Origin of the sequence: Sphingobium sp. MP9-4 (assembly GCF_005281675.1) — a bacterium.
GTDB lineage: Bacteria > Pseudomonadota > Alphaproteobacteria > Sphingomonadales > Sphingomonadaceae > Sphingobium > Sphingobium yanoikuyae.
This window is the reverse complement of sequence record NZ_LUFI01000049.1, coordinates 115,343-171,302: the sequence shown is the minus strand read 5'-3', so window position 1 is coordinate 171,302 and position 55,960 is coordinate 115,343. Positions and strand designations below refer to the sequence as shown.

The 55,960-nt window shown below is 65.7% G+C and carries 56 protein-coding genes (2 of these 56 cut by a window edge); 20 read left to right on the top strand and 36 right to left on the bottom strand.

Going from position 1 to position 55,960, the window contains the following annotated elements:
* The 4 genes from gyrB to A0U87_RS16640 all read left to right on the top strand — a co-directional run.
* On the top strand, positions 1-1,335 hold the 3' portion of the coding sequence (gyrB, locus tag A0U87_RS16655; protein ID WP_048938047.1) for a DNA topoisomerase (ATP-hydrolyzing) subunit B. 1,173 nt of this gene lie to the left of the window's left edge; the window shows 1,335 of its 2,508 coding nt (coding positions 1,174-2,508); the start codon falls outside the window, past its left edge; it ends in the stop codon at positions 1,333-1,335.
* A 121-nt stretch (positions 1,336-1,456) separates the two neighbouring features.
* Positions 1,457-2,014 (top strand): DNA-3-methyladenine glycosylase I, encoded by a 558-nt coding sequence (locus tag A0U87_RS16650; RefSeq protein WP_048938046.1) that lies wholly within the window; start codon positions 1,457-1,459, stop codon positions 2,012-2,014.
* 11 nt (positions 2,015-2,025) lie between these two features.
* Positions 2,026-2,529, top strand: coding sequence for a membrane-like protein (locus tag A0U87_RS16645; RefSeq protein WP_234415701.1), 504 nt, complete (start codon positions 2,026-2,028; stop codon positions 2,527-2,529).
* A gap of 52 nt (positions 2,530-2,581) precedes the next feature.
* Positions 2,582-3,325, top strand: coding sequence for a DJ-1/PfpI family protein (locus A0U87_RS16640; RefSeq protein WP_137405742.1), 744 nt, complete (start codon positions 2,582-2,584; stop codon positions 3,323-3,325).
* 130 nt (positions 3,326-3,455) lie between these two features.
* Here the strand turns inward: A0U87_RS16640 and A0U87_RS16635 are convergent, their stop codons facing one another.
* Positions 3,456-5,867 (bottom strand): ligase-associated DNA damage response DEXH box helicase, encoded by a 2,412-nt coding sequence (locus tag A0U87_RS16635; RefSeq protein WP_048938043.1) that lies wholly within the window; start codon positions 5,865-5,867, stop codon positions 3,456-3,458.
* 169 nt (positions 5,868-6,036) lie between these two features.
* Between A0U87_RS16635 and A0U87_RS16630 the strand changes: the two genes are divergently transcribed.
* The 4 genes from A0U87_RS16630 to A0U87_RS16615 all read left to right on the top strand — a co-directional run bounded on the left by A0U87_RS16630 (position 6,037) and on the right by A0U87_RS16615 (position 12,790).
* A complete protein-coding gene (locus tag A0U87_RS16630) occupies positions 6,037-8,394 on the top strand; it encodes an arylsulfatase (RefSeq protein WP_048938042.1) in 2,358 nt (785 codons plus the stop codon).
* 202 nt (positions 8,395-8,596) lie between these two features.
* A complete protein-coding gene (locus tag A0U87_RS16625) occupies positions 8,597-9,937 on the top strand; it encodes a cystathionine gamma-synthase family protein (RefSeq protein ID WP_170978412.1) in 1,341 nt (446 codons plus the stop codon).
* Entirely contained in the window at positions 9,937-10,869 is a 933-nt protein-coding gene (locus tag A0U87_RS16620; protein WP_048938040.1) for a 2-hydroxyacid dehydrogenase, read from the top strand. The genes A0U87_RS16625 and A0U87_RS16620 overlap by 1 nt, the downstream gene beginning before the upstream one ends.
* Positions 10,870-10,936: 67 nt before the next feature.
* The gene (locus tag A0U87_RS16615) at positions 10,937-12,790 is read left to right on the top strand and encodes an AsmA family protein (RefSeq protein WP_170978411.1); all 1,854 of its coding nucleotides are present in this window, start codon (positions 10,937-10,939) and stop codon (positions 12,788-12,790) included.
* 4 nt (positions 12,791-12,794) lie between these two features.
* On the opposite strand, the gene A0U87_RS16610 is transcribed toward A0U87_RS16615, so the two are convergent.
* A complete protein-coding gene (locus tag A0U87_RS16610; protein ID WP_048938038.1) occupies positions 12,795-13,469 on the bottom strand; it encodes an HAD family hydrolase in 675 nt (224 codons plus the stop codon).
* Positions 13,470-13,567: 98 nt separating this feature from the next.
* Here A0U87_RS16610 and A0U87_RS16605 point away from each other — a divergent pair, with 98 nt between their 5' ends.
* The 4 genes from A0U87_RS16605 to A0U87_RS16590 are packed head-to-tail and all read left to right on the top strand — an operon-like array spanning position 13,568 to position 17,147.
* Positions 13,568-14,680 (top strand): ABC transporter permease, encoded by a 1,113-nt coding sequence (locus A0U87_RS16605; protein WP_048938037.1) that lies wholly within the window; start codon positions 13,568-13,570, stop codon positions 14,678-14,680.
* Positions 14,677-15,555, top strand: a complete 879-nt coding sequence (locus A0U87_RS16600; protein ID WP_086012837.1) for an ABC transporter ATP-binding protein — start codon at positions 14,677-14,679, stop codon at positions 15,553-15,555. Before A0U87_RS16605 ends, A0U87_RS16600 begins: the two co-directional genes overlap by 4 nt.
* A 3-nt stretch (positions 15,556-15,558) precedes the next feature.
* Positions 15,559-16,521, top strand: coding sequence for an MlaD family protein (locus tag A0U87_RS16595; protein ID WP_004209158.1), 963 nt, complete (start codon positions 15,559-15,561; stop codon positions 16,519-16,521).
* A gap of 11 nt (positions 16,522-16,532) precedes the next feature.
* Positions 16,533-17,147, top strand: coding sequence for an ABC-type transport auxiliary lipoprotein family protein (locus A0U87_RS16590; protein ID WP_170978410.1), 615 nt, complete (start codon positions 16,533-16,535; stop codon positions 17,145-17,147).
* A 42-nt stretch (positions 17,148-17,189) separates the two neighbouring features.
* On the opposite strand, the gene pepN is transcribed toward A0U87_RS16590, so the two are convergent.
* From pepN to A0U87_RS16555, 7 genes are all read right to left on the bottom strand, one after another.
* A complete protein-coding gene (gene pepN, locus A0U87_RS16585) occupies positions 17,190-19,793 on the bottom strand; it encodes an aminopeptidase N (RefSeq protein WP_048938036.1) in 2,604 nt (867 codons plus the stop codon).
* 82 nt (positions 19,794-19,875) lie between these two features.
* Positions 19,876-20,805: a ParB/RepB/Spo0J family partition protein gene (locus A0U87_RS16580; RefSeq protein WP_048938035.1), complete on the bottom strand. Its 930-nt coding sequence runs from the start codon at positions 20,803-20,805 to the stop codon at positions 19,876-19,878.
* Positions 20,802-21,584, bottom strand: a complete 783-nt coding sequence (locus tag A0U87_RS16575) for a ParA family protein (RefSeq protein ID WP_037508856.1) — start codon at positions 21,582-21,584, stop codon at positions 20,802-20,804. The genes A0U87_RS16580 and A0U87_RS16575 overlap by 4 nt, the downstream gene beginning before the upstream one ends.
* Complete coding sequence (gene rsmG, locus A0U87_RS16570) at positions 21,581-22,222, bottom strand: 16S rRNA (guanine(527)-N(7))-methyltransferase RsmG (protein ID WP_048938034.1); 642 nt, start codon at positions 22,220-22,222, stop codon at positions 21,581-21,583. Before rsmG ends, A0U87_RS16575 begins: the two co-directional genes overlap by 4 nt.
* Positions 22,219-24,069: a tRNA uridine-5-carboxymethylaminomethyl(34) synthesis enzyme MnmG gene (gene mnmG, locus A0U87_RS16565; protein WP_048938033.1), complete on the bottom strand. Its 1,851-nt coding sequence runs from the start codon at positions 24,067-24,069 to the stop codon at positions 22,219-22,221. The genes rsmG and mnmG overlap by 4 nt, the downstream gene beginning before the upstream one ends.
* 89 nt (positions 24,070-24,158) lie before the next feature.
* Positions 24,159-25,445 (bottom strand): tRNA uridine-5-carboxymethylaminomethyl(34) synthesis GTPase MnmE, encoded by a 1,287-nt coding sequence (gene mnmE / locus A0U87_RS16560; RefSeq protein ID WP_137405741.1) that lies wholly within the window; start codon positions 25,443-25,445, stop codon positions 24,159-24,161.
* On the bottom strand, positions 25,446-25,703 hold the full coding sequence (locus tag A0U87_RS16555) for a DUF6489 family protein (protein WP_004209166.1): 258 nt from the start codon (positions 25,701-25,703) through the stop codon (positions 25,446-25,448).
* Positions 25,704-25,867: 164 nt separating this feature from the next.
* Between A0U87_RS16555 and A0U87_RS16550 the strand changes: the two genes are divergently transcribed.
* The 3 genes from A0U87_RS16550 (at position 25,868) to A0U87_RS16540 (ending at position 28,706) form a co-directional block, all read left to right on the top strand.
* A complete protein-coding gene (locus A0U87_RS16550; RefSeq protein WP_037519228.1) occupies positions 25,868-26,569 on the top strand; it encodes a dienelactone hydrolase family protein in 702 nt (233 codons plus the stop codon).
* A complete protein-coding gene (locus A0U87_RS16545; RefSeq protein WP_234415699.1) occupies positions 26,569-27,540 on the top strand; it encodes a quinone oxidoreductase in 972 nt (323 codons plus the stop codon). The genes A0U87_RS16550 and A0U87_RS16545 overlap by 1 nt, the downstream gene beginning before the upstream one ends.
* A 143-nt stretch (positions 27,541-27,683) precedes the next feature.
* The gene (locus tag A0U87_RS16540) at positions 27,684-28,706 is read left to right on the top strand and encodes a phytanoyl-CoA dioxygenase family protein (RefSeq protein ID WP_048938031.1); all 1,023 of its coding nucleotides are present in this window, start codon (positions 27,684-27,686) and stop codon (positions 28,704-28,706) included.
* Between the two features lie 39 nt (positions 28,707-28,745).
* Here the strand turns inward: A0U87_RS16540 and A0U87_RS16535 are convergent, their stop codons facing one another.
* Together A0U87_RS16535 and rho are read right to left on the bottom strand one after the other, a co-directional pair.
* Positions 28,746-29,465 carry a YjbE family putative metal transport protein gene (locus A0U87_RS16535; RefSeq protein ID WP_004209170.1) on the bottom strand — a complete coding sequence of 240 codons (720 nt, stop codon included), beginning with the start codon at positions 29,463-29,465 and terminating at the stop codon, positions 28,746-28,748.
* A gap of 116 nt (positions 29,466-29,581) precedes the next feature.
* Positions 29,582-30,838, bottom strand: a complete 1,257-nt coding sequence (rho, locus tag A0U87_RS16530) for a transcription termination factor Rho (protein ID WP_004209171.1) — start codon at positions 30,836-30,838, stop codon at positions 29,582-29,584.
* A gap of 278 nt (positions 30,839-31,116) precedes the next feature.
* On the opposite strand from rho, the gene A0U87_RS16525 reads away from it, so the two are divergent.
* The gene (locus A0U87_RS16525; protein WP_048938030.1) at positions 31,117-32,082 is read left to right on the top strand and encodes a retroviral-like aspartic protease family protein; all 966 of its coding nucleotides are present in this window, start codon (positions 31,117-31,119) and stop codon (positions 32,080-32,082) included.
* Between the two features lie 9 nt (positions 32,083-32,091).
* Here the strand turns inward: A0U87_RS16525 and A0U87_RS16520 are convergent, their stop codons facing one another.
* From A0U87_RS16520 to A0U87_RS16495, 6 genes are all read right to left on the bottom strand, one after another.
* A complete protein-coding gene (locus A0U87_RS16520) occupies positions 32,092-34,185 on the bottom strand; it encodes a PBP1A family penicillin-binding protein (RefSeq protein ID WP_137405740.1) in 2,094 nt (697 codons plus the stop codon).
* A 190-nt stretch (positions 34,186-34,375) separates the two neighbouring features.
* Positions 34,376-34,780 (bottom strand): peptide-methionine (R)-S-oxide reductase MsrB, encoded by a 405-nt coding sequence (gene msrB / locus A0U87_RS16515; protein ID WP_048938028.1) that lies wholly within the window; start codon positions 34,778-34,780, stop codon positions 34,376-34,378.
* A 43-nt stretch (positions 34,781-34,823) separates the two neighbouring features.
* Positions 34,824-35,852, bottom strand: a complete 1,029-nt coding sequence (holA, locus tag A0U87_RS16510; protein WP_004209175.1) for a DNA polymerase III subunit delta — start codon at positions 35,850-35,852, stop codon at positions 34,824-34,826.
* Positions 35,849-36,409, bottom strand: coding sequence for an LPS assembly lipoprotein LptE (gene lptE / locus A0U87_RS16505; RefSeq protein ID WP_137405739.1), 561 nt, complete (start codon positions 36,407-36,409; stop codon positions 35,849-35,851). The genes holA and lptE overlap by 4 nt, the downstream gene beginning before the upstream one ends.
* A gap of 64 nt (positions 36,410-36,473) precedes the next feature.
* Positions 36,474-38,987: a leucine--tRNA ligase gene (gene leuS, locus A0U87_RS16500; RefSeq protein WP_048938027.1), complete on the bottom strand. Its 2,514-nt coding sequence runs from the start codon at positions 38,985-38,987 to the stop codon at positions 36,474-36,476.
* Positions 38,988-39,090: 103 nt separating this feature from the next.
* A complete protein-coding gene (locus A0U87_RS16495; protein WP_004209178.1) occupies positions 39,091-39,537 on the bottom strand; it encodes a DUF3576 domain-containing protein in 447 nt (148 codons plus the stop codon).
* A 234-nt stretch (positions 39,538-39,771) separates the two neighbouring features.
* Here A0U87_RS16495 and A0U87_RS16490 point away from each other — a divergent pair, with 234 nt between their 5' ends.
* A complete protein-coding gene (locus tag A0U87_RS16490; RefSeq protein WP_137405738.1) occupies positions 39,772-40,500 on the top strand; it encodes a hypothetical protein in 729 nt (242 codons plus the stop codon).
* Between the two features lie 61 nt (positions 40,501-40,561).
* On the opposite strand, the gene A0U87_RS16485 is transcribed toward A0U87_RS16490, so the two are convergent.
* The 3 genes from A0U87_RS16485 to A0U87_RS16475 all read right to left on the bottom strand — a co-directional run bounded on the left by A0U87_RS16485 (position 40,562) and on the right by A0U87_RS16475 (position 41,941).
* A complete protein-coding gene (locus A0U87_RS16485; protein ID WP_048938025.1) occupies positions 40,562-40,960 on the bottom strand; it encodes a putative quinol monooxygenase in 399 nt (132 codons plus the stop codon).
* Positions 40,961-40,967: 7 nt separating this feature from the next.
* Positions 40,968-41,291, bottom strand: a complete 324-nt coding sequence (locus tag A0U87_RS16480; RefSeq protein ID WP_048938024.1) for a carboxymuconolactone decarboxylase family protein — start codon at positions 41,289-41,291, stop codon at positions 40,968-40,970.
* Between the two features lie 95 nt (positions 41,292-41,386).
* On the bottom strand, positions 41,387-41,941 hold the full coding sequence (locus A0U87_RS16475) for a thiamine phosphate synthase (RefSeq protein WP_170978409.1): 555 nt from the start codon (positions 41,939-41,941) through the stop codon (positions 41,387-41,389).
* Between the two features lie 23 nt (positions 41,942-41,964).
* Here A0U87_RS16475 and A0U87_RS16470 point away from each other — a divergent pair, with 23 nt between their 5' ends.
* Positions 41,965-42,699, top strand: a complete 735-nt coding sequence (locus A0U87_RS16470) for a YggS family pyridoxal phosphate-dependent enzyme (protein WP_048938022.1) — start codon at positions 41,965-41,967, stop codon at positions 42,697-42,699.
* Here the strand turns inward: A0U87_RS16470 and A0U87_RS16465 are convergent.
* Complete coding sequence (locus tag A0U87_RS16465) at positions 42,677-45,472, bottom strand: TonB-dependent receptor (protein WP_170978415.1); 2,796 nt, start codon at positions 45,470-45,472, stop codon at positions 42,677-42,679. The genes A0U87_RS16470 and A0U87_RS16465 overlap by 23 nt on opposite strands.
* A gap of 190 nt (positions 45,473-45,662) precedes the next feature.
* Positions 45,663-46,322 carry a ligase-associated DNA damage response endonuclease PdeM gene (gene pdeM, locus A0U87_RS16460; protein WP_048938020.1) on the bottom strand — a complete coding sequence of 220 codons (660 nt, stop codon included), beginning with the start codon at positions 46,320-46,322 and terminating at the stop codon, positions 45,663-45,665.
* Between the two features lie 65 nt (positions 46,323-46,387).
* Between pdeM and A0U87_RS16455 the strand changes: the two genes are divergently transcribed.
* The gene (locus tag A0U87_RS16455) at positions 46,388-47,212 is read left to right on the top strand and encodes a rhodanese-related sulfurtransferase (protein WP_053094336.1); all 825 of its coding nucleotides are present in this window, start codon (positions 46,388-46,390) and stop codon (positions 47,210-47,212) included.
* Here the strand turns inward: A0U87_RS16455 and A0U87_RS16450 are convergent.
* The 4 genes from A0U87_RS16450 to A0U87_RS16435 are packed head-to-tail and all read right to left on the bottom strand — an operon-like array spanning position 47,209 to position 49,246.
* Complete coding sequence (locus tag A0U87_RS16450) at positions 47,209-47,469, bottom strand: hypothetical protein (protein WP_004209188.1); 261 nt, start codon at positions 47,467-47,469, stop codon at positions 47,209-47,211. The genes A0U87_RS16455 and A0U87_RS16450 overlap by 4 nt on opposite strands.
* A gap of 3 nt (positions 47,470-47,472) precedes the next feature.
* On the bottom strand, positions 47,473-48,183 hold the full coding sequence (locus A0U87_RS16445) for a SprT family zinc-dependent metalloprotease (protein ID WP_037519365.1): 711 nt from the start codon (positions 48,181-48,183) through the stop codon (positions 47,473-47,475).
* Positions 48,164-48,589, bottom strand: a complete 426-nt coding sequence (locus A0U87_RS16440; RefSeq protein ID WP_004209190.1) for a YcgN family cysteine cluster protein — start codon at positions 48,587-48,589, stop codon at positions 48,164-48,166. Before A0U87_RS16440 ends, A0U87_RS16445 begins: the two co-directional genes overlap by 20 nt.
* 3 nt (positions 48,590-48,592) lie before the next feature.
* Positions 48,593-49,246 (bottom strand): SCO family protein, encoded by a 654-nt coding sequence (locus A0U87_RS16435; RefSeq protein WP_048938019.1) that lies wholly within the window; start codon positions 49,244-49,246, stop codon positions 48,593-48,595.
* Positions 49,247-49,290: 44 nt separating this feature from the next.
* Here A0U87_RS16435 and A0U87_RS16430 point away from each other — a divergent pair, with 44 nt between their 5' ends.
* Positions 49,291-49,929, top strand: a complete 639-nt coding sequence (locus A0U87_RS16430) for an ankyrin repeat domain-containing protein (RefSeq protein WP_048938018.1) — start codon at positions 49,291-49,293, stop codon at positions 49,927-49,929.
* A gap of 46 nt (positions 49,930-49,975) precedes the next feature.
* Here the strand turns inward: A0U87_RS16430 and A0U87_RS16425 are convergent, their stop codons facing one another.
* The 10 genes from A0U87_RS16425 to aroE form a co-directional block, all read right to left on the bottom strand.
* A complete protein-coding gene (locus tag A0U87_RS16425; protein WP_048938017.1) occupies positions 49,976-50,455 on the bottom strand; it encodes a hypothetical protein in 480 nt (159 codons plus the stop codon).
* 44 nt (positions 50,456-50,499) lie between these two features.
* A complete protein-coding gene (locus A0U87_RS16420; protein WP_010335781.1) occupies positions 50,500-51,006 on the bottom strand; it encodes an MmcB family DNA repair protein in 507 nt (168 codons plus the stop codon).
* A 103-nt stretch (positions 51,007-51,109) separates the two neighbouring features.
* Positions 51,110-51,781 carry a cell wall hydrolase gene (locus A0U87_RS16415; protein WP_048938016.1) on the bottom strand — a complete coding sequence of 224 codons (672 nt, stop codon included), beginning with the start codon at positions 51,779-51,781 and terminating at the stop codon, positions 51,110-51,112.
* 175 nt (positions 51,782-51,956) lie between these two features.
* The gene (locus A0U87_RS16410; protein WP_137405737.1) at positions 51,957-52,307 is read right to left on the bottom strand and encodes a DUF1491 family protein; all 351 of its coding nucleotides are present in this window, start codon (positions 52,305-52,307) and stop codon (positions 51,957-51,959) included.
* Complete coding sequence (locus tag A0U87_RS16405) at positions 52,300-52,770, bottom strand: PaaI family thioesterase (protein WP_234415698.1); 471 nt, start codon at positions 52,768-52,770, stop codon at positions 52,300-52,302. Before A0U87_RS16405 ends, A0U87_RS16410 begins: the two co-directional genes overlap by 8 nt.
* The gene (locus A0U87_RS16400) at positions 52,757-53,224 is read right to left on the bottom strand and encodes a PTS sugar transporter subunit IIA (RefSeq protein WP_010335784.1); all 468 of its coding nucleotides are present in this window, start codon (positions 53,222-53,224) and stop codon (positions 52,757-52,759) included. Before A0U87_RS16400 ends, A0U87_RS16405 begins: the two co-directional genes overlap by 14 nt.
* Before the next feature lie 130 nt (positions 53,225-53,354).
* A complete protein-coding gene (gene raiA, locus A0U87_RS16395) occupies positions 53,355-53,951 on the bottom strand; it encodes a ribosome-associated translation inhibitor RaiA (RefSeq protein ID WP_048938013.1) in 597 nt (198 codons plus the stop codon).
* A gap of 71 nt (positions 53,952-54,022) precedes the next feature.
* On the bottom strand, positions 54,023-54,724 hold the full coding sequence (dnaQ, locus tag A0U87_RS16390; protein WP_004209199.1) for a DNA polymerase III subunit epsilon: 702 nt from the start codon (positions 54,722-54,724) through the stop codon (positions 54,023-54,025).
* Positions 54,725-54,756: 32 nt separating this feature from the next.
* Entirely contained in the window at positions 54,757-55,350 is a 594-nt protein-coding gene (coaE, locus tag A0U87_RS16385; protein WP_048938012.1) for a dephospho-CoA kinase, read from the bottom strand.
* A gap of 11 nt (positions 55,351-55,361) precedes the next feature.
* Positions 55,362-55,960, bottom strand: partial view of a shikimate dehydrogenase gene (gene aroE, locus A0U87_RS16380; protein WP_048938011.1) — the 3' portion only. The gene runs 241 nt beyond the window's last position; 599 of the gene's 840 nt are visible here — the last part of the coding sequence; its start codon lies off the right edge, out of view; it ends in the stop codon at positions 55,362-55,364.

The following is a 55,960-nucleotide window of genomic DNA, read 5'->3' as shown; positions in this document are numbered from 1 at the left end:
GGCAAGATGATCGTCCAAAAGGTGATCGACGCCGCCGCCGCCCGTGAAGCGGCCAAGCGCGCGCGCGAACTGACCCGCCGCAAGGGCGCGATGGACATCGCCTCGCTGCCCGGCAAGCTGGCCGACTGTCAGGAGCGCGACCCCGCCAAGTCCGAACTCTTCCTGGTCGAGGGTGACTCGGCCGGTGGTTCGGCCAAGCAGGGCCGCAACCGCCACAATCAGGCGATCCTGCCGCTGAAGGGCAAGATCCTGAACGTCGAGCGCGCGCGGTTTGACAAGATGCTCTCGTCCAAGGAAGTCGGCACGCTGATCCAGGCGATGGGCACCGGCATTCGCGACGATTTCAACCTGGACAAGCTGCGCTACCACAAGATCGTCATCATGACCGACGCCGACGTCGACGGCGCGCATATCCGCACGCTGCTGCTGACCTTCTTCTATCGCCAGATGCCGCAGATCATCGAGGCGGGCCATCTCTTCATCGCCCAGCCGCCGCTCTACAAGGCGAGCCGGGGCCGGTCCGAAGTCTATCTGAAGGACGAAGCCGCGCTGGAGCAATATCTGGTCGACAATGGCGTTGACACGATGGCGCTGGAAACCACCGGCGGCGCCCGCACCGGCGACGATCTGCGCAGCCTGATCGACCATGCCCGCCGCATGCGCGCGGTGATGCGCTATGTGCCGCGTCGCTACGACCCGGCGATCATCGAGGCGCTGGGCCTGACCGGCGCGCTCGATCCCGAACTGTCCGAAGCACAGCTGGCAGAGCGGCTGGCCACGGCGGTCGCCTGGATCGCCTCGCATGATCCCGAGGGCAAGTGGACCGGCCGCATCGCCGAAGGCGGCGGCTTCCATTTCGAACGGCTGTGGCGCGGCGTGACCGACCATCATGTCATCGAACATGGCTTCCTGGGCTCGGCCGAAGCGCGCAAGCTGCACGGCACCGCCAGCGAAGAAGCCGAAAGCTATCAGAAGGGCAGCCGCCTGGTCTCGGCCAAGGCCGTCGCCGCGCAGGATGACCTGGGCGAGGACGAACTGCCCGCGGTGTCGGCCAAGGGCGTCAACATCTCGCGCCCCAGCGAATTGCTGGAAGCGATCCTGTCGGCCGGCCGCAAGGGCCTGTCGATCCAGCGCTACAAGGGTCTGGGCGAAATGAACGCGGAACAGCTGTGGGAAACCACGCTGGACCCGGACAATCGCTCGATGCTGCGCGTCGAGGTGGAACAGGCCGACGTCGCCGACGAAATCTTCACCAAGCTGATGGGCGACGTGGTCGAACCGCGCCGCGAATTCATCCAGGACAATGCGCTGAACGTCGCCAACCTGGACGTCTGATAAGGATGACGATGCCCGCCCGCACCCCCACCCGGCCACCCAATCAGGATAATCTCTTGGGCGGCCGGGTGGGGGCGCGGGCCGGTGCGGCGCCGTGCGCCGTCAGGCGCACCCAAAACCTATGACCGATCTGCCACGCTGCAGCTGGGTGGGACCGGACCCGCTCTACCGGGATTATCACGACGCGGAATGGGGCGTGCCACAGCATGATTCGCGCATGCTGTGGGAAATGCTGATGCTGGAGGGGTTCCAGGCCGGGCTCAGCTGGATCACCATATTGCGCAAGCGCGAGGGGTTTCGCGCCGCCTTTGCAGGCTTCGATCCGGACAAGGTCGGCGCCTTCGGTCCCGACGATGTCGAACGGCTGATGGCCGATCCCGGCATCGTCCGCGCCCGCGCCAAGATCGAGGCGACGATCAAGGGCGCGCAAATCTATCGCGCGATGCGCGACGCCGGCGAGGATTTCGCTGCCTATGTCTGGTCCTTCGCGCCCGACGGGCCGATCATCGGCGACGGCCAGAGCTTCCCGACCCGGACGCCGCTGTCGGAGGCGATCTCCAAGGATCTCAAGAAGCGCGGCTTCAAATTCGTCGGGCCGACCATCGTCTATGCCTGGATGCAGGCGATTGGCATGGTCGACGATCATGCGGCCCATTGTTTCCGGCGGACCGGCCCGTGAAGATGACGGCGATGTTGACAGGGCTGCTGGCCCTCACCGCCTGCTCGGGTGATCCGGTGCCGCCGAACAGGGTCGACAATCGCGCCGACAATGCGATCGCCAACGCGGCCCCTGCCCTCAATCAGGCGATCGTCGCCAATGAGAGCGCCACGCCCGAACCGGCCCCTGCCCCGGCTGCGCAACCGGCGCCCGCCGCTGTTTCCCGTGAAACACCGCCTCCCCCTCCTCCCCCTGAGGAGTATCGCGCGATCGGTACCGAGCCTTTCTGGGCGGTGATCGTCACCGGATCGGTCGCGACCTTGCAGCGGCCCGATCATCGTCCGCTGCGCTATCCCGTCACCCGCACCGATGATCCCCGTGCCATCCGCTTCATGGGCGATGGCTTTGCCATGACCGTCACCGAAGGGCCGTGCAACGACGGGATGAGCGACGCCATCTGGTCCGACCGGGTGCAGCTTTCCTTCGGCGAAGGCGTGCTGAAGGGCTGCGGCGGCATCAAGGACGGCGGCGAATAGGCGGGATCGCCGCCATCGCTCGTCTAACCCCGCAAACAGGGAGCATGTGACGATGAGCGACCAGCCCAAAGCCGATGTTGCGCGGCGCAACTTTCTCCTGACCGCCGGAATCGCGCTCGCCGCGACCGGCACGACTGTCTCCGCGCAACATTCCGTGCAGCCGCCAGTGCCGCCGAGCGGGCCGAAGAAGAAGCTGGGCATGGTGTTGTTCGAGGGGTTCGAGCTGCTCGACGTGTTTGGGCCGCTGGAAATGTTCGGGATGCTCAAGGACCGGGTCGAGATCGTCATGATCGCCGACAAGGCCGGACCGGTGCGCAGCGGCGCCGGGCCGCAGACGATCGCCGATCATGGCTTTGCCGATGCCCCCAAACTCGACATCGTGATGATCCCCGGCGGCCTTGGCACCCGGCGGGAAGTGAACAACCCCGATTTCCTCGCCGCCGTCCGCACGCTGGCGCAGGATACGCCGCAGGTCGCCACGATCTGCACGGGCTCCGGCCTGCTGGCGAAGACCGGGCTGATCGACGGGGTGAAGGCGACCAGCAACAAGATGGCCTGGGCCTGGGCGACGGCGCAGGGGGCCAAGGTCGCCTGGATCCCCCATGCCCGCTGGGTGGAGGATGGCAAATATATCTCCTCCTCCGGCATTTCGGCGGGAACCGACATGGCGCTGGGCCTGATCGCCAAACTCTATGGCAAGGAGATGGCCCGCTGGGTCGCCAACCGCACGGAGTATCGCTGGCAGGAGGATGCCAGCGACGATCCCTTTGCCAAGCTGAACGGGTTGCCGGGGTAAGCCATCTTCCATTCCGTTCGGGCTGAGCGAAGTCGAAGCCCATCACTGAGCGGAGCGAAGTGCCCTCCCTTCGGTCGGGCGAGCCCTTCGACTTCGCTCAGGGCGAACGGTGTTGGGACGGTCGCCCCCCTCAATCCGCGCGCATGGCCTCCGCCACCAGCGCCTCGGCCTCGATCAGCAGCGCGTCCTCGGCATCGCGCTGCGCCACCTGTTCGCGGCCGATCAGGATCAGTAGCGGCACCGCGAGCGGGCTGACCCGGTCGAGCGGCACATGCAGCATGGTCGATGCCGCCCGGTCAATGAGGTCGCCCAGCCGCCCGACATCGGTCATCCGTGCGCGGGCATCGGCCCAGGCGGCCTTCAGCAGCAGATGGTCGGGCTGATATTTGCGCAGCACATCATAGATGAGGTCGGTGGAGAAGGTCACCTGCCGCCCGGTCTTGCGCTTGCCGGGATGCTGCCGCTCGATCAGGCCGGAAATCACGGCGACATCGCGGAAGGCGCGCTTCAATAGGCTCGACTGCTCGACCCATTCGACAAATTCATGGTCGAGGATATCGGCGGAAAACAGGCTCTGCGGATCGGTCACGGGCTTGAGCCCATAGACCGCCAGCGCATAATCGTTCGACACGAAGCCCAGCGGCATCAGCCCCTGCGCGTCCATCCGCCGGGTCAGCAACATGCCGAGCGACTGGTGCGCGTTCCAGCCCTCGAAACTGTAGCAGACCATATAATGGCGCCCCTCATGCGGGAAGGTCTCGACCAGCAGCTGCCCCGGTTGCGGCAGGGCGGAACGGGTCCGCTGCACTTCCAGCCATTCGCGCACATCGTCGGGGAAGCGGTGCCAGGCGTCGGGTTCGGCCAGGAAATGGCGCACCCGGTCGGCCAGCCGGGTCGACATCGCCATGCGGGTGCCGCCCCAGCTGGGGATGCGCGCACTCTTGCTCGTGGCGCGGACGACCAGGTCGCTGGTGTCCATCCGCACCACCTCCAGCGCCATGCCGGAGAAGAAGAAACTGTCGCCCGGCCGCAAGGTGGCGGCAAACCCTTCCTCCACCGTGCCGAGCTTGCGCCCATTGGCGAAGCGCACCGCCAGCGCCGGCTGATCGACGATGATGCCGGCATTCATCCGGTGCTGCTGGATGAACTTGGGGTGCGACACCCGCCATGTGCCGTCGGCCTCCCGCACCAGCCGCTTGAACCGGTCATAGGCGCGCAGCGCATAGCCGCCGCCCTCGATGAAATGCAGGACATGGGCAAAGCCCTCGTCGGTCAGCGCGCTATAGGGGGTGGCGGAGCGGATTTCGGCCAGCAATTCTTCCTCGCGGAACGGCCCGGCACAGGCGATCGCCATCACATGCTGGGCCAGCACGTCGAGCGCGCCGGGGCGGAAATCATCGGCGTCCCGTTCCCCCGCCTCGACCGCGTCCAATGCCGCCCGCGCCTCCAGATATTCGAAGCGATTGCCGGGGATCAGGATCGCCTCCGACGCCATGTCGAGCCGGTGATTGGCGCGGCCAATGCGCTGGAGCAGGCGCGAGCTGCCCTTGGGCGCGCCCATCTGGATCACGCAGTCGACATTGCCCCAGTCGACACCGAGGTCCAGCGAAGCGGTCGCCACCAGCGCGCGCAGCTTGCCCGCCGCCATCGCCGATTCGACCTTGCGCCGCGCCTCGATCGACAGGCTGCCATGATGGATGGCGATCGGCAGGTTCGCGTCATTGACCGACCATAATTCCTGGAAGATCAGCTCGGCCAGGCCGCGCGTGTTGCAGAAGACCAGGGTCGTCTGCCGCGCCGCGATCTCCGCCATCACCTGGCTGGCGGCATATTTGCCCGAATGGCCCGACCAGGGCACCCGCCCCTCCGGGATCAGGATGGTGACGTCGGGCTCCGCCCCCGCCTCCCCCAGCACCGGCGTCACCGCATCGATATCGCCATCGGGCGCCAGCCAGGCGCGATAGGCATCGACATCGGCCACCGTCGCCGACAGCGCCACCCGGCGCAGACCGGGATTGATCGCCTGCAACCGCGCCATCGACAGGTTAAGCAGATCACCGCGCTTCTGCGTGGCAAAGGCATGGACCTCATCGACGATGACGGTGCGCAGATGCTCGAACAGCAGCGCCGCGTCGGGATAGCTCAGCAGCAGCGACAGGGATTCGGGCGTGGTCAGCAAGATGTGCGGCGGCCGCACCCGCTGCCGCGCCTTGCGATCCGACGGGGTATCGCCGGTGCGGGTCTCCACCCGGATGGGTAGCCCCATTTCCTCGATCGGCGTCAGCAGGTTGCGCCGTACATCGACCGCAAGCGCCTTCAAGGGCGAGACATAGAGGGTGTGCAGCCCGTCGGCGGGATTGGCGATCAGATCGGCGAGCGTCGGCAGGAAGCCGGCCAGCGTCTTCCCCGCCCCGGTCGGCGCGACCAGCAGCGCATGCTCCCCCCGCTGCGCCGCCGCCAGCATGTCACTCTGATGCCGCCGCACCCGCCAGCCGCGCGATGCGAACCAGTCGGTGAGGATGGAGGGAAGAACCGGCGGCATTGGGGGAGATGTAGGGGCTGTGGCGGATGGGGGGAAGTGGCGCATGCGTCCAACCGCGCACCGGACATCAGGCACCGGGCACCGGGCATCGGGGGAAACCCCAATAGCCAATATGGCCGCCCCGACTAGGCTTCGTTCCATCACGTCCATCGCGAACGAGGATAGCAGCATGTCGACCCGCAAGAGCCCGCCCGAACTCAATCGCTATGTCCTGCCGATCCCGGAGCGCGTGCCGCCGCACGACACGCCGATGAACGCCAAGGAGGCGCAGAGCCCGCCGGCCAAGGAGTTTCTGCGCCCGCCGGCCGGCGCGCCCAATGTGCTGATCGTGCTGATCGACGACATGGGCTTCGGCGCCAGCAGCGCCTTTGGCGGCCCCTGCCTCATGCCGACGGCCGAACGAGTCGGGAAGGAAGGGATCCGCTTCACCCGTTTCCATACGACCGCCCTCTGCTCGCCCTCGCGCCAGGCGCTGCTGTGCGGGCGCAATCATCATACGGTGAACATGGGCGGCGTCACCGAAGTGGCGACCGCCATGCCGGGCAATACCGGCCTGCGCCCGGATACCTGCGCGACCGTCGCCCAGATTCTCAAATATAATGGCTACAGCACCGGCGCCTTTGGCAAGATGCACCAGACACCGACCTGGGAAACCAGCCCGTCCGGCCCGTTCGACCATTGGCCGATCGGCGACGGGTTCGAGAAATTCTATGGCTTCCTAGGCGGCGACACCAATCAATATGCCCCGCCGCTGGTCGATGGCGTGACCCCGATCGAGCCGCCCAAGAGCATCGAGGAAGGCTATCACCTGACCGAGGATCTGGTCGATCAGGTGCTCAACTGGACCGGATCGTTGCAGACCTTCACCCCCGACAAGCCCTGGTTCGCCTATCTCTCCTTCGGCGCCACCCATGCGCCGCACCATGTACCCAAGGAATGGGTCGACAAGTACAAGGGCAAGTTCGACCATGGCTATAACAAGCAGCGGGAGATCACCTTCGCAAAGCAGAAGGAACTGGGCGTCATCCCCAAGGATGCGGAACTGACCGCGCCGACCGAATGGCTGCCCGAATGGGACGAACTGACCGACGATGATCGCAAGGTTTCCTGCCGCCTGGCCGAAACCTATGCGGCCTTCGCCACCCATACCGACCATCATGTCGGCCGCCTGCTCGACACGCTGGAGGCACGCGGCGTGCTGGAAGACACGCTGGTCATCTATATCCTGGGCGACAATGGCGCGTCCGCGGAGGCGGGGCCTTACGGCACCTTCAACGAACTGGCGTACCAGAACAGCATCGGCATGACGACGGCGGACATCCTGCCGCGGCTCGACGAGATTGGCGGGCCCAATTCCTTCAACCATATGCCCTCGGGCTGGGCCCATGCGATGAACGCCCCCTATCAGTGGAGCAAGATCGTCGCGTCCCACTGGGGCGGCACCCGCGTCGGCATGACGATGCGCTGGCCCGAGAAGATCAAGGCCAAGGGCGAACTGCGCCACCAGTTCCACCATCTGATCGACGTCGCGCCGACCATCCTGGAACTGGCCGGGGTGCCCGAACCCGATTTCGTCAACGGCATTCAGCAAAAGCCGCTGGAAGGCGTCAGCATGGCCTATCTGTTCGACGAGGCCGAGGCGGATGACCGGCACACGACCCAATATTTCGAGATCGGCTGCAATCGCGGCATCTATCATGACGGCTGGACCGCCATGACGATGCACCGCCTGCCCTGGCCCGACAAGCGCGAGACGGTGGGCGAGATCGAGGATGACATATGGGAACTGTACGGCCCCGACGACTGGACCCAGGCGCATAATATCGCCGACCAGAATCCCGACATGCTGCGCAAGCTGCAGGACCGTTTCCTGATCGAGGCGGCCAAATATAATGTCCTGCCGCTCGACCCGCGCCAGCGCGAACGCTTCGACGCCCGCGTCGCCGGCCGGCCGGACCTGCTCAACGGCCGCACCTCCATGACCTTCCTGCCGGGGATGACCCGGATGAACGAGAATACGGTCCCGAACGTCAAGAACACCAATTTCACCGTCACCGCGAAGGTGGAGTTGGGCGCGGAGCCGACCAATGGCGCGATCATCGCCCAGGGCGGCAAGTTTGGCGGCTGGAGCTTCTACATGAAGGACGGCGTGCTCGCCTATGCCCATAACTGGGTGGGGCTGGAAACCTTCATCGTGCGCGCGGACGAACCGCTGGGCAAGGGCAGCCACGACCTGCTGCTCGACTTCGCCTATGATGGCGGCGGCGCCGGCAAGGGCGGCACGGTGACCTTCACCGCGAACGGCAAGGCGATCGGCTCGGGGCATATCGAAAAAACCGTGCCGGCCATCTTCTCCTTCGACGACTTCATGGACATCGGCCACGACAATGGCGAACCGGTGGTGGAAGATTATGGCCCGACCGGCGGCACCTTCACCGGCGCGATCGAAATGGTCCGGATCGACCTCAACGGCGAATCCCACCATGACCATGATCTGTCGCTGAAGGCGAAATACGCCAAGCAATGAGGGGCGATGCCGGCGCACGGGGACATGCGGCCCCGTGCGCCGGTGCCTTGGCGGACCGAGATTCCGTCGATCTCGTTCGAAACAATCATACCCCGGCAAGAAAGATTATATCACTCTCCGCTGGCCCCCTGCCCTGCTCCTGCGTTACAGTCCCTCCATCCATGAGCGGCACAGCAGAGGCCGCCAGATGCAGGAGAATGACATGACCGGCGAAACCCCGCCCCCCCTCACCGAAGCCGATCTGACCGGCGCCGAGCCGCCCCATAATCGCCGTCGCCCCAAAGCGCCGATCCTGGAGATTGACGGCCGCAAGCTGAAGCCTGCGACCCTGATGATGGGCCATGGCTATGACCCGACCCTGTCGGAAGGATCGCTGAAACCCCCGATCTTCCTCACCTCCACCTTCGCCTTCGAGAGCGCAGCCGCGGGCAAGCGCCATTTCGAGGGGGTGACCGGCATCCGCCCCGGCGGCGCCGAGGGCCTCGTCTATTCGCGCTTCAACGGCCCCAACCAGGAAATTGCCGAGGATCGGCTGTCGGTGTGGGAGGAAGCGGAGGACGCGCTGCTCTTTTCCAGCGGCATGTCGGCGATCGCCACCACCCTGCTCGCCCTGGTGCAGCCGGGCGACGTCATCGTCCATAGCGCGCCCCTTTATGCCGCGACCGAATCGCTGATCGGCCGGATTCTCGGCCGATTCGGGGTGCAGTGGCTCGATTTCCCCGCCGGCGCGACCGAGGCGGAGATCAGCGCGGTGATCGAGAAGGCCAAGGGTCTAGGCCGGGTCGCGATGCTCTATCTGGAAAGCCCGGCCAACCCGACCAATGTGCTGGTCGATCTGGAGGCGGTGGTCGCGCGGCGCGATGCGCTGTTCGCCGGCGAGGATCATGTCCCGCCGATCGCGATCGACAATACCTTCCTGGGGCCGCTGTGGCACCGGCCGATCAACCATGGTGCCGACCTCGTCATCTACAGCCTCACCAAATATGCCGGCGGGCATAGCGATCTGGTCGCGGGCGGCGTGCTCGGCTCCAATGCGCTGATCAACAGCATTCGCCTGATGCGCAACACGATCGGCACGATCCTCGACCCGCACAGCGCCTGGATGCTGTTGCGCAGCCTGGAAACGCTGGAATTGCGGATGAGCCGCGCCGGCGAGAATGCGGAAAAGGTCTGCACCTGGCTGAAGGACCAGCCGCAGGTGGAGAAGGTCGTCTATCTCGGCTTCCCCGAGACCGAGCGGCAGGCCGACATTTATCGCCGCCATTGCACCGGCGCCGGCTCCACCTTCTCGCTCTATCTGAAGGGTGGCGAGGCGGAGGCCTTCGCCTTCCTTGACGCGCTCAAGATCGCCAAGCTGGCGGTGAGTCTCGGCGGCACCGAGACGCTGGCCAGCCATCCCGCCGCGATGACCCATTTGTCGGTGCCGGCCGAGCGCAAGAAGGCGCTGGCGATCGGCGACAATATGGTGCGCATCTCGATCGGCTGCGAGGATGCCGACGATCTGATCGCCGACTTCGCCCAGGCGCTGAAGGCGATAGGATAATGGAGCGCCTGCGCCCGGTCATCCTGATCGCCCAGCCCCATCTGGCGCCGCTGCTGCCGATCCTGGCGATGCAATATGACGTCATGGGGCTATGGGAGGAGGCCGGGCGCGCCCGCCTTGCCGAGGCGGAGATACTCGTCACCGCCGGCGAGTTCCGGCTCGATCCCGATATGCTGGCAGCGATGACGCGGCTGCGGCTGATCGCCTGCTTCACCGTCGGCTATGACGGGGTCGATCTCGACTGGGCGCGGGCGAACGACATCGCCGTCAGCCATGCCGGCGACGCCAATGCGGAGGATGTCGCCGACCATGCGATCGGTCTCATCCTCGCCCATCGGCGCCAGATCGTCAGCGGCGACCGGGCCTTGCGCGCGGGCGAATGGCTGCCGGGCGGCAAGACCATCACCCGCTCGATCGCCGGCGCCCGGCTGGGCATCGTCGGCATGGGCAGCATCGGCATCGGCGTCGCCACCCGCGCCGACGCGCTGCGCATGGCGACCCGCTGGTGGGGGCCGCGCGCCAAGCCCGGCCTCGCCTGGCCGCGCAGCGAGAGCCTGGCGGCACTGGCGACCGAAAGCGACATATTGGTCGTCGCGGCGCGGGCGACCGACGATAATCGCGGCATGATCTCCGCCGCGATCCTCGATGCGCTTGGCCCTAATGGCCTGCTCGTCAATGTCGCGCGCGGGCAGCTGGTGGACGAGGATGCGCTGATCGATGCGCTGCGCGCCGGGCGGCTGGGCGGTGCGGCGCTTGACGTCTATGCGCAGGAACCGACCGATCCGGCGCGCTGGGTCGATGTGCCAAACTGCATCCTGACCCCGCATACCGGCGGCGCGACCGACGCGGCGGTGGCGCAAATGGCACAGATGCTGCTCGCCAATATCCGTGCCTTCGTGGCGGAAGAACCGCTGCCCAATCGCGTGCTCTGAACCAAGCCGCAACGCCGCGCGTTGAGCGCCGACACGGCCGACCGGGCCGGACGGGAGAGCGATGCGGATGGCCAGCGGGGCGAGACGATGGGTGGTGCGTGGGCTGGTGGGCCTGATCCTGCTCTGTGCGATCCTGCTGCTGGCGCTTGCCGCCTTTCCCTGGGCCTGGATGAAAGGCCCGATCGAGCGCCGCCTGTCCGACCGCATCGGCAAGCCGGTGACGATCGGCGCGATGGCGCGGGAAGACAGCCTGTCCTTCCACCCCGTCGTCACCCTGCGCGACCTGCGCGTGCCGCAACCCGGCTGGGTGAAGCCAACCCTGCCCGACCTGGCCCGGATCGGCGAGATCCGCGCCGGTTTTTCCGTCTGGGGCCTGCTGACCGGCGGGCCGGTGCTGGAGCGGCTGGAGGCCCGTCGCGCCCGGCTCCATTTCTATCGCGACGCGCAGGGGCGCGAGAATTGGAGTGGCGAGCGCAGCAAGGGCAGCGATCGGCGCGGCGGCCGTCCGGCGCTGCACAGCCTGATCGTCGCCGACAGCCGCATCGCCTATCGCGACGACAAGCGCGGGCGATCGGTCGATGCCGCGCTGACCGTCGATCCGAGCGGCCTGCGCCTGTCGGGCAGCGGCGATGTGCGCGGCCATGCCGTGACCGTCACCGCGACCGGCGGCCCGATCCTCGACAGCCGGCCGGGCCAGCGCTGGCCGTTCGACGCGGCGATCAGCGGCGATGCGGTCGGCTTCACCCTGAAAGGCACGATGGATGGCCCGCTAGACATCGGCCATCTTCGCGGCGAAGCGACCGCCCATGGCACCGACCTCGCCCTGCTCGACGCCATCATCGAAGCGGGCCTGCCCGGCACCCAGCCGGTCCGCCTGACCGCGCGGGTGACACGCGATCGGCCGGACTGGATCGTCGAGGGGCTGAAAGGCACGATCGGCCGGTCCGACATTGCCGGCCACGCGACCATCCGCAAGCGCGATGGCCGCACCCGGATCGACGGCGCGCTCAGCGCCGACCGCTTCGATTTCGACGATCTGTCGAGCAATGCCGGCAAGGCGAAGGCGGCGGCCAAGCGCGCACAGCTCGGGCCGCGCCTGATTCCCGATACGGCGATCGACCTCGCCACCGTCGATCACACGGACGGCAAACTGGACCTCAAGGTCCGGCAATTGCTGTGGCCCGGCCCTAGCCCGTTCCGGTCGCTCCATGGCACGATCAGCCTGGAACGCAGCCAGCTGTCGGTCGAACCGTTGATGCTGGGCCTCACACGCGGCACGCTGTCGGGCCGGATCGGCGTCGACCAGCGCGACCGTAGCCCCCTGCTCGACATCGCCATGGCGATGCGTAACGCACGGCTGCTCGATTTCTTCCCCGACGCCCGGATCGACGGCGCGCTGATCGGACGGGTCGCGATCAAGGGACGGGGCAAAACCATCCGTCAGGCACTGGGCACGTCGACCGGCACGATCGCGCTGGTCGCGCGGGACGGCCGCATCCCGGACCGCACCGCCGCGCTGATGGGGCAGGATGTCGGCCGCGGCCTGACCCTGTCGAAGCGGAAGGAAGCCGTCCTGCGCTGCATCATCACCCGGCTGGATGTGCGCGACGGGATCGCCCGGCCGGGTCCGGTGCTGATCGACACCTCCCGCGCCCAGACCCATGCCACGGGCACGATACGGCTGTCGGACGAGCGGCTGGCCCTCGCACTGAGCGGCGTGCCCAAGCAGGACAGCCTGTTGCGGCTGAAGGGCAGCGTGCCGGTCGGCGGCACGATCAAGACGCCCGATATTCAGCTGCCCAAGGATGCCCGTTCGGCCAAGGGCATAATCAGGATGATCGGCGATGCGATCGGCGGCGAGAAGCAGCCGACCGTGGGCGACGCCGATTGCGATAGCCTCGCCCGCACCGCGATGCGCTGATCCCTTAGCTCCAGTCCACCCGCGTCCAGCCGCGCTCGGCCGCCAGCCTGGCGAGCGGCGGGTGCGGGTTGGACGCGAAAGCCTCGTCGGCGAATTCCAGCATCGGCGCGTCCGACACATGGTCGGAATAGGCGCGGATATGCGCCTGGCTGCGGTCGATCGCTTCGGCCGCCATCCACGCCTTGATCATCCGCAGCTTGCCGGTGTCATAGCAATTCTCGCCGGAAATCTTGGCGCGGACATAGGGCAGATCCTGCCCGACATGGTCGGTCGCGATCACCGTGTCGAAGCCCAGCCGCCGCGCGATCGCCTCGACATAGAGGCGGTAGGAGGCGGTGGCGAGCACCAGCCGATAACCCGCCGCGCGGTCCTTGGCGATCTGCTCCAGCGCGCCGGCGCGCACATTCTTCGCCATCACCTTGTCGGCATAGCTTTCGATATGCGGCTGCAGCTTCGCCCGGTCGGCGCGGCCGCCGATCATCAGCCACTGGTTGGTTTCCTTCAGCGTCTGGCGGCTGATCAGCTTCACCACATAGGCCAGCATGACGAAGGGAATGAGCGGCAGGAATATCAATCGCCAAGGCGCCATATGGGCGGCCACATGGATGAGAAAGCCGGTATAGGTGCCCGAAAAGGTCACCGTGCGGTCCATGTCGTAAATCGCCAACCTGTATGTCATGCCGTGTCCGAAACTTTTATCCCTGCCCGTCGTTCTGTCTGGCGGATGGGCCGTTTCGGCTTGCCGCGCAACCGATAATGGACCACTAATCCCTCCACATGAACAAAGCCGCTGATCTCGTTGAGGAAAGCCGCGACGACGGCGGCAAGGTCATACGCCTGTCCGGTACCTGGTCGATTGCCTGTCTGCACGACATGCCGAACCGGCTGGACGCCATTTCCGGCCCTGTCGTCAGCATCGACGTGGCCGATATCGATCATATGGACACGATCGGCGCCTGGACGATCCATCGCACCGCCAAGCGGCTGGGGACGGAGGTCAGTGGCGGCAGCACCGACTGCAAGCGACTGATCGGCGCGGTCGGCAAGATCGACGAGCCGGTCGATATCCGCCCGACCTATGTCTCCCCCTTCAACCGGGTATTGGGCCAGATTGGCGAGGCGGTGATCAATTCCGTCAACACGCTGGTCGGCCTGCTCGGCTTCTTCGGCGGCGTGCTGGTCACGGTCTGGGGCCTGATCCGTCACCCCAGCCGCTTCCGCATCAATGCCGTGGTCCAGCGGTTCGAGGTGGTCGGCGTATCGGCGCTGGGCATCATCGGCCTGATGAGCTTCCTGATCGGCATCGTCATCGCCCAGCAGGGCGCGGTCCAGCTGCGCCAGTTCGGCATGGAGATGCTGACCATCAACCTGGTCGGCCGCCTCACCTTCCGCGAACTGGGCGTGCTGATGACCGCGATCATGGTCGCGGGTCGGTCCGGCTCCGCCTTCGCGGCGCAGCTCGGCACGATGAAGCTGACCGAGGAGGTCGACGCGATGCGCACCATCGGCGTGTCGCCGATGGAGGCGCTGGTGCTGCCCCGCACCCTGGCGGTGGTCGTGATGATGCCGCTGCTCGGCTTCTATTCCTCGATCATCGCGATCATCGGCGGCGGCTTCCTGTGCGCCGTCTCGCTCGACATTCCGCCGATCACCTTCGTCCAGCGCCTGCGCGAAGTGGTGCCGATCCACGATCTGTGGGTGGGCCTGATCAAGGCGCCCGTCTTCGGCCTGATCATCGGCATCAGCGGCTGTTTCCAGGGCATGCAGGTCAAGGCCAATGCCGAGGAAGTCGGCCTGCGCACCACGGCTGCCGTGGTCCAGGCGATCTTCCTGGTGATCGTGCTCGACGCCTTCTTCGCCGTTTTCTTCACCTGGGTGGGCTGGAACTGATGACCACCGATGAACGCCAGGCCAAGGAAGAGCGGATCGAACGCGCGGTCGCGTCCGACGACATCGCCATTTCGGTGCGCGGCCTGAAGAACAGCTTCGGCGACCAGACCGTCCATGAAAATCTCGACCTCGACGTGCGCAAGGGCGAGATATTGGGCGTGGTCGGCGGATCGGGCACCGGCAAGTCGGTGCTGATGCGGTCGATCATCGGCCTTCAGGTGCCCGACGAGGGCGAGGTCCATGTCTTTGGCGAGGATATGGTCGGCCGCCTCGACGATGACGAGGCGCTGGCGATCCGCAAGCGCTGGGGCGTGCTGTTCCAGGGCGGCGCGCTCTTCTCGACCCTCACCGTGGCCGAGAATGTCGAGGTGCCGATCCGCGAATATTATCCCAATATCGGCCCGGTGCTGCGCGACGAGATCGCCGCCTACAAGATCCGCATGACGGGTCTCCCGGCCGAGGCCGGCCCCAAATATCCGGCCGAACTGTCGGGCGGCATGAAGAAGCGCGCCGGCCTGGCCCGCGCCCTGGCGCTGGACCCGGACCTCTTGTTCCTCGACGAGCCGACCGCCGGCCTCGACCCGATCGGCGCGGCCGCGTTCGACGACCAGACGCGCAAGTTGCAGGAGACGCTGGGCCTCACCGTCTTCCTCATCACCCATGATCTCGACACCCTCTATTCGATCTGCGACCGTGTCGCGGTGCTGGCCGACAAGAAGGTGATCGCGGTCGGGACGATCGACGAATTGCTGGCGCTCGATCACCCCTGGATCCAGGAATATTTCAACGGTCCGCGTGGCCGCGCCGCAACCGCGGCGGTCACGCGCGAACGCGGCAAGGCCGCTGCCGAAAAACAAGCGGACGGAAGGCAATAGGATATGGAAACCCGGTCCAATCATGTGCTGGTCGGCGCGGTCACGCTGCTGCTGCTGGCCGCCATCATGGCGGCGGCCTTCTGGTTCTCGCGCCTGTCGCAGGGCGACAACAAGGAATATGACATCTTCTTCAAGCAGTCGGTGAACGGCCTCGCCAAGGGATCGGGCGTCAATTATTCCGGCGTCCCTTCCGGCCAGGTCGAGAAGATCGAACTGTGGAAGCGTGATCCCAGCTTCGTGAAGGTCCGCATTTCGGTGAAGGACGGCACCCCGGTGCTGCAGGGCACGACCGCGACCATCGCCGGCGTGGGCTTCACCGGCGTCAGCGAGATCGTGCTGGACGGCGCGGTCAAGGGCGCGCCACCGATCCTGTGCCCGGCCGAGAATATCACTTCGGCCTGCCCCGACGGCGTGCCGGTGATCCCGACCAAGCCGGGCGCGCTGGGTGAACTGCTCAACAATGCGCCGCAGCTGCTGGAGCGGCTGTCGACCCTGACCGAGAAGCTCACCGAGCTGCTCAATGACAAGAATCAGCAGTCGATCGCCGGCATCCTCGCCAATCTCGACCGGGTGACCGGGTCGCTGGCCGATCGCAGCCCGGAAATCGCCGCTACCCTGGCCGAAGCGCGCATCGCGGTGCAGCGCACGGGCGTCGCCGCGCAGCAGATCGGCGAGCTGGCCGCGACCACCAATGGCCTGATCAATGACGAAGGCCGTCCGCTGATGGCCGACCTGCGCAAGAGCGTCGCTTCCGCCAGCCGCAGCATCGACACGCTCGACAAGACCATCGCCGAAGCGCAGCCCGGCGTGCATGCCTTCAGCAACCAGACCATGCCGGAAGTGAACCGCCTGGTTCGCGACCTGCGTGAAATGTCGCGCGCCTTCCGCGGCGTCGCCGAAAAACTCGACCAGCAGGGCGCGGGCTCGATCGTCGGATCGCCCCAGCTGCCCGACTATAAGCCATGAAAGGGAGCCGGATGATGGTCCACAAGAAACTGGGTGGCGCATCGCTGGCGCTGGCCGCTGCAATCGCCCTGTCCGGCTGCGTCTCGATCGGCAGCAAGCCGCCGCAGCAGCTGCTGACGCTCGACGCCGCGCACAAGGTGCCGACCGGCGCGCAGAGCAATGCCGGCGGCGGCCGCAGCCTGATCATCGTCGATCCCGAAGCCGCGCGCGTCATCGACACGGTGCGCGTGCCGGTGCAGGTGACGCCGACCTCGGTCGCCTATGTCACCAAGGTGCAGTGGGCCGAAACGCCCCGCCATCTGTTCCGCCGCCTGCTGGCTGAAACCGTGTCGGCCACCACCGACCGGATCGTGCTTGATCCCGGCCAGTTTTCCGGTGACGGCGGCCAGCGCCTGAGCGGCGAGCTGATCAGCTTCACCATCGACCAGGCCAGCAACAATGCGATCGTCACCTTCGACGCGGCGCTGATGACCCCGGCCGGCGTCGCGATCGCGCGCCAGCGCTTCACCGCCAGCGCGCCGGTCGGCGGCAAGATCGACGCCAGCAGCGTCGGCGCGCCGCTCAACAGCGCCGCCAACAAGGTGGCGACCGACGTCGCCGCCTGGGTCGCGGCGCAAAAGGACTGATGGCCCGGCCGGGGTTTGAACGCCCCGGCCGCCGCCTTTTCCTTATCCCTCCAGGCTCTTGCTCGCCTGCTCGGTCACGTCCTTGGACAGGCCGGGCTCGTTCAGGATGCGCTGCAATTCCGCCCGCATCTGTGCGGCGCGGCCTTCATCGAAACGCTTCCAGCGGCCGAGCGGCGGCACCAGCCGGGCGGCGGTCTGCGGATTGAGCTTGTCGAGCGCGATGATGCAGTCCGCGACCAGCCGATAGCCCTTGCCCGACTTGTGGTGGAACGCCCATTGGTTGCCGGCAAAGGCGCCATAGAGCGACCGCACCCGGTTCGGATTATTGAGCGTGAACGCCTTGTGCTGGCCCAGCTCTGCAACCAGTTCCACCGTATCGGGATGAAAGGCGAAGGCCTGGGTCTGGAACCATTTGTCCAGGGTCAGCGCATCGTCGCTATAGCGATTATAGAAGATGTCGAGCGCCGCCTCCCGTTCCGGGCTGGTGCCACTTGCCAGCGTCGCCAGCGCCGACTGGCGCTCGGTCATGTTGTCGGCCTCGCTATACTGGCCATAGGCGATCGCCGGCCCGTCTTCCGCGCCCGAGGCGACCAGATAGAGCAGCGCGACATTGCGCAGCTTGCGCGCGCCCTTGGCGGCCGGAGAGACCGCGAAGGCGTTCGCCTTGGTTCTGGCATGAATATCGCGCCACAGCGGCTCCAGATCGGCGCCCAGACGCGTCTGGAGGGCATCGCGGGCGGCATGGATCGCATCCGGGTCCACCTGCTTCATCTGATCGCCCAGATAGGCTTCGCTCGGCAGGCGCACCGCCTCCGCGACGAAGGCGGGATCGAGCAGCGGATCGGTGATGGTGTTGCGCACCGCGTCGACCACTGCCGTCACATCGACGCTCTGGCCGGCCACCTGGCCGACCAGCACATTGACCATCAACTGCTGCATCGCCTCATAACGGGCGAAGGGATCGTCATCATGCGCCGACAGGAAGGCGAGATCGGCCTGGCTGCGATTGGTCTCGACGATCACCGGCGCGGAAAAGCCGCGGTTGATCGACAGGATCGGCATGCTGGCGAAATTGTCGAACGTGAAACGCTGCTGCGCCTCCGTCAGCATCAGCAGCTCATCACCATGATGACTGCCAGTCGCCGGATCATAGAGCGCGACGCGCAGCGGGATCGCCATCGGCCGCTTGTCGGGCTGGCCCGGCGTCGGCGGCACGCTCTGTTCCAGCATCAGTTCGGCGGTGCGGCTGACCGGATCATGGCTCAGCAGCGCGCGGACATGGGGCGTGCCCGCCTGTTCATACCAGCGGCGGAACTGGCCAAGGTCGATCTCGCCGCCCTCCTCCATCGCGCGGACGAAATCCTCGCAGGTCGCCGCCTCGCCATCATGCCTGTCGAAATAGAGGTCGGTGCCGGCGCGGAACCGCTCCGCCCCCAACATCAACGCCATCATGCGGATCAGCTCGGCGCCCTTGTTATAGATGGTCGCGGTGTAGAAGTTGCTGATTTCCATATAGGATTCAGGCCGCACCGGATGCGCCAAGGGCCCCGAATCCTCCTGGAACTGGGCCGCGCGCAGGATCCGCACATCCTCGATCCGCTTGACCGCATGGCTGCCCATGTCGGCCGAGAAATTCTGGTCGCGAAAGACGGTGAAGCCTTCCTTCAGCGACAACTGGAACCAGTCGCGACAGGTGACGCGATTGCCCGACCAGTTGTGAAAATATTCATGCGCCACCACACCCTCGACGCCATCATAATCGATGTCGGTCGCGGTCTCGGGATCGGCCAATATGTAGCGCGAATTGAAAATGTTGAGGCCTTTGTTCTCCATCGCGCCGAAATTGAAGTCGGCCACGGCGACGATGTTGAACACGTCCAGATCATATTTGCGGCCATAGACGCGCTCGTCCCAGGCCATGCTGTTCTTGAGCGCCTGCATCGCATGGTCGGTGCGCGGCAAGTCGGCCTCGCGCACCCAGATGCCCAGCGCCACTTCGCGCCCGCTCATCGTCACGAAACGGTCGGCGTTGCAGGCGAGGTCGCCCGCCACCAGCGCGAACAGATAACAAGGCTTGGGGAAAGGATCATTCCACAACGCCCAGTGGCGGCCGCCCTCCAGATCGCCCTGCTCGACCGGATCGCCATTGGCGAGCAGGATCGGGTAGCGCGCCTTGTCGGCGGTCAGCTTCACGCTGTAGCGCGACAGGATGTCCGGCCGGTCGGGGAAGAAGGTGATGCGGCGAAAGCCCTCCGCCTCGCACTGGGTGCAGAGCAGCCCGCCGCTGGCATAAAGGCCCATCAGCTTGCTGTTGCTCTCCGGCGCCAGCTCCACCAGCACCTCGACCTTGTGCGTCGCACCGCCGAGGGGCACGACCAGCGCGCCGGCCTCCAGCGTCCATTCCGTTTCGGTGAGGCTGCGGCCGTCGATCCTCACCGCCAGCGGCACCAGCCCATCGCCGTCGAGCCGCAGCGGCCGGTCATGGTCGCCATTGCGCGCCACTGACATGTCGGACCAGACCCGCGTCCGCGCGGCATCCAGGTCGAAGTCGAGGGCGATGTCGGGGACCAGCCAGTCGGGCACGCGATAATCGGCTCGGCGGATGATGGCGGGAGCGGCGGCTTGGGTGGATTGGATATCGGCCATGGCACCAGCCTAGTGCCTGATTCTGTGAGGGGGAAGCGCTTTGCACGTCCCCCTCATCCGGAACCGAACCGACACGGCTCTTTTAGATCCGCTCGCCCGACAGGCGCTGACACAGCATGTCGAGCTGGTCGAGCGTCGAATAGCGCAGCGACAACGTGCCCGGCCCGTCACCGCTGTCGGCAATCTCGACCTTCAGGCCCAATATATCGGCCAGATGCTGTTCCAGCGCGGCGATATCGGCATCCTTGCCACCGGGAGTTGCGCCGCGCAACTTGGGCTCGGCATCCTCGCCCTTCTTGGTCTTGCGCACCAGTTGCTCGGTCTCGCGGACCGAAAGCCCCTTCTGCTCGACCATCAGCGCCATCGATTCGCAGCCCGGCACGCCGATCAGCGCGCGGGCATGGCCCATGCTGATCCGCCCGTGCGACACCGCCTGCTGCACCGGATCGGGCAGGTCGAGCAGGCGCATCAGATTGGCGATATGGCTGCGCGACTTGCCGACGATGCGGCCCAGCGCTTCCTGGCTATGATGGAATTCGCCGATCAGCTTGCGATAGGCCTCGGCCTCTTCGATCGGGTTGAGATCCTCGCGCTGGATATTCTCGACCAGCGCGATTTCCAGCGTTTCCTGCTCGTCGAAATCGCGCACGATCGCCGGGATGCGATGCAACTGCGCCTTCTGCGCCGCGCGCCAGCGCCGCTCGCCCGCGACGATCTGGAAACCGCCGCCATGGGGACGGACGATGATCGGCTGGATCACGCCGCGCTTGGCGATGCTGTCGGCCAGCTCCTGCAGCGCGTCCTGGTCGAAATGACGACGCGGCTGTTCGGGGTGCGGCTGGATCAGCGCGACCTCGATATTCTGCACCGCCTTGCTCGACGGCGCAGCGCTGTTGGCGCTCGCCGCCACCGGCTCTTCCCGGCTGACATCGCCCAGCAGCGCCGACAGGCCGCGGCCCAGACCGTGCGGCCGCTTTACCGGCTTCTGCTTTTCCCCAATCTCGTCGCTCAAGCCGCTACCTCCTGTCGGGGAAGACGCGCGATCAGTTCGCGCGCCAGACGCATATAGGCTTCCGACCCCGAACAGCGGAAATCATAGATGAGCGCCGGCACGCCATGGCTCGGCGCCTCGGACAGGCGCACATTGCGCGGAATGACGGTGGTGAAGACGAGGTCGCCCAGCACGGCGCGCACATCGTCGGCGACCTGATCGGTCAGCCGGTTGCGACGGTCATACATGGTCAGCGCCACGCCCAGGATCGACAGGCCGGTGTTGAACCGGCTGCGGATGCGCTCGACCGTCTGCAACAGCTGCGACAGACCCTCCAGCGCGAAGAATTCACACTGCAACGGCACCAGCAGCGATTGCGCCGCAACCATCGCATTGACCGTCAACAGGCCAAGCGAAGGCGGGCAGTCGATCAGGCAGATGTCCCAGCGCCCGGCCGGCGCCTCGGACAGCACCCGTTCCAGCCGGTGGGTGCGCTGCTCATAATCGATCAGCTCGATCTCGGCGCCGGACAGATCCTGCGTCGCCGGGATCAGGTCCAGCTTGGGCACGCGGGTGGTGACGACCGCCTCGTCCAGTTCGCAATTGCCGACCAGCAGGTCATAGCTCGACCGTTCGCGGTCGGCATGATTGACGCCCAGCCCGGTCGAGGCATTGCCCTGCGGATCGAGATCGACCAGCAGCACGCGCAGCCCCGTCGCGGCCAGGCCGGTCGCCAGATTGATAGCCGTGGTGGTCTTGCCGACTCCGCCCTTCTGATTGGCGATGGCGATACAAATCATCCTCGACCCTTCTTTTTGACAGGTTTGACGGATCGCGCGACGATGATGGCGCTGTCGGCGTCGGTCACGCTGCGTTCCACATGAAACGCACCTTGCCATGCCGGACGCGCGGTCTCCAGTTCATTCTGCGCATTTCGTCCCTTGGGCAGCACCCAAATCGTCTTTTCATCGGACAGATGCTGCGCCGACTGGAGCAATTTGGGCAGCGGCGCATAGGCGCGGGCGCTGATGACGGCCGACTTGGTCGGCGGCGCGACCTCGACCCGTCCGCCAAAGACGGAGGCGTTGCTCAGACCCAGCTCTGCGATCACCTCATTGAGGAAGTCGATCCGCTTGCGGCGCGATTCGACCATGATCAGCGGCCGGTCGGACATGCTGGCGACGACAATGCCGGGCAGGCCGGCGCCCGAGCCGAGGTCCATCCAAGGCCCCTCCCCGGCATCCCTGGCATGCAGAAGCAGCTGGGCCGAGTCGACGATATGCCGTGCCCAGACATGGGGCCGGGTCGATTCGGCGATCAGATTCTGCTCGTCCATCGCGGACAGCAAAAGCGACACATAGCGCTCCAGCCGATCCCATGTTTCACGTGGAACATCAAAATGCGCATCGAGCCAGGCCCGCGCTTCGTCTTCGGTCATGCTGCCTTCCGCCGCACATGGACAAGGATGGCGGCGAGTGCCGCCGGGGTGATGCCGCGGATACGGCCCGCAGCGGCCAGCGTGTCGGGCCGTGCCCCGTCCAGCCGCTCGATCATTTCGGTCGACAGGCCGCCGACGCTGGCAAAGTCGAAGTCCGCTGGAATGGCCACGCGCTCATCCCGACGCAGGGCGGCGATCTCCGCATCCTGTCGTTCGAGATAGGGCGCATAATGGGCGTCCTCCAAAATCTCCGCCCGCAGATCTGCGGGCGCCTCTGCCAGGCTCGGTGCCAGCGTCACCAGCAGGTCGGCCTGCACTTCGGGGAAGCGCGCCCATTCGAACAGGCTGCGCCGCGCGCCATCCTGCCGCACACTCGCCCCTGCCCGCGCTATCTCGGTCGCGGTAAAGGGTCGCGCCAGTTCCGCTTCGATCGCGGCGCGCGCACTGGCCCGTGCGGCGAAGCGCGCCGCCCGAACCGGACCAATGATGCCATGGGCCAGGCCGATCTCGCCCAGCCGCGTCTCGGCATTGTCGGCGCGCAATCGCAGCCGATATTCCGCCCGCGCGGTCAGCATCCGATAGGGTTCGGTCACGCCCTGCAGCACCAGATCATCGATCATCACGCCGATATAGCTGCTCGCCCGGTCAAGGATCATCGGTGCTTCATCACGTGCCCGCGCCGCGGCGTTGGTGCCAGCGACCAGCCCCTGGGCGGCCGCCTCCTCATAGCCGGTCGTGCCATTGATCTGCCCCGCGCAGAAGAGGCCGGGCAGCGCCCGTACCTCCAGGCTGGCATCCAGCGCGCGCGGATCGATATGGTCATATTCGACCGCATAGCCCGGCACGACGATTTCGGCCTGCTCCAGCCCGCGCATCGACCGTATCATGGCCAGCTGTACATCGGCCGGCAGCGAGGTGCTGATGCCATTGGGATAGACCAGCGCGTCGTCCAGCCCTTCGGGCTCCAGGAAGATCTGATGGCCGTCGCGATCGCCGAAGCGGATCACCTTGTCCTCGATCGACGGGCAATAGCGCGGCCCCCGCCCCTCGATCACGCCACTGAACAAGGGCGATCGCCCCAGCCCTTCGCGGATGATCGCATGGGTCCGCTCATTGGTGCGGGTGATGGCACAGGCCAGTTGCGGCAGCGGCCGATGATCCGACAGCGGCGACATGGTCCAGCCCTCGCCGTCCGACGCCTGCTCCTCCAGCACCGCCCAGTCGATGGTGCGGCCGTCAATGCGCGGCGGCGTCCCGGTCTTCAGCCGGCCGATCGGCAGGCCGATCTCGCGCAACTGCACCCCCAGCGCGGTTGCCGCCCGCTCGCCAGTGCGACCGCCGACATCCACATCCTCACCCCGGAACAGCTTGCCGCCCAGGAAGGTGCCGGTCGCCAGCACGACCGAGAGCGCCTCCAGCGTCCGGCCATCGGCCAGCGCCAGACCCGCCACCGCGCCCTCGCGGACCATCAGGCCCACCGCCTCGCCCTCGACGATCTCCAGTCCCGCCTGGGCGTCGAGCATCTGATGGATCGACGCCTTGTAGCGCTTGCGGTCGGCCTGCACGCGCGGCCCCTGCACGGCGGCGCCCTTGCTGCTGTTGAGCATGCGATAATGGATGGCACCGGCGTCAGCGGCGCGGCCGATCAAGCCGTCGAGCGCATCCACTTCACGGACCAGATGGCCCTTGCCCAGACCACCGATCGCCGGGTTGCAGGACATGGCGCCCACGGTCGCCCGTTCGAAGGTCAGCAGCGCCACCGCTGCGCCCTTGCGCGCTGCCGCAGCGGCCGCCTCGCAGCCGGCATGGCCGCCACCGACCACGATCACATCATAGCTTGTTCGCATGGCGGCCCCATATCAGATTCAGGGGCCTGCGGTCAAAAGCGTTCCACGTGGAACATCGCACTATCAGCCATCACACGCGGAAATTTCGCTTACTTCCCGATACAGAATCCCGAGAAGAGACGGTCGAGCATATTTTCGGTCCCCGCCTGTCCGGTCAGCGCATCGATTGTCCGCCGCCCCAGGCGCAACTCCTCCGCCAATACCAGCAGGTCGCGGGCTTCTCCTGCGGCGAGCAGATGATCGTGCAGTTGGCGTACGCCGTCCCGCTGCCGCGCATGCAGGGCATAGTCGCCCTCGCCCGGCAGCAGCGTCGCCGCCCGATCGAGCAGCATCGTCACAAGCGCATCCACCCCCTCCCCCGTCCGCGCCGACAGACGCAGGCCGGGCCGGTCGGAACCGTACAGCGCGACATCGCTCTGCGCCGCAATCAGCAGCGCATCCTCGCGCGGTGCCTCGGCCGGGTCGCCCAGCCACAGGATGATGTCCGCCGACTCCAGCGCGGCGCGTGCGCGATCGATGCCGATCGCCTCGATCGCATCGCCGGTCTCGTCGCGCAGTCCGGCCGTGTCGGTGAACAGGAAGGCGGTGGCGCCAATCGCGGCGGGCACCTCGATCCGGTCGCGGGTGGTACCGGCAATATCGGACACGATCGCCGCCTCGCGCCCCACCAGCCGGTTGAGCAAGGTCGACTTGCCGGCATTGGGCGGCCCGGCCAGCACCACCCGGATGCCGTCGCGCAGCCGCTCGGCCGAAGGTGCCGCCAGCAACGCACCGACATCGTCCGCCAGTGCCATCACCCCTTGCCCGATCCGCGCCTCGATATCGGCGTCGGGCACATCATCCTCGTCGGAGAAGTCGAGCGCAGCCTCGGCCATCGCCGACAGGTCGAGCAGCCGCATCCGCCAGCCGTCGATCCGCTGCGAGAAATGGCCCTCCATCATCGCCAGTGCCGCGCGCCGCTGCTGCTGCGTCTCGGCCGCCAGCAGGTCGGCCAGTCCTTCGACCTCGTTCAGGTCCATGCGGCCATGGGCAAAGGCGCGGCGGGTGAATTCGCCCGCAGTTGCGCGGCGCAACTGTGGCATCGCGCCCAGCGCCGCCTCGACAGCCGCGATCACCGCCCGACCGCCATGGCAATGCAGCTCGGCCATATCCTCGCCCGTCACGGTACGCGGCCCCGGCAACCACAAGAGCAGCGCCCGGTCGAGCGGCGTAGCGTCGCGCGGATCGCTCAGCAGCGCCAGGCTCGCCATGCGGGGGGTGGGCAGTCGCCCGGCCAGCGCCTGCAACGCCGTGCCCGCCATCGGGCCGCTGACGCGCACCACGCCAATCCCCGCCGGCGGCGCGCCGCTCGACAGGGCGAAGATCGTCTCGCTCACTTAATCCTTCTTGTCGCCATTCTTGCCCGCCATGCCGGACAGGCCGATATCCATCATCTGCTTGAACAGTCGCACGCCGGCATCGCCCATCGGCGAGAAGCTCTTGAACAGCGTCTCCATCTGCTCGACGCTGCCAATGCCGTCCATGCTGTCGAGCATCGTCTTGATATATTTGTCGTGGATGGGGCTGACATCCGGCAGGCCCAGAAAGGCGCGCGCCTCGGCCGGGGTGCAATCCACGTCGACGGTCACTTTCATCTGCTGCCCTTCCCTGTCGCGGTCATCCGCCTGTCGCTCCATCTCATGCCGCAAACAGGCCGGCGATGGCAAATTTTTTGGGCGCGACAGCGCGCTTGCACCCCTCGCCCAAGGCGCCAATATGCGCCTCGACCTAACAGACTCCCAAGGCGGAAGGATATCCCATGGCAGACTATATTCCGATCAAGACGCTGGAAGGCGACGGCCAGTTCGACGCCTATGTCGCCACGCCCGACAGCGCCCCTAAGGCGGCGATCATCGTCATACAGGAGATTTTCGGCGTCAATGAAGGCATCCGCCGCAAATGCGACAGCTGGGCCCGCGCCGGCTATCTGGCGATCGCGCCCGACCTGTTCTGGCGCATCGATCCGCATATCGAGCTGGACGCTGACATCCCCGAACAGATGCAGCAGGCACTCGCCTATATCCCCCGCTTCAACCAGGATCAGGGCGTCCGCGATATCGAGGCGACCATCCGCGCCGCCCGCGCGATGCTGGAAGGCCCGGCCAAGGTCGGCGTCGTCGGCTATTGCCTGGGCGGTCGCGTCGCCTTCATGACCGCCTGCCGCACCGATGGCGATGCCTTTGTCGGCTATTATGGCGTGGGCATCGACGGGTTGCTGGGCGAACAACATGCCATCGGCAAGCCGACCATGCTGCATATCCCGACCAATGACGGCTTCGTCCCCGCCGACGTTCAGGCCAAGATGCATGACGGGCTGAAGGACAACCGCCACGTCACCCTGCATGATTATGAAGGGCTGGATCATGGCTTCGCCGCCGAGATGGGCGATCGCCGCGTCGAGGAAGCCGCTCAATTGGCCGACCGTCGCACCGCCGACTTCTTCGCGCAAGCGCTCGCCTGATGTCGGGCGAAGCATGGCGGATGATCGTCCGCGCCCATGGCGGGCCCGAGGCGATCGAGCGCGAGAATTTCGATCCGGGCACGCCCGGTGAAGGCGAGGTGCTGATCGCGCAGGATGCGGTCGGCCTCAACTTCATCGACACCTATTATCGCACCGGCCTCTACCCCGCCCCCCTGCCCCTAACACTGGGATCGGAGGGTGCGGGCCATGTCGTCGCGGTTGGTGCGGGCGTCAGTGGCATTGCCGTGGGCGACAAGGTCGGCTGCGCCGCCGGCTTGGGCGCCTATGCCACCCACCGCATCGTCCCGGCCGATCGCATGGTGCGCATCCCCGATGCGGTCAGCACCCGCGATGCCGCCGCAATGATGCTCAAGGGCATGACCGCCTGTTATCTGGCCGAGGACATGATCGACCTGCTGCCCGGCGATGTGGCGCTGGTCCATGCCGCCGCCGGTGGTGTCGGATCGGTGCTGGTGCCCTGGCTGCGCGACAAGGGCGTGGTCGTGATCGCCCATAGCGGATCGCCCGAAAAGGCGGCCAGGGTCGATGCCGACCACAGCCTGTCCGGCCCGCTCGACGATCTGGCGGCACAAGTGCGCGACCTGACCGACGGTAAGGGTGTCGCCGTTGCCTATGATGGCGTCGGCAAGGACAGTTGGGCCGCCTCGCTCGCCAGCCTACGCCGCCGCGGTCTGCTGGTCAGCTATGGCAATGCGTCGGGCGCGGTGCCGCCGATCAGCTTGCTCGATCTCAGCCGCAACGGCTCGCTCTATGTCAGCCGCCCGACCCTGTTCGACTATGTCGCGACGGCGGAAGATCTGGCCAACACCGCCGAACGCCTGTTCGATCGGATGGCGCGCGGGATCGTGTCAGCGCAGATCGGCCAGAGCTTCGCTCTCGCCGACGCTGCGGACGCCCATTGGGCACTCGAAGGACGCCAAACAACAGGCAGCACAATCCTGCTGCCCTGAGTCGCTATCCAGCCAGTCGAATTCCACTGGGGGCAGCATGTCACATGCCGCCCTTTTTTTTGCGAATACCCCGCCCGCCCCTTCCCTATTGATCGTCATTTGCAGTATCCGGCCACCAAATACATCGTTCGCAAAAGAAGCATATGCCCCGATTGACCCAGTTGATCCTGCTACCCTGGTGGACCATACAGTTAGCAACCGGCACAAAATCCTTTATTGACAATCCCTTGATTGGCTCAGCTCGTTTGAACGCCCTTGGTCTTCATGTCGGACGCGTTCGGATTGCACAGTGGATGTCCAATCGCCGTAGATTTCGTCTCGCGAATACACTTACTCCCACCGACCGCCTTGCCTTCGATCGCGATGGCTTCGTCGAGATTCGTGATTTTCTCCCGCCTGAGCAGTTTGCCGCCTTACGCAAGCAGATAGCGGCCTATGAGGCTGTTCCACGTGAAATGGTTCAGGGACACACCATCACTCGGCGCTTCGCACTGGATGGAGACGCCCGACGCGCAATGCCCGCGCTCGATAGCTTCCTGCGTCACCCTCGCTGGCGTGCGCTGGCCCGCTATGCAGCGAGCTTCAATGTCGAACCTCTCATCTACATCCAGACCATTCTCACCCATCGACGGGAAGGCGCGCCCGATCCTCAGACCCAACTGCACGCCGATACCTTCCATCCTGCGATGAAGGCCTGGCTGTTCCTGGAGGACGTCCCGGCCGAAGGCGGCCCCTTCACCTATGTGCCCGGATCGCATCGACTGACCCCCGCGCGCGCGGCGTGGGAGAAACAGCGCAGCCTGACAGCGCGAGATGGCGATTGCCGTCTGTCGGCGCGCGGCTCGCTACGGATCGACGAAACGGAACTGGCCGGTCTTGGCCTCCCGCCGCCGCGCCAGTTTCCGGTCCCTGCCAACACATTGGTCATCGCCGACACATTCGGCTTCCATGCGCGCGGAGAAGCGGCGCAGCGTTCCACCCGCGTCGAACTCTGGGCCTATGGCCGGCGCAACCCCTTCCGCCCGCTGGTGGGGCTCGACCTGTGGAGCCTGCCCGGCATCACCGAACGGCGCATCAACCTGCGCTGGGGGCTGCGCGATGCCGTGGCACGCTGGATCGGCCACCCCTGGCGGCCCGCAGGCATGAAAAGGCCCGCCGACGACTGAGCGTGGGCGGGCCGATCGCGATAGTGTTGATCAGATCGATCAAAAGAGCGTCAATATGCCCACCGACCGATCCATGATGCCGTCATAGATCATCGAGCAGGCCACATAGACGATCACCGCCAGGCCAAGATAGGCCAGCCAGCGGAAGCGCTCGATATATTTGGCGATGATGTTCGCCGCGATGCCCATCATCGCCACCGACAGGATCAGGCCGATGATCAGGATGCCTGGATGCTCCCGCGCGGCACCGGCCACGGCCAGCACATTGTCCAGGCTCATGCTGACGTCGGCGATCGCCACCGACCAGGCGGCGGCGGCAAAGCTCTTGGCCGGGCGCACGCCCGACACATCATCGTCGCTCGGATCGTCAGGCGTATGCGCGCCGGCATTGGGCCGCAGCTCGCGCCACATCTTCCAGCTGACCCACAGCAGCAGCAGGCCGCCGGCCAGGATCAGGCCGACAATCTGCATCAACTGGCTGACCACCAGTGCGAAACCGATGCGCAGCACCAGCGCGGCGATGATGCCGATCAGGATGACCTGCTGGCGCTGCTTGGGCGGCAGGCCGGCGGCCAGGGCACCGACGACGATCGCATTGTCGCCCGCCAGCAGGATATCGATCATCAACACCTGGCCAAAGGCGGCCAGGGCGCTGGGCGTCCCGATATTGCTGAAGTCGTTGACGATATGCTGCCAGATATCCGCCGGGGAACCGAGCCCCTGGGCGGCCGAAGCGGCGGTGGCGATAAGGTCGAGCATGACGGCCTAACGTCCCTGTATGTGAAAATGAAGAAAGCCGGACCATATACATGGCCCGGCTCTTACCGCAAAATATATGGCAGGGTGGCTGCACATCCGCGCAGCCGCCGCCGCGCTTACTGGTTCATGGTCGCGAAGAAATCCTCGTTGGTCTTGGAATCCTTCATCTTGTCGAGCAGGAATTCCATCGCGTCGACCGTGCCCATCTGCATGAGGATGCGGCGCAGCACCCACATCTTGCTGAGCGTCGGCTTCTCGACCAGCAGCTCTTCCTTGCGGGTGCCGGACTTGCCGACGTCCAGCGCCGGGAAGATGCGCTTGTCCGCAACCTTGCGGTCCAGCACGATTTCCGAGTTGCCGGTGCCCTTGAACTCTTCGAAGATGACTTCGTCCATGCGGCTGCCGGTGTCGATCAGCGCGGTCGCGATGATCGAGAGCGAGCCGCCCTCCTCGATGTTGCGCGCGGCGCCGAAGAAGCGCTTGGGACGCTGCAGCGCATTGGCGTCGACACCGCCGGTCAGCACCTTGCCCGACGAGGGCACGACGGTGTTGTAGGCGCGGCCGAGGCGGGTGATCGAGTCGAGCAGGATGACGACATCCTTCTTGTGCTCGACCAGGCGCTTGGCCTTCTCGATCACCATTTCGGCGACCTGGACGTGGCGGGTGGCAGGCTCGTCGAAGGTCGAGGAGACAACCTCGCCCTTCACGCTGCGCTGCATGTCGGTGACTTCTTCCGGACGCTCGTCGATCAGCAGCACGATCAGGAAGACTTCGGGATGATTGTCGGTGATGGCCTTGGCGATATTCTGCAGCATCACCGTCTTGCCGACGCGCGGCGGCGCGACGATCAGCGTACGCTGGCCCTTGCCCTGCGGCGAGACGATATCGATGACGCGGGCCGACTTGTCCTTGATGGTCGGGTCCAGCGTGTCGAGGCGCAGCTTCTGCTCGGGATAGAGCGGGGTCAGGTTGTCGAAATTGACGCGATGGCGGACGACGTCCGGATCATCGAAATTGACCGACAGCAGCTTGGTCAGCGCGAAATAACGCTCGCCATCCTTGGGCGCGCGGATCTCGCCCTCGACCGTGTCGCCGGTGCGCAGGCCGAAGCGACGGACCTGGTTCGGCGAGACATAGATGTCGTCGGGACCGGCCAGGAAATTCGCCTCCGGGCTGCGCAGAAAGCCGAAGCCGTCCGGCAGCACCTCGATCGTGCCCTCACCCATGATCTGCGCGCCATTTTCGGCCTCGGCCTTCAGGATGGCGAACATCAGATCCTGCTTGCGCAGGGTCGATGCGCCCTCGACGCCCAGTTCTTCCGCCATGGTGACGAGGTCGGCGGGAACTGTCTTTTTGAGGTCCTTGAGATGCATTGCGAGTCGGTCCGATGGAGTGAGGGATAGAATAGCCGGGTAAGAAAGGAGATTTTGCCCGGTCAATGTCTCGGGAAAGCCTCGCGCCGGAAGGGCGAGGGGAATAGTCGGCGTTTAGCGAGCGCCCGGCCCTCAAGTCAAGCGAGGACATTTCCCTATTCCGCCTGAAATCATGGGCGATCCGGGGATTTTCGACAGGTGGTGCCCCATCTGCGGCGATGGACGACATATCCTGCCCCGTGATATGATGAGACATAAAATATCGGAAGGATGAGGAAATGCGTTATTTCCGTGCCCTGATGGCGATCGCCACGGGCGCGCTCACCGCGCTGCCACTCGCCGCGCAGGACAGCCCCCCGCTCGATCCCGACATACCACCCACCGTCGTCCGCACCGGCCCCTCGCTCGACGACCGCGTCACCATTCCCATCAATATCGACGGCAAGGGGCCGTGGAACTTCGTGATCGACACCGGCTCGCAGCGCACGGTCATCGCCCGCGACCTGGCCGACCGGCTCGCCCTGCCCAATCGGCGGATCGTCACCATCCTCAGCATGACCGGCAAGGCGGAGGTGCCGACCGTCGCCGTGCCCCGGCTCGGTTTCGGCGCGACCACGGTGGACGATATAGAGGCACCGGTGCTGAACGGCGAGCATCTGGGCGCCGCCGGCCTGCTCGGCCTCGACAGCCTGCATGCCAAGCGGGTGCTGCTCAATTTCCGCACCGGCCGGATGGAAATCAGCGAAAGCCGCCGCCTGCCCCCGCGCGACCCCGATGCGATCATCGTCGAGGCGCGCCGGCGCAAGGGGCAGCTGATCCTGCTGGATTCCGATGTCAACGGGATGAAGGTGAACATCATCCTCGATACCGGCGCCAATTTCAGCGTCGGCAATCTGGCGCTGCGCGACAAGCTGGTGCGCAAGAAGCGCGCCCCCGAACTGCTACAGGCCAGCCTGATCAGCGTGACCGGCGACACGCTGACCGGCGATGTCGGGCGGCTGGATTTCGTGCGCATGGGCCGGGTCAAGCTGACCGGCGTGCCGGTGCTGTTTGCCGAGGCCAGCCCCTTTGCCGAGCTGGGTTTGGCCGACAAGCCGGCGCTGATGCTGGGGATGAACGCGCTGCGGCTGTTCGACCGGGTTGCGATCGACTTCGGTCGGGGCAAGGTGGACTTCCTGCTGCCCGATACCGGAGCGCTCGATCCGGTCCGGCTGGCCGCCTCAGCGCCCCGTCAGGGACGCTGAGGCACGGGATCAGGGATTGTCGGGTCGCTGCTGCTGGGCCGGCTGGCGCTGGCGCGGCGTGCGGCCCAGCACATTGTCGATCCACTGCTGGTCCAGGCGCGGCGGCGCCGGGCGATCGGCCGGATCGGGCTGAGCCATATCCTCGCCATCCTCCACCTCGCTGCCGGCCGGCCGAGCACGGTCGATCGGCAGGCCATTCTCATCGACCATCATGCCGCCTTCCATGCCGTTATCCGGCTGGCCGTAATAGGCCTCCTCGTCCGGCTCCAGCTGCCATTCGGGCAGGGTGACCTGGGTCTCGAACTGCTCCACCGGCCGCTTGGCGACGGCGACCTTCATATAATCGGCAAAGGCGTGGGCCGGCGCGCGACCGCCATAGAGCGAAGGCACCGCCTTGGCGTCATCCCGGCCGACCCAGACGCCAGTGGTGATGCCGCTGGAAAAGCCCAAGAACCAGCCATCCTTGCCGCTGTTGGTGGTGCCGGTCTTGCCCGCGACCGGGCGACCGATCTGCGCTGCCCTGCCGGTGCCGGTGCTGACCGCGGTCTGCATCAGGTCGGTCATGCCCGCCGCGACCCAGGGCGCCACCAGCACGCGGCTGGTATCATCCTGATGCTGGTAGAGCATCCGCCCGTCGGCGGTCGTCACCTTGGTGATGCCATAGGGGGTGACCGCCACGCCCTTGCGCGCGATCGAGGCGAAGGCGCGGGTCATGTCGATCAGCCGCACGTCCGACGTGCCCAGCACCATCGAGGGGTGGGTGTTGATCGGCGTGGTGATGCCGAAGCGGCGCGCCATGTCGGCGACGGTCGGGAAGCCGACCTCCACGCCCAGCTTCGCCGCGACCGTGTTGATCGAATAGGCAAAGGCGGTGCGGATATCGATCGCGCCGGCAAAGCGGCCATTGCTGTTGCGCGGGCTCCAGCCATTGATCGTCACCGGCTCGTCGGTAACGCCGGTATCGGGCGTATAGCCCGCCTCCAGCGCCGCCATGTAGACGAAGATCTTCCAGGCCGAGCCGGGCTGGCGCACGGCGGTCGTCGCGCGATTATAGTTGGACGTCACATAGTCGAGCCCGCCGACCATGGCGCGCACCGCGCCGTCGCGATCCAGGCTGACCAGCGCGCCCTGCATGCCGTTCGACACATTGGCCTTCACCGCGGCGGTCGCCGCATTCTGCATGCCAAGGTCAATGGTGGTATAGACTTCCAGCGGCTCATTGGGCTCGTCGATCAGCGTATCGAGCTGCGGCAGCGCCCAGTCGGTGAAATAGCGCACGCTGTTCTGCGGCGGCTCGGGCGCCATGCGCACGCCAGCCAGATTGGCATTGGCATGATCGGCAGCGCTGATCTTGCCATTTTCCTGCATCAGGTCGAGCACCACGCCGGCGCGGCCGATCGCGGCCTCGGCATCGGCGGTGGGGGAATAGCTGGACGGCGCCTTCACCAGGCCGGCGATGATCGCCGCCTCGGGCAGGTCCAGGCTCTGCGCGGGATGGCCGAAAAATTTGCGGCTGGCGGCGTCGATGCCATAGGCCCCGCCGCCGAAATAGACCTTGTTGAGATAGAGTTCCAGGATCTGCTGCTTGGAGAATTTGCGCTCCAGCGCCATCGCCAGCACCATCTCGCGGACCTTGCGGCCCCAGCTATAGCTGTTGTTGAGGAAGATGTTGCGCGCGACCTGCTGGGTGATGGTCGAGGCACCCTGCCAGCGCCGGCCGCTGCCGCGCCGTTCCAGCGCGACCCAGGCCGCGCGTGCCATGCCGACCGGATCGACGCCGGGGTGCATGTAGAAACGGCGATCCTCGGTCGACACCATCGCATCGACCATGACCGAGGGGATCTGGTCATAGCTCAGCCAGCGGCCAAAGCTCGGCCCCAGGGAGACGATGACCGATCCGTCCGCCGCATGGACGCGGATCATCTGGCCATTGGGGGAGGATTTTAGGCTGTTATAGTCGGGCAGTGACTGCATCGCGATGAACACGGCCACGCCGATCGCGACCAAGCCGGCAAAGGCGCCGACCAGACCGATCTTTAGCCCGCGCACCAGCCATTTCTTCGCCTTGCCCGGCGCCTTCTTGCTCTTGTCAGATCGTGCCATTTGCCGCCCCGGATACGCGCTATTACCGGCCCGGACCAGCGCAAATCAGGGCGCTCGTCCGGAAAACTCCCCGGTCTGTAAGGATGATGCGGCTTTACCCGCGATGAATATTATCGGTGGAGGTCCGAACAAGCCGGGGCGGGCAGGACATGCTGCCCCCGCCCCGCACCAGTCCGTCCCTATGACGCTCTTATTCCGCGTCGTCGCGCGACTTGAAATCCAGCGACGCGCTGTTCATGCAGTAACGCAGGCCGTTGACGCCGGGGCCGTCAGGGAAAACATGGCCCAGATGGCTCTCGCAGGTGGCGCAGCGCACCTCGGTGCGGATCATGCCATGGCTGGCGTCGCGAATTTCCTCGACCGCGTCGATATCGACCGGCGCGGTGAAGCTGGGCCAGCCCGACCCGCTGTCATATTTTTCCTCGGCATCGAACAGTTCCGCGCCGCAACCGGCGCAATAATAGACGCCATCCGCCTTGTTGCTGTTATATTTGCCGGTGAAGGCCCGTTCGGTGCCCGCTTCGCGCAGCACATGATATTGTTCGGGGGAAAGGCGCGCACGCCATTCGGCTTCGCTCAGGTCCAGCTTTTCCATGGCGGCAATATGGCGTCCGCCGAAGACCTTATCAAGTCCGCGATCAGGCCCGCTCGCGCGCCGCCTGTCGGGCGATCGCCAGCAGCTCGTGCCGCACCAGTAGGTCGCCAAGCCCCTTGCCGCCGCGGCTGGACCTTTCGGCCTGGGCCAGACGCTGGATGACGCGGGCGATGCCGGTCGCGTCCCACAGCCGCACCTGGCGGGTGACCAGCCCCTTCTCCTTCCAGAAGACCGCCTTGCCGGCCGATTCCACCGCCGCCTCCAGCCGTCCACTGCTGTCGAAATCCGCGCGGATATTGGCGATCAGCATTGCACGGGTCAGCAGCGGCCGGATCACCGACGCCATGGCCGCGCCGATCTCCGCCAGATTGTTGAGTTCCTTGTGCATCGCCCGGAGGTCGCCGCCCAGCACCGCATTGACCAGCGGCGCCGCGTCGGAATCGGGATTGTCGGCCGACAGCGCGTCCAGCGCCTCCGCCGTCGCCTCGCGCGGCTGTTCCGGCGCGGCGTCGAGATAGAGGACCAGCTTCTCGATCTCGATTCCCATCAGCGCCCGGTCGCCATTGGCCAGGTCGACGATGCGGCGCGCCAGTTCCTGCGGCAGGCGCAGGCCGTTCTCGCGCGCGGTCGCCATCGCGATCTGCTCCGCCTCGCGAGCATCGGGCTGATAGGAGATGAAGGCCATGCAGCCCTTATGGTCGAGCGCCAGCTTGACCAGCTTCGACGTCGCCTTGAGCGCGCCGGCGATCGCGATCACCGGATTGCCCGCCGCCTCCGCCTCCAGCAACGCCGTGACCGCCGGCAGCGATTCGTCGCCCATGCCGTTGATACGCACCCAGCGCTTGTCGCCGAACATGGAGAAGGATGCCGCTTCGTCCGCCAGCCGTGCCGGATCCTCGCGCAGCGTGGCCACGTCCAGATCAACCCGCTCGGCCCCCGGCCCCATCGCCCGCTCCAGCCGCCTGGCAAGCGCGGTGCTGCCCGCCTCGTCAGGACCGTAGAGCAGGAAGAAGCGGATATCCGACGGCGGCGCGTCGAGCGCCTTTTCTATCTGGCCGCGATTGGCTTTCACTGGCTGGTCGACGCCGCCGACGATGGGGCTGGCGATGGCGCCGCCTGGGCACCTTCCTTGCGCGTCGCATACAGCGCCAGGCGGGTGACAATCTGGTCGGCGACGATCTCCGACAGCCGCTCCAGCGCCGTGTCTTCGGCCGCGATCGTCGCATATTCGCTCGACGTCGCGTTGATGCCGGCGTCCGACCCGGCGCTGTCGTCCAGCACCTGCGCACCGGTCGCTTCATCGATCAGCTGATAGCGCGCCCGCAGCGTGCGCCGCTCACGGGTGATGGCCGCGTCGGACCGCAGACCGAAACCGCTGATCTGGTCGTCCAGCTTCACCACCAGCTTGTAGCTGGGGCCGGAACCATTGCTGATCGCGCCAAGCCGGTCGTTGAGGGCGTTGCGCATCAGCCAGCCGCCCTTGCCCGCAATATCCTGCACCTCGACATGGCCCAGCCCCTGCGCCACCGCGCCATGGCTGCCGCCGCCATAGACCGGCCGCAGCCCACAGGCAGTGAGAAGAGGTGCGGTGAGAAGAGTCAGGGCGACGAGGGGAAGGATGCGCTTCATGGGCATGATCCTTATCCCGTCACCCCGCCCTTGTCGAACCAAAGGTCGGGGTGACGGGCACAGGTCAGATGACCAGATTGACCAGACGGTCGGGCACCACGATCACCTTCTTGGGGGTGGCGCCATCCAGCGTGCGAACAACGTTCGGCGCCGCCAGTGCCAGCTTTTCCAGCTCGTCCTTGGGCGTGCCCTTGGGCACGGTGATGGTGTCGCGCAGCTTGCCCATCACCTGGCAGGCGATGGTCACTTCATCCTCGACCAGCAGCGCCGGATCGACCGCCGGCCAGGCGGCTTCGGCGATCAGGCCCGGCTGCGCCATCTCGGCCCAGCCCTCTTCGGCCAGATGCGGGGTCATCGGCGCGACCAGCAGCGCCAGCGCGCGGATCGCCGCGGTGCGGCTGGCCGACGGCTTGGCCTTCTCGATCGCGTTGACCAGCTCATAGATCTTGGCGACGGCCTTGTTGAAGCCCAGCGCCTCGATATCCTTGGCGACGCCGTCAATCGTCTGGTGCAGCTTGCGATCCAAGGCCTTGTCCTGGCCTTCCGCCGCCGCATCCGCTTCGCCGAACAGGCGCCAGACGCGGTTGACGAAGCGCCAGCTGCCCTCGATGCCAGCCTCGGTCCAGGGCAGGTCGCGCTCGGGCGGGCTGTCCGACAGCATGAACCAGCGCACGGCGTCGGCACCATATTGTTCGATGATGTCATCGGGATCGACGACATTCTTCTTCGACTTGGACATCTTCTCGACGCGGCCGACCGTGACCGGCGCCCCGCTCTCGATATGGATATAGTCGTCGCCGGACTTCTTGATTTCCTGCGGCGACAGCCAGCTGCCATCGCCGGCCTTGTAGGTCTCGTGGGTCACCATGCCCTGCGTGAACAGGCCGGTGAAGGGCTCGGCAAAGCCCAGCTGACCCATATGCTGCAGCGCGCGGGTCCAGAAACGGGCATAGAGGAGATGCAGGATCGCATGTTCCACGCCGCCAATATACTGGCCGACCGGCAGCCACTGCTCCACGGTCGCGCGATCGAACGGCTTGTCGTCGGGCTGGCTGGCGAAGCGGATGAAATACCAGCTCGAATCCGCGAAGGTGTCGAGCGTGTCGGTCTCGCGCCGCGCCGCCTTGCCGCAGGACGGGCAATCGACATGCTTCCAGCTCGGGTGACGATCCAGCGGATTGCCGGGAATGTCGAAGGTCACATCCTCGGGCAGCTTCACCGGCAGCTGGTCCTTGGGCACGCCCACCACGCCACAATCATCGCAATGGATGACCGGGATCGGGGTGCCCCAGTAACGCTGGCGCGACACGCCCCAGTCGCGCAGGCGGAACACGGTCTTGCCCGCGCCCCAGCCTTCGCCCTCGGCGCGGGCGATGACGGCCGCCTTGGCGGCTTCGACCGCCATGCCGTCCAGGAAGCGCGAGTTCACCAGATGGCCGGGACCGGTATAGGCCTCGTCATGGATCGGCTTGTCGGCTTCGCCCTCCGGCGCAACCACGCGCTCGACCGGCAGCATATATTTGCGGGCGAAGTCGAGGTCGCGCTGGTCATGCGCGGGCACGCCCATGACGGCGCCGGTGCCATAGTCCATCAGCACGAAATTGGCGATGAAGACAGGCAGGTGCCAGTCCGGATCGAACGGATGCGCGACCGTCAGGCCGGTGTCGAAGCCCAGCTTCTCCGCCGTTTCCAGCTCGGCAGCGGTGGTGCCGCCTTCCTTGCACTTTTCGATGAAGGCAACGGCATCGGGATTGTTCGCGGCGACGGCCTGCGCGACCGGGTGGTCGGCCGCGATCGCGACGAAGCTGGCGCCGAAGATCGTGTCGGGACGGGTCGAATAGACCTCGATCTCGCTGTCGAACGGCGCGACCGGCTTGAAGCTGAACTGCAGGCCGACCGACTTGCCGATCCAGTTTTCCTGCATCAGCCGCACCTTGTCGGGCCACTGGTCGAGCGTCTGGAGGCCCTCCAGCAGATCGTCGGCGAACTGGGTGATCTTGAGGAACCACTGGTTGAGCTTGCGCTTCTCGACCAGCGCGCCCGATCGCCAGCCGCGCCCGTCGATCACCTGCTCGTTCGCCAGCACGGTCATGTCGACCGGATCCCAGTTGACCTGGCTTTCCTTGCGATAGACCAGGCCCGATTCCAGCATGTCCAGGAACAGCGCCTGTTCATGGCCATAATAGTCCGGCTCGCAGGTGGCGAGTTCGCGGCTCCAGTCGATCGCGAAACCCAGCTTTTTCAGCTGCGCGCGCATGTTGGCAATGTTGGACCGGGTCCATTCGCCCGGATGCACCTTTTTTTCCATCGCCGCATTTTCGGCCGGCATGCCGAACGCGTCCCAGCCCATCGGATGCAGCACTTCATGGCCGGTCATCCGGCGGAAGCGCGCCAGCACGTCGCCCATCGAATAGTTGCGGACATGACCGATATGGATGCGCCCCGACGGATAGGGGAACATCTCCAGCACGTAGCTCCGCGGCTTCGTCGAGGCATCGTCCGCCTTGAAGCTCTGCTTCTCGTCCCAGACGGCCTGCCAGCGGGCGTCGGCCTCCAGCGGGTTGAAGCGCCTTTGCATGTCATGTCCTTACAAATGCAAGCGGGCTGGGCTCTGTGAAAGCCCAGCCCCGATGGTTTGAAAACAGGGCGTTACCGTATCAGTCGCGCCCGAAAGGGGTGGTTCAGCCGATCGCCATGCGGCGCAGGTCGCGCGCCTTGGTCAGGATAATCTCTTCCAGCTTCTGCACCGTCGCGGCCTGCACCGGGGCATCGACCCACTGGCCATTCTGGTTGACCTGGCGGCTGGCGGCCACGCGCAGCGCGTCGGCGCGCAGATCCTGGTCCAGGATCGACACGGTGACCTTCATCCGTTCACTCGGCGTGTTGGGGTTGGTATACCAGTCGGTGACGATGACGCCGCCGTTGGAATCGGTCTGCACCATCGGCATGAAGGACAGCGTATCCAGGCTGGCGCGCCACAGATAGGCGTTGACGCCGATGGTGGTGACCTTCGACGCGGCCAGATCGGCCTTGGGCCGTTCCTTCGCGCCGCCCCCGCATGCGGCAAGCGGCAGGAGCGCAGCCAGCAGAAGACCGGAGGAAAGGGTAACGGGAAGGCGACGGACCATCAGGCATGTCCTAGCTTGAAAAAGACGAAAAACGCCCCGCTTCTATAGTCGACGCGCGCCATTGGGCAAGGGGGCGCGCGGGTCCGACACGCCACGGATCGTCGCAACCCGTCCTCGGAGTCTGTGTGCTCTGTGCAACAGCTCAGACAAAAAGCGGATAGCGCCTCTGGTCAATGGCGCTTTTTGGTGTCTAATGCGTCTTGAAAAATAACCGGTGGGGAAGAGATTCGAATCATGCGCGTGAAACGGGGACATTTGGCATTGGCAGGCTCGGCGATCGCCGTCGCTGGCTTCATGCTGTCGCCCGCTTTTGGCGCCGCAACCGATTTCGTCCGCATGCGTGAGGAAGCCCCGGTATCGCTCGGCGCGTTGGGCAGCATTTCCTCCTTCACCCCCACGACCAAGGATTCGCGCCTGGCTGCGGCCTATGCGAAGATCGCCGCCTCGGCCGGTCGCCAGAATTTCCGTTTCACGCCGACCAGCGGTTCGCTCAGCGGCCAGCGCTCGATCACCGTCATGGTCCGCGCCAGCGACGTCGATCGCGTTGCCGCCAACCGCTCGGTGGTCCCGGTCAACATCGCGCCCGTCAGCTTCAGCCTGAACGGCGAGCATGGCTGGCGCAAGTTCGCCCTGCCGGAAAATACCGGCCGCAAGGCGCTGGACCCGGTTCCGGTCGAAACCATGGTCGATGCGAAGAATTTCTCGCTGGATGACGGCAAGAAGGATCGCTTCAGCACCAAGGTGCTGCTGGAAAGCCGTCGGGAGCCGACGGCGACCGTCCGCTACCCGAGTGCGGACAAGGATTATTCGCTGGATCTGGCCAGCTCCTACTCGCTGACCCGCAACCTCAACGTGACAGCGGGCATCCGCTACAACAACAGCGTTGCCGGCCGCCTGACCCCGATGACCGACGAGCGCCAGGACAACCAGGCCGTCTATCTGGGCACCATCTTCAAATTCTGATCGCCTGAATGGGCTAGGATACGCATGATCGGCATCGCCTGATGCCGATCACTCCAACGCGTCAGCAATAGCTGCCGCCACCCTTGGCGCAGAGCATGACCGGCTCCGTCTCGATCAGGCGCAATGACTGCACCATGTCGGCGGTGCCCTGCTTATATTTCAGGAAATGCGGTGTCTTGAGATGCGCCTGATAGGCCGCGTCACTGGCATAGACTTCCAGCAGGCGGATGCTCGCCGGCTTTCCGGCGATCGCCACCGCCGACAGTGACAGCACGCCCGGCTCTTGCGCCACCGATGCGGCAATCTCCTCGCGCAGATAGGTCTTATACTGCTCGATCCGGGCCGGATCGATCTCCAGCTCGGCAATCCGCACGATCGGCTTGTCCGGCGCGGCCTGCGCCTTGGCCTGCCGCCCGGCTCCGACACCCAGCATGAAGGCGGCCAGCGTCAATGCGCCCATCGCCGCCTTAGTCCTGCACATCGTCGAACAGCTTGCGGGCGATGCCCAGTGCGGTCATCGCCGGCGGCCAGCCGGCATAGAAGGCCAGATGGGTGATGGTCGCGATGATCTCCGCGCGCGTCAGCCCATTGTCCAGTGCCCGCTGCAGGTGAAAGGGCAGCTCATTGCCGCGATAGAGCGAGATGAGGCTGGTGATGGTGATGAGGCTGCGGTCGCGCGGCGACAGTGCCGGATCGGCCCAGACTTCGCCGAACAAAGTCTTGTCGGTCATTTCCGCCAGATGAGGCGCCAGATCGCCAAAGGATCGGCGCGCGTCGGTGGGTTCGGTCATGTCGGCTCTCCGCAGGATGGATGGCGTCCCCCAGCCTAGCCGACTTATCCACAGGCTATTAGGCCCGCATCCGCGCTAGGCCCCATGACCCGGATTCATATATGGTCGGTCAGTCCGTCGATCGCCGCCCAGCCCGCCGCGCCGATTCCGCGCAGCATATGCCGGTGCTTTGCCCTGACCCCGCCCAGCGCGATCACCGGCGCCTTCGCCTGCCGCGCAAGCGCCGCAAAGCCGATCCGCCCCAGCGCCCCGGCACCAGGATGCGACCGGGTCGGGAACAGCGGCGACAGGAAGACCATGTCCGCGCGCGCCGCCGCCTGAAGCTCCCGCCGGTCATGCGCCGCCTGGCTGTGGATAAGTCTGTGGAAATTTTTCGCCCCATCCCGCCCATGCCAGCCATCCGCGCGCCAGACGGCGGCCGTCCGCGCGTCCCCCGCCAGCATCAGAACGAGCCGCTGCCGCCGCGCAATCGCCCGCAATGCCTCGAACAGCGCGCGCCGTTTCACCGCTTCGGTGCGATAATGGCGAAAGACGATTCCCGCGCGCCCACGCGGCAGGCGTGCCGCCGCCGCCAGCAAGGACGCATCCTCCACCCGCTCATCGGTCATCAGCCAGAGGCCGGGCAGCTTTTTGCGGTGGCGGGCGTGCATGGCCATCGCCTATAGCAGCCGCCATGACCACCGACATCCCCGAAGCTGCGGCCCGCCTCGCCACCCTGCGCGACCAGATCGACCGCGCCGCCCGCCTGACCCAGCGCAGCGCCGACGACATCAACCTGATCGCCGTGTCCAAGACCCAGCCGGCCGAAGCGATCCTTCCGCTGATCCACGCCGGCCAGCGCGTCTTCGGCGAAAACCGCGTCCAGGAAAGTCAGGACAAATGGCCCGCCCTGCGCGAGCAATTCTCGGATCTTACCCTGCATCTGGTCGGCCAGTTGCAGTCGAACAAGGCCGCCGATGCCGTCGCCCTGTTCGACGTCATCCATTCGCTCGATCGCCTCTCGCTGCTGACCGCGCTCGCCAAGGCGATGGACGCCGCGGACAAGCGCCTGCCCTGCTTCATCCAGGTGAATATCGGGGCCGAGGAACAGAAGGGCGGCTGCCCGATCGCCGATGTGCCAGCGCTGATCGCCGCCGCGCGTGACGCTGACATCCCCTTGCTCGGCCTGATGTGCGTGCCCCCGGCCGATGTCGAACCGGCACCCTATTTTGCCCTGCTCGCGAAAATGGCGCGGGAAGAGGGCCTCCCGCGCCTGTCGATGGGCATGTCGGGCGATTTCGAAACCGCCCTGATGCTGGGCGCCACCGACATTCGCGTCGGCACCGCCCTGTTCGGCGAACGCGCCCCCGTCAGCCGCCCCGTGCCCCGGAGCGGCCTCGGGATGATCAGAAACGCCCCCGCAAGGTAATGCCATAGGTGCGGGGTTCGGCCAGATAGGCGGAGATGAGCTGGTTCGCCATCGGCGCGCCCTGCACGAACTGACCGGTGGTCGATGTCGCCGGGCTGCTCGACTGGAGCGGGCTGCTGAAGGCGACCTGGGTATAATCCTGGTTGAAGATATTCTGGCCCCAGAATTCGACCGCCCAGCGCTGATCCTTGCCCCGCAGGCCGACGCGCGCATTGAACACCGCAAAGCCGTCCTGCGCCTTTTCCGGGAACAGGTCGGACCCGGTATTATAGTCGCTCATCATGCGGCCATCGATGTAGAAGAGTGCGGACAGGCCGTTCGACCCGATATCCGGCGTCCAGGCCATGCTCGCCGTGGTCACCAGTTGCGGCGCATTGCTGTTGATCGATCCGGGCAGCAGGAACAGCGCCGGATCGAGCGGCACGCTGCCATCGCCGCTGCCGACCAGCCGCTTGGCGAATTTCGCCCGTGCGTAGGTCAGGCCACCGGTCAGGCGGAAATGGCGCACCGGTGACGCGGTCAGTTCCAGTTCCACGCCCTGGCTGATCAGGCCCGGCCCGACATCGCCGGAATCGCAGGTCCGCGCCGCCGACAGGGCGCTGTCACAGCCATTGATATTCTGCACGACGAAGCTGGTGCCGTTGAAGGTGTTCAGCTGGAAATTCTTGAACTCCTGACGGAAGGCCGCGATGTTCGCGCTCCATTTTGGCTGGGTATATTTGAGCCCGATTTCAAAGGCGTCGACCTTCTCCGCGGCGAAGCGCAGGCTAGCCACATCGGCATTGGTGCGCGGCGCATAGACCGCCGGCACCGTGTTCAGGCCGGTCGATCCCAGCTGGAAGCGGTCGAGGTTGAAGCCGCCCGCCTTATAGCCCTTGGAATAGCTGCCATAGACCAGCATCTCGTCGATCGGCTTCCACGACAGCACCGCCGTGCCGCTGAACTCGCCGTCGCTGATCTTGTCGTTGAGGTCGAGCGCATTGAGCGTGGTCGAGCCATTGCCAAGGCAACCGAGCGTCAGGATGCCGCCCGCCAGCGCCGCCGCACTGCCCAGCGACGCATTGGTCGCCAGCGTCGGCAGCGAAGAGGCCTGCAACGCCGCGCAGGTCGCGTTGTTGTTATTGAAGTCCGAAGAGAATTTCTTCGATTCATGGGTGTAGCGCAGGCCCAGGGTCAGATCGAGCCGCTTGGTGATGTGGATGATATTATGGGTGAAGAGCGCCCAATTCTCGCTCTTCTGGCGGTAGATGGAGGCAACGTCGCCGGTGCCTTCCGGGATTGCCGCCAGCGCGCGCAGGCCATTGCCGAGGCCGGTGGAGATCGCCCCCGCCTGCGCCGCCGCAACGCCGGCCGGCAATCCGGCATTGATCAGCGCGGCGGTCAGGCCGGCGTTGAGATTTGCTTGCGTGCCGCCGATCAGCGCCGACGTGGCAAGACCGCTGCCGCAGGCCGCCAGTTGCGCTGCGGTGAAGTTGCTGTTCACGCCCGCGCCCGCCATCAGGCGACAGGCGGCAAAGCGGCCATAGTCCGCGCCAAAGCGGATATTATCTTCCAGCGTCAGCTTCTCATTGGCGTAATAGCCGCCCACCAGCCAGTCGAGCGCTTCGTTGAAGGCCGAACCCTGCGCCCGCAATTCCTGGGTGAAGGTCTTGAACTGGCGATAGGTATTGGGATCGCGATAGAGAAGGTCGGCGCCCGAATAGTCATAATCGCCATAGTCGCGGGATTTATAGTCGCGATAGGCGGTGATGCTGGTCAGTTTCGCGCCGCCCAGATCATAGTTGATCTCGCCCGACACGCCCCAGTCCTTCAGCTTGCTGACATAGTCGCGCCCTTCGGTGATGGTCAGCTCGCGATCATAGGGATCGGCGGGGAAGACGCTGCCCTGCCCGGCCAGGATCGCGCCGATGCGGTTGAACGGCGCCGTGCTATAGCCGCCGCCGGTCGCCGGCCGCCGTTCGCGCGTCTCGACATAGGCCGCGCCGCAGCAGCTTTCGTCGCGATTGGTATAATCGCCGATCAGCCGGATCGACAGGGCATCACTGGGTTCGATCAGCGCCTGACCACGCAGGAAATAGCGGTCGCGATCATTGGTGTCGCCAACCTTGTTGCCGCTGGTATCGACCAGATCATAGAAACCGTCGCGCTTGGACCAGACACCGTCCAGGCTCAGCGCGATCCCCTTGGCGATCGGGCCCGTGATGCGCCCGGCCAGGCGCCAATAATCATAGTTGCCATAGGTCGCCTCGGCCATGCCGCCCAGGGTGAATTCCGGCGCCTTGCTGACGATGTTGATCAGGCCCGCCGACGCGTTGCGGCCGAACAACGTGCCCTGCGGCCCGCGCAGCACCTCGACCCGCTCGATCTCGCCCAGATCATTGAGGCCCGCACCGGTGCGCGACCGATAGACGCCGTCGATGAACACCGCAACCGAGCTTTCCAGGCCAGGATTGTCGCCGACCGTGCCGATGCCGCGAATACGGGCCGAACCATTGGCCTCGGTCCCGGTCGAAGAGACCAGCAGGGACGGCGCCAGCTGGTTGAGCGCGCGAATATCATTGGCGCCGCTATTCTGCATCGCCTGCTGGCCGACCGCCGATACCGCGATCGGCACGTCGGACAGTGGGCTGGCGCGGCGGGTCGCGGTGACGATGATGTCGACGCTTTCGGTGTCCACTGCCGCCTGCGGCGCGGCATCCTGGGCATGGGCAAGCGGCATGGCGCCCACCAGCGCGACGGCACCGGCGGACATCAGCCAAAGGCTCTTGTGCATCATGATGTGCATCCTCTCCTGGCCCGCCTGGCTTTTTGCCGGGTCGGGACTATGCGCGATTATGCTGCCACAGTCGGAATAACGCAATATATCGCGTGATTCCGGGCTTTTTCCGCAGTTGCGTGATGATGGCTGCATGGCCCTGTTGCCTAGCAGCAACAATTTAACGCCCGGTTTCCGTAGCGTTTGCTTACGTCAGCGGAAAGCGCAGCAATCGGTCGGAAACGGGTATCAACGCCATTGCACCCGGCCCGACAGCCTTTTGTATCTCGCCATGGCCCGCATCCAGCCCGCCCGTCAGCGCGCCGAGCGCCGGCAGGATCAACTTGGTCGGCGATCCGACGAAGCAGCGGCGCGACACATGCCGGCCGCGCAGCGACAGGCGCAGCTTGGGGTGGAAATGGCCCGATATCTCCGGCCGGGGGTCGGCCGGGTCGGCCTCATGCCGCAGCCAGACGCCGTCCACCTCCGCCTCGACCGCACGGCGTCCGCCCGGCATATGCACCACGCCGACGTCATGATTGCCGGTTATCCACAGCCAGTCGAGCCGTTCGGTCAGCGCCTGCAATCGCGCCCGCGCCCGCGGGTCCAGCCGCGCCGCGCCATCGGCATCATGAAAACTGTCGCCCAGCGACCAGATCGCCCGTGCGCCGGTGCGCGCCACCAGCGCCTCGATCATGTCCAGCGTCGCCGCGCTGTCGTGCGGCGGCAGGAACTGGCCGAAGCGCGCATACCAGCTCGCCTTCTCGAAATGCAGGTCAGCCACCAGCAGCGCGCCATGCGCCGGCCAGAACAAAGCCGCCTCCGGCAAAGCCAGGAAATCATGACCTGCGAACGAAAGGGGAACCATTACCCGGCTATGCGCCCTCTTCGCTCGGCTTTCAAGTATGCGCGCCAGCGCCTATAGGGCTCCCCATGTTCACCGTCGCAGCCCTCTACCGTTTCGCCACCTTCGCCGACCCGCAGGCAACCGCCGCCGATCTGCGCGCACTGTGCGCCGATCTTGGCACCTGCGGCACGCTGATCCTGGCGCGCGAGGGCATCAACGGCACCGTCGCGGGCACGGCCGACGCGATCGAGCGGCTGGTCGCCCATATCCGTGCCCTGCCCGGCTGCGCCGATGTCGACGTCAAATATGCGACCGCCGACAGCGCCCCCTTCGGCAAGATGAAGGTCAAGGTGAAGGCGGAGATCGTGACGCTGGGCGCGGGCGACCTGGACCCCGCCCATCACGCCGGCGTGCATCTCGATCCCGCGGACTGGAATGCGCTGATCGCCGATCCCGACACCGTCATCATCGACACCCGCAACGCCTATGAGGTGGCAGTCGGCACGTTCGAGAATGCGATCGACCCGGCCACCCGCTCCTTCCGCGAATTTCCGGCCTGGTTCGACGATTTCGCCGCCAAGCTGCGCGACGAAGGCCGCAGCCCCAAGATCGCGATGTTCTGCACCGGCGGCATCCGCTGCGAAAAATCGACCGCGCTGGTCAAGGCGCGCGGCTTTGACGAAGTCTATCACCTCAAGGGCGGCATCCTGCGCTATCTGGAGGAAATGCCGCAGGCGCAAAGCCGCTGGCAGGGCGACTGCTATGTCTTCGATGAGCGGGTCGCGGTCGGCCATGGCCTCAAGCAAGGCCATTATGCCACCTGCAGCGCCTGCGGCCTGCCCTATCCGCGCGATGCCGACCATGACTGCCCCGGCGGCGATGCCGACGGCGCCTGGCCGCATCGGGGCTAATCCGCGCTTTCCACCAGTTCGACCATCTCGAACTGATAGGATGTCCAGCCCCGCATCCGCGCGCCATCGGGCGCCGCCGCGCGCTTCTTCTTCGCCTCGGCCAGCGAGCGGGTGTGGCCCCAGAACACCTCGGTCTTGCCATTTTCCAGTATGGCGACGATCCGCCAATAATGGGTGAAGGGGTCGGCGGTCGGCCCGATCTTCTTCACATAGCCGTCGGGCATGGTCGCGGTCAGATAGCGTTTCCGGCGCGCCATCGGTCAGGCCTGATAGCGGTGCAGGCCCGCCCCATGCGCCTTCAGCCAGGCGCGCGCCGGGCGCGGATCCTCGCCATAGATGCGGGCATGGGCAGCGTGGAAGGCGGGGCTATGGTCCATGTGCAGCAGATGCGCCAGCTCATGCGCCACGGTCGATCGCCGCACCCAGGCCGGCGCCAGGATCAGCCGCCAGCTATAGCGGATCGCCCCGGTCGACGTGCAGCTGCCCCAGCGGCTGCGCGTGTCGCCGGTGCCGACCGAGGCGACGATCAGGCCATGATCCTGCGCCATCGCCAGCGTCTCCGCCTCCAGCACCGCCTTGGCCCGTGTCCTCAGCCAGCGCAGCACCCGCGCACCGACCGATTCCGCCGCCCCACCCAGGATCAGCCGGTCGCCCTCCAGCCGGATCGTGCGGGTAGCCCCCGCGATCCAGCAGATGCGCACCTCGCGCCCCTCCAGCGGAAAGGTCGCGCCATCGCCCAGCAGCGTCACCGCCGGCGTCACCGCCATTTGCGCCCGAACCCAATCCTCATGCCCCTGCGCCCAGCCCAGCGCGCGCTTGAGGTTCGCCCGCGCCGGCAAGGACAGCCGTAATTCGCCGCGCAACCCGTCGATCGTCAGCTTGTAGGCGCGCGCTCGCGCGGACCGGCGCACCCGCACCGGCATGGCGACGCCATCGATCAGGATTTCTGCCTCAGAGCTCTCGGTCGACAAGATGATGTTCCCAATCGCCGGCATCGGCCTCCGCCACGGTCCAGCCGCGTACGGATTCCTTGGCCCGATGCACCGCCTCGCGATCGCCGCAGACCAGATAATGCCAGTCCGGCAGCGGCAGCCCTGCCTCGCGCAGCCGATAGGCACAGGTGCGCGGCAGCCAACTGATCTGCTTCACCTTGGCCGGGGTCAGTCGCACGCAATCGGGCACGAACCGCCGCCGGTCGGGATAGTTGGTGCATTGGCCGCTATGCCGGTCGAGCAGGCGGCAGGCGACATTGGTCGGATAGATGCGGCCCGTGTCCTCATCTTCCGCCTTGTGCAGGCAGCATTTGCCGCAACCGTCGCACAGCGCTTCCCATTCGGCGCGGTTCAGCTTGTCGAGGGGCTTGTCCCAGAAGTCCAAATGTCACTTGACCCATTTTTCGAGAAAGGCGCGCACGATATCGGGTGCGCCCTCGTCCACGTCCGGCGTGCCCGGATCATCCACCGGCACCAGCGCGATCGGCTTGCCGTCCGGCCCGAACAGATAGGGCGTGCGGCTGTGGCTGACCAGATAGTCGCTCGCCCCTTCCGGCTTTTCCGCATTGTAGAGGACGACGAAGTCCTTGGCCACCTTCGCGATCTGTTCCGGCGTGCCGGTCAGGCCGACGAGGCGCGGGTGGAAGGCCGCGACATAGGTTTTCAGCACCGCCGGCGTGTCCCGCTTGGGGTCGACGCTGATGAAGATCGGCTGCACCTTGGCGGCTCGGGCCGGCGCTGCCTTCTCGAAGGCGCTGAACGCCTGCATGATCCGCTGCAGATCGACCGGGCAGACATCCGGGCAATAGGTGTAGCCGAAATAGACGATCCGATACTGGCCCTTATAATCGTCCCAATGGACGGTCTTGCCGTCCTGGTCGGTCAGGGTGAAGGGCGCGCCGATGCGCGCACCGACCAGATTGCCCTGCTCGCTCTCGCCGCTTGATGCGTTGCCGCCACCCCCCATATTGCATGCCGTCAGCAAAGCCAGAAACGGCAGGGCGAGCGAGATCAGCGCTTTGTTCATGGTGTCGCCTGCCATGCCTTGCTATGGGCCGATTTGCAAATCGAACGGGGCGCGCGACGATGAAGATTGGGATGAAGAGCGGACTTTCCACCTGGCTGTTTCTGGCGCGGCCTGCCGCCATCACCCTGGCACTGATGGCCCCGGTTGCGGCCCAGGCCCAGTTTTCCAACAATTACAACTTCCTCAAGGCGGTGAAGGACGCTGACGGCGACAAGGCGACCGAGATGCTGCAGAAGCCGGGTTCGACCGTGATCAACAGCCGTGACGTCACCACCGGCGAAACCGCACTGCACATCGTCATCGGCCGCCGCGACACGACATGGCTCAACTTCATGCTGTCAAAGGGCGCCAATCCGAACCTGGCCGACAATAATGGCACCACGCCGCTGTTGCTCGCCGTGCAAAACCGGTTCGAAGAAGGCGTGCGCCTGTTGCTCGCCCGCGGCGCCCAGGTCGACAAGGCCAATGGCAGCGGCGAGACCGCGTTGATCCGCGCGGTGCAGCTGCGCGACATCGGCCTGGTCCGCCTGCTGGTGGCGCAGGGCGCCAATGCGGACAAGCGCGACACGATCGCTGGCATGTCCGCCCGCGACTATGCCGAGCGCGACAGCCGCACCCCCGGCCTGGTCGAAGCGCTCGATTCCGCCAAGACCAACGCCGCCGCGCCCAAGGGCCCGGTCCAGGGTCCGGTCTTTTGAAACATCCAACTTATGACCCGGCGCCGAAAGCTGCCGGGTCGTTCGATTAATTCACGATATCGCCTTTACCAATGCAGGCGTTCAATGCGGTCTGCGCACAATCATCCAGCCAATCTTGCCCCGATGGTTCGACCCATGGCCGCATCAAATCGGTAAGAGACGCATCAGCAATTATTGTGACCGCTTCGAAAACGGCCATTGGGGCGAAGTCTCTTTGAAGCGCTTGCCGCGCTAGAGGCAGTGCGAGATGGCGATCTCGTTCAGCCACCCCCAATAGCGCCTCTGCACTGACGTAGATGTCTTCGTCATCAAAGGCCCTCAGCAAGGCCGTCCGAACATCGGGCGTATCCAACGCCGTTTGGGCCAACAACAATGTCGCCCAATCCCGGTTGGTCGCATTTTCATCCTGCGTAAAAGCAATCAGGCGCTGCAGGTTAATCGCTCCGAAGCCAGTCTCCGACAGCGGAATCTCTTCTGCGATGATGTCCTTCAGAAAATCGGACGCCGGCTCATAATTCTTGCCCATCCCGCAAACATTACATGGCCGCGCATGGTTGCCAAGCAGAGGCCTCACCAGCCCAGTTCCGCCGCATAATCCGGGTCGGCCAGCGCCGACAGGCGGCGGGCGGCGCGGCGGGCGAAGCGCAGCGTCTCTGCCTTGCGCCGAGCGGCAGCCAGCGGCTCGAACGGCGCGGCCCGCACCAGTTCGGCATCATATTGGTCGGCGACGATCAGGCCGGTGCGGGCCGGCCACAGCGCCTCGCTGTCGAACAGGCTGGTGTCGAAGCCCGATGGCACCGCCCAGAAATAGCGGTCGCAATAGTCGAAATAATCCGGCCATTTCATGTCGCCCAGCAGGTCCGCCCGGCTGCACTTGATCTCGACGATGGTCAGGCGCCCGGCGCTGTCGATCGCCATGATATCGGCCCGCCGGCCATTGGGCAGCGGCACTTCCAATATGCCGTTCATGTCATGGCGATGAAACAGGCGCAGCGTCCCGCGCGCAACCGCCAGCGCGGTCCCGTCGGTCAGCGGTGAACAGCGATCGGCGTCTTGGGCGGCGTCTTGGATGGTCATGGCACCAGACTAGAACAGAAAGGGAACAAAAGAAAAGACCGATTCGGACATGGGGTCCGAACCGGCCTTCAAAAGGGCGTCACTGTCGCGCGGTGAGCGCGGATCAGCGATAGAAGACGTGATTGTCGATCGACGCCAGCTTGGTCTTGCCCCAGCCCGGCGACACGCGGCGGGCATGGAAGAACAGTGCGCCTTCGGCCTGGCTGTCCCAGCTGTCGTCCAGGGCGATCTGCGCGATCGCGACGGCCTGGCGCCAGGAATCGCTGGCGATGTTGATCGGCGGCATGCCGTGACCACGCACGAAGCTGAACTGGCTCGGCTGATAGATGACACCGCACAGGCTGCTGGCGAAGCGGCCCGACTTGGCGCGGTTGATGATGACGCGGGCAACGGCCAGCTGGCCCTCCAGCGTTTCACCCTTGGATTCGAAATAGACCGCACCGGCCAGGCACTTCATGTCGCCTTCGACATCCTCGGGAGCGCCTTGCGCATCAACCAGGGCTGCCAGGGTCTCGGCCTTGGGCTCGATATCGGTCGAAAAATTGCTGCCAGCCTTGGGGCCGGAATCCAGCGACTGCGCGACTTCCTGCGGCGCAGCGAAAACGACGGCGGGCTTGATGCCGGCCGTGGGTGCGCTAGTCAGCGCAGCGGTTTCCGGAAGAGAAACCGTGGACAGGGAGGCCTCGCTGGCGCTCGACATGTCCGACGCCGTAACAGCCGCAGCGGCCGACAGCGTAAATGCCGCGATGATCGCGGCCTTCAGACGAAAACTCATTATTGCTCAAAATCGTGCGGTTATTGGCCAGAAACGTCGATTGTAACCGATATTCTGTGACGTTCGGCCGCCCCCCGTCTGCGTGTTTACCGGCCCGCCCCCCATGGACGAATGCAGGCAACCTGCGCGTTCAGCGTCGGCCGCCATTGCCCGCGCGCGTGCAAGGAGTCAACGATCAGCAGATCGTTTCAGCGGCGAACCGTTCCGCATCCGCGATATCAAGCTCGACCAGCCACAGGTCGGGGTCCGATCTGCGTCGGCGTTCGGCATAGGCGGCGAACGCCTCCGGCCCCTCTTCCGCAGGGGGTCCACAGCGCATCAATGCATGGCCGCCGCGAAAGTTCGATACCCGTTCGAGAATTGCGGATTCCCGTCCCTTGTCCATCACCTGGACCAGGATGACACCGCTCATCTCGTCGCCCTTGGCCAATATCATGGCAAAGCCGCCGGCGGCATTCACCCGCTTCACCAGCGCGCCGACCAGCATCGCGCTGGTCAGCCGCGCGGCCGGACTCTCCTCAGCCATGATATCCCGGCAGCGATGACAGCGGAATCTGCGATCGCATGAAGGTGCCGGTGCCCCGGCCCACTTCTTCCCCGTCCGAATCGAGAATGCTCGCCTCGGCGACATAGACGCGGCGCTTGCCGCTGATCCAACGTCCCTCGGCGCGCAGCTTTCCGGGGCCGATCGGCCGGGTAAACAGCAGGTTGAAGGCAGTGGTCAGCAGGAAACGATCGCTGACCAGGCTGTTGGCGGCATAGAAGGCCGCATCGTCCAGCATCTTGAAATAGACGGTGCCATGCACCGCGCCGGCGGCATGGAAATGCCGCTCGTCGACCTCGAAATCGATCACCGACCGGCCGGGTTCCGGCACGCGCAGGTTCGACAGGAACAGGTCGTTGATCGGCGCGCTGTTATAGAGATGCTCCAGCGCGCGAAAATGCGCCGCCTCGCCACTGGCGAGCGCAGCGGCCTCAGGCGGCGTCACGCGCCTCACCACCGGCCAGCAGCGCGTGCAGCGCCTCGGCCGACTTGGCACCGCGCAGGCGCGTCACCTGCGCCTCGTCGCGCAGATAGCGGGATACGCGCGCCAGCGTCTTCAAATGCTCGGCACCGCTGTCCTGCGGCGACAGCAGCGCGAACACGACATCGACCGGCGCATCATCGACCGCGTCGAACGGCGCCGGCGGATCGAGCAGCACGACCACGCCGCACATGCGGTCGAGGCCCGGCAGCTTGGCATGGGGAATGGCAACGCCGCCACCGAAGCCGGTGGAGCCCAGACGCTCGCGCTCCAGCAGCGCGTCGGCGGCCGCTTCGGCATCGACGCCATAGGATTGCGCCGCCAGAGCCGCGATCTTCTGGAACAGCATCTTCTTGCCGTTCACAGTCACCTCGGTGGCCAGCGCGTCCGGCGAGACAATATCGTTGAAATGCACCATTTTACTTCCGGGGGCAGCCGAGGCGCGCCCAGCCTGTCGAAAAAAATGCGCGTTGCTCGGAGAAACTAAAGCCCGGCCCCATAGGCCGCCTGCACCCGGAGGTCAACAGGCGGCCCGGCTTGGCAGGGGGTCAGCCGCGCGGCTCGACCCAGCCGATCGTGCCGTCCTGACGGCGATAGACCATATTATAGGCCGACGTGCCGGCATTGAGGAACAGCAGCGCATTGGTGTTGCGCAGGTCCAGCATCATCACCGCGTCGGACACGCTGGCCTCGGGAATGTCGACCCGCGTTTCGGCAACGATCAGGGGCGCATCGGCCGCTTCGGCCTCCTCGTCGGCGGCACCGGCGAAGATGGTATAGCCTGCGCCGTCGATATCATCGACGCTATAGCCATTGGCGCGCTGCGCCTCGGCAGCGGCGGCCTGGATGCTGCGGTCCTTCAGGCGGCGCATATAGCGGCGCAGTTGCTTCTCGATCCGGTCCGATGCCTGGTCGAAGGCGGGATGTGCATCCTGCGCCTCGCCGGCGCCCTTCAGGATCAGGCCGGTCATCACATGGCAGACGATATCACAATGGAAGGCGCCATGCGGGGCCGGTCGGAAGGTCACCTGGGCGGAAATCGTGCGGGAGAAATATTTCTCGGCTATCGCTTCCAGCCGGTCGCTGACGTGCTGCTTGAGCGCCTCGCCCGTCTCGACCTGATGCCCGGAAACACGGATATCCATATGCCTTCTCCTTATTCTTGCCGGGACGCCGGATCAGCGGCCCGGTTGGCACGTGGCAAACGCCGGCAGGTTCAGGCCGGCGGCGCCTCCTCGAGCCAGAGCGGCTTATCCAGCTTCGCGACGAAAGCGGCATGCCTCTCCAGTTCCTCCGCGCTCGCCGTGAAGACGCGCGCGGGACGAACAGGGCGAACAACGGCGGTTTCCGTCAGTTCCACCCTGACGATCTCTTTCTCTTCCTCCTGTGCAAGACCCAGGCCGATCTGACGGCCGCCGGTCAATTCGACATAGAGCTGCGCCAGCAGTTCGGCGTCGAGCAGCGCGCCATGCTTGACGCGGTGGCTGCGGTCGATGCCGTAACGGGTGCAGAGCGCGTCCAGGCTGTGCTTGGCGCCGGGATGCAGGGTGCGGGCGATCGCCACCGTGTCGATCATCCGGTCCATCGACACGGCGTCGCGCGCGCACAGCTTCAATTCGTGATTGAGGAATCCGAAGTCGAAGCGCGCATTGTGCGCGACCAACGGGCTGTCCTCCAGGAAATCCATCAGTTCGGCCACGCCCTCGCGGAACAAGGGCTTGTCCGACAGGAACTGGCTCGACAGGCCATGCACCGCCTCGGCGGCGGAGGGCATGTCGCGCTGTGGATTATAATAGGCATGGAAGGTGCGGCCAGTCGGCACGCGATTGATAAGCTCTATGCACCCGATTTCGACCAGCCGATCGCCGGATGCCGGATCAAATCCCGTCGTTTCGGTGTCGAAAATGATCTCGCGCATCGCCCTTTTGAACCGACTCTCTATGACTCTACTTATCTGCCTGTCCGGGCGCCAAGGCAAGCGACCAGACGCCTGACCTGTGCTCGGGTTGCGGCAAATGTCGTACCCGTGTTGATGATATAGTCTGCCCTTAGCCGCTTTTCAGCATCGGGCAGCTGCAAGTGCAGGATTCTACGAAATTTTGCTACCGTCATGCCCGGCCGGGCCAGCACCCGCCGCCGCTGTTTCCAGGCGGGCGCACTGACGACGATGATCCCCGCCATGCGCCGGTGGCCACCCGTCTCGAACAACAGAGGCACGTCCAGGATCACGAATTGGCGCGACCGATGGCGTTTGAGGAATCGCCGACGCGACTCGCCGACGGCGGGATGGACGATCGCCTCCAGCGCCTTGAGTTCCACGGGATGACCGAACACCGCCGCGCCCAGCTTCGCCCGGTCGACGCCCTGCGGCCCGGTGGTACCGGGAAAGCGCGCCTCGATCGCCGGGATCAGCCGTCCGCCCGGCCCCTGCAGCCGATGCACCTCGGCATCGGCATCGAACACCGGCACGCCCTCGCGGCGAAACATCGCCGCAACCGCCGACTTGCCCATGCCGATCGAGCCGGTGAGGCCGTAAATCTTCACCCCGTCGCCGTTCAGTCCGCCGCCGTCAGCAGCGCGCGCAGTTCCGCGTCCAGTTCGCGCGGCGCCTCCGCATCGAAGAAGATGTCGAACGCCAGCGCCGCCTGGCCGATCAGCATTTCCAGCCCGTCCAGAGTCTTTAGACCCCGGTCGCGCGCCGCCTTCAGCAAGCCCGTCTCCAGCGGCGCATAGACGATGTCATAGACGGTCGCGCTCGCCGGCAGCGGCGACAGGTCCAGATCCAGCGCCGGCTGGCCGACCATGCCCAGCGACGTGCTGTTGACCAGCAGGTCGGCGGTCGGCAGCGCGTCGTCCATGCCGATCACCTTGCCCTTCACCCCGGCCCGGTCGAGCAGCGCCTGTCCCTTGGCCGGATCGCGCGCCATGATCGTGATCTCCGGCACGCCTAGGCTGGTGAGCGCGAACAGGATCGCCCGCGCCGCGCCGCCCGCGCCGATCAGCACCGCATGGCGCCCCTTCCACTTGTCGCGCAGCAGCGGCTGCAGGAACCCGCCAGCATCGGTGTTGGTGCCGATCAGCGGCCCGCCGGTCTCGCTGGCGATGGTGTTCATCGCACCGATCCGGTCGCGCACCCCGCCTGGATCATCGGTAT

Bases quoted from the DNA above. Each gene is read 5' to 3' on its own strand.
- A0U87_RS16590 (WP_170978410.1), top strand. From the start codon at position 16,533: ATGATGGTCCACAAGAAACTGGGTGGCGCATCGCTGGCGCTGGCCGCT.
- A0U87_RS16450 (WP_004209188.1), bottom strand. From the start codon at position 47,469: ATGGCGCGCCGGAAACGCTATCTGACCGCGACCATGCCCGACGGCTAT.
- A0U87_RS16470 (WP_048938022.1), top strand. From the start codon at position 41,965: ATGACCACCGACATCCCCGAAGCTGCGGCCCGCCTCGCCACCCTGCGC.
- lptE (WP_137405739.1), bottom strand. From the start codon at position 36,409: ATGAAGCGCATCCTTCCCCTCGTCGCCCTGACTCTTCTCACCGCACCT.
- pepN (WP_048938036.1), bottom strand. From the start codon at position 19,793: ATGGCCGATATCCAATCCACCCAAGCCGCCGCTCCCGCCATCATCCGC.
- A0U87_RS16480 (WP_048938024.1), bottom strand. From the start codon at position 41,291: ATGACCGAACCCACCGACGCGCGCCGATCCTTTGGCGATCTGGCGCCT.
- A0U87_RS16645 (WP_234415701.1), top strand. From the start codon at position 2,026: ATGTTGACAGGGCTGCTGGCCCTCACCGCCTGCTCGGGTGATCCGGTG.
- A0U87_RS16605 (WP_048938037.1), top strand. From the start codon at position 13,568: ATGAACAAAGCCGCTGATCTCGTTGAGGAAAGCCGCGACGACGGCGGC.
- raiA (WP_048938013.1), bottom strand. From the start codon at position 53,951: ATGGATATCCGTGTTTCCGGGCATCAGGTCGAGACGGGCGAGGCGCTC.
- A0U87_RS16545 (WP_234415699.1), top strand. From the start codon at position 26,569: ATGTCGGGCGAAGCATGGCGGATGATCGTCCGCGCCCATGGCGGGCCC.
- A0U87_RS16610 (WP_048938038.1), bottom strand. From the start codon at position 13,469: ATGACATACAGGTTGGCGATTTACGACATGGACCGCACGGTGACCTTT.
- A0U87_RS16630 (WP_048938042.1), top strand. From the start codon at position 6,037: ATGTCGACCCGCAAGAGCCCGCCCGAACTCAATCGCTATGTCCTGCCG.
- A0U87_RS16420 (WP_010335781.1), bottom strand. From the start codon at position 51,006: ATGACCATCCAAGACGCCGCCCAAGACGCCGATCGCTGTTCACCGCTG.
- A0U87_RS16465 (WP_170978415.1), bottom strand. From the start codon at position 45,472: ATGCACAAGAGCCTTTGGCTGATGTCCGCCGGTGCCGTCGCGCTGGTG.
- A0U87_RS16650 (WP_048938046.1), top strand. From the start codon at position 1,457: ATGACCGATCTGCCACGCTGCAGCTGGGTGGGACCGGACCCGCTCTAC.
- leuS (WP_048938027.1), bottom strand. From the start codon at position 38,987: ATGCAAAGGCGCTTCAACCCGCTGGAGGCCGACGCCCGCTGGCAGGCC.
- mnmG (WP_048938033.1), bottom strand. From the start codon at position 24,069: ATGCGAACAAGCTATGATGTGATCGTGGTCGGTGGCGGCCATGCCGGC.
- A0U87_RS16485 (WP_048938025.1), bottom strand. From the start codon at position 40,960: ATGGGCGCATTGACGCTGGCCGCCTTCATGCTGGGTGTCGGAGCCGGG.
- A0U87_RS16490 (WP_137405738.1), top strand. From the start codon at position 39,772: ATGCGCGTGAAACGGGGACATTTGGCATTGGCAGGCTCGGCGATCGCC.
- A0U87_RS16550 (WP_037519228.1), top strand. From the start codon at position 25,868: ATGGCAGACTATATTCCGATCAAGACGCTGGAAGGCGACGGCCAGTTC.
- A0U87_RS16495 (WP_004209178.1), bottom strand. From the start codon at position 39,537: ATGGTCCGTCGCCTTCCCGTTACCCTTTCCTCCGGTCTTCTGCTGGCT.
- A0U87_RS16415 (WP_048938016.1), bottom strand. From the start codon at position 51,781: ATGAGTTTTCGTCTGAAGGCCGCGATCATCGCGGCATTTACGCTGTCG.
- A0U87_RS16525 (WP_048938030.1), top strand. From the start codon at position 31,117: ATGCGTTATTTCCGTGCCCTGATGGCGATCGCCACGGGCGCGCTCACC.
- A0U87_RS16410 (WP_137405737.1), bottom strand. From the start codon at position 52,307: ATGGCTGAGGAGAGTCCGGCCGCGCGGCTGACCAGCGCGATGCTGGTC.
- A0U87_RS16640 (WP_137405742.1), top strand. From the start codon at position 2,582: ATGAGCGACCAGCCCAAAGCCGATGTTGCGCGGCGCAACTTTCTCCTG.
- rho (WP_004209171.1), bottom strand. From the start codon at position 30,838: ATGCATCTCAAGGACCTCAAAAAGACAGTTCCCGCCGACCTCGTCACC.
- A0U87_RS16400 (WP_010335784.1), bottom strand. From the start codon at position 53,224: ATGGTGCATTTCAACGATATTGTCTCGCCGGACGCGCTGGCCACCGAG.
- dnaQ (WP_004209199.1), bottom strand. From the start codon at position 54,724: ATGCGCGAGATCATTTTCGACACCGAAACGACGGGATTTGATCCGGCA.
- A0U87_RS16425 (WP_048938017.1), bottom strand. From the start codon at position 50,455: ATGGGCAAGAATTATGAGCCGGCGTCCGATTTTCTGAAGGACATCATC.
- A0U87_RS16615 (WP_170978411.1), top strand. From the start codon at position 10,937: ATGGCCAGCGGGGCGAGACGATGGGTGGTGCGTGGGCTGGTGGGCCTG.
- A0U87_RS16455 (WP_053094336.1), top strand. From the start codon at position 46,388: ATGTTCACCGTCGCAGCCCTCTACCGTTTCGCCACCTTCGCCGACCCG.
- A0U87_RS16540 (WP_048938031.1), top strand. From the start codon at position 27,684: ATGCCCCGATTGACCCAGTTGATCCTGCTACCCTGGTGGACCATACAG.
- A0U87_RS16520 (WP_137405740.1), bottom strand. From the start codon at position 34,185: ATGGCACGATCTGACAAGAGCAAGAAGGCGCCGGGCAAGGCGAAGAAA.
- A0U87_RS16625 (WP_170978412.1), top strand. From the start codon at position 8,597: ATGACCGGCGAAACCCCGCCCCCCCTCACCGAAGCCGATCTGACCGGC.
- A0U87_RS16535 (WP_004209170.1), bottom strand. From the start codon at position 29,465: ATGCTCGACCTTATCGCCACCGCCGCTTCGGCCGCCCAGGGGCTCGGT.
- msrB (WP_048938028.1), bottom strand. From the start codon at position 34,780: ATGGAAAAGCTGGACCTGAGCGAAGCCGAATGGCGTGCGCGCCTTTCC.
- A0U87_RS16635 (WP_048938043.1), bottom strand. From the start codon at position 5,867: ATGCCGCCGGTTCTTCCCTCCATCCTCACCGACTGGTTCGCATCGCGC.
- pdeM (WP_048938020.1), bottom strand. From the start codon at position 46,322: ATGGTTCCCCTTTCGTTCGCAGGTCATGATTTCCTGGCTTTGCCGGAG.
- A0U87_RS16575 (WP_037508856.1), bottom strand. From the start codon at position 21,584: ATGATTTGTATCGCCATCGCCAATCAGAAGGGCGGAGTCGGCAAGACC.
- A0U87_RS16595 (WP_004209158.1), top strand. From the start codon at position 15,559: ATGGAAACCCGGTCCAATCATGTGCTGGTCGGCGCGGTCACGCTGCTG.
- A0U87_RS16430 (WP_048938018.1), top strand. From the start codon at position 49,291: ATGAAGATTGGGATGAAGAGCGGACTTTCCACCTGGCTGTTTCTGGCG.
- A0U87_RS16475 (WP_170978409.1), bottom strand. From the start codon at position 41,941: ATGCACGCCCGCCACCGCAAAAAGCTGCCCGGCCTCTGGCTGATGACC.
- A0U87_RS16435 (WP_048938019.1), bottom strand. From the start codon at position 49,246: ATGGCAGGCGACACCATGAACAAAGCGCTGATCTCGCTCGCCCTGCCG.
- A0U87_RS16620 (WP_048938040.1), top strand. From the start codon at position 9,937: ATGGAGCGCCTGCGCCCGGTCATCCTGATCGCCCAGCCCCATCTGGCG.
- A0U87_RS16555 (WP_004209166.1), bottom strand. From the start codon at position 25,703: ATGAAAGTGACCGTCGACGTGGATTGCACCCCGGCCGAGGCGCGCGCC.
- rsmG (WP_048938034.1), bottom strand. From the start codon at position 22,222: ATGACCGAAGACGAAGCGCGGGCCTGGCTCGATGCGCATTTTGATGTT.